Annotated in this window: 48 protein-coding genes (1 of these 48 only partly in view); 35 read left to right on the top strand and 13 right to left on the bottom strand. The window is 53.9% G+C overall.

The window, feature by feature from the left end:
• The 8 genes from NSQ24_RS22000 to NSQ24_RS21965 all read left to right on the top strand — a co-directional run.
• Positions 1 to 415: the 3' portion of a cytochrome c oxidase subunit 3 gene (locus NSQ24_RS22000; protein ID WP_003391767.1), read on the top strand. The gene continues 212 nt to the left of window position 1, outside the view; 415 of the gene's 627 nt are visible here — the last part of the coding sequence; its start codon lies off the left edge, out of view; it ends in the stop codon at positions 413 to 415.
• A 4-nt stretch (positions 416 to 419) separates the two neighbouring features.
• Complete coding sequence (locus NSQ24_RS21995) at positions 420 to 734, top strand: cytochrome C oxidase subunit IV family protein (RefSeq protein WP_003391766.1); 315 nt, start codon at positions 420 to 422, stop codon at positions 732 to 734.
• Between the two features lie 260 nt (positions 735 to 994).
• Positions 995 to 1534 (top strand): sigma-70 family RNA polymerase sigma factor, encoded by a 540-nt coding sequence (locus NSQ24_RS21990; protein ID WP_122958205.1) that lies wholly within the window; start codon positions 995 to 997, stop codon positions 1532 to 1534.
• A 13-nt stretch (positions 1535 to 1547) separates the two neighbouring features.
• Entirely contained in the window at positions 1548 to 3215 is a 1668-nt protein-coding gene (locus NSQ24_RS21985; RefSeq protein ID WP_339166585.1) for a DUF4179 domain-containing protein, read from the top strand.
• Positions 3216 to 3477: 262 nt separating this feature from the next.
• Complete coding sequence (locus NSQ24_RS21980) at positions 3478 to 4377, top strand: cytochrome c oxidase assembly protein (RefSeq protein ID WP_051567352.1); 900 nt, start codon at positions 3478 to 3480, stop codon at positions 4375 to 4377.
• A gap of 41 nt (positions 4378 to 4418) precedes the next feature.
• The gene (locus NSQ24_RS21975) at positions 4419 to 4877 is read left to right on the top strand and encodes a DUF420 domain-containing protein (protein ID WP_003391757.1); all 459 of its coding nucleotides are present in this window, start codon (positions 4419 to 4421) and stop codon (positions 4875 to 4877) included.
• 145 nt (positions 4878 to 5022) lie between these two features.
• Entirely contained in the window at positions 5023 to 5964 is a 942-nt protein-coding gene (gene cyoE / locus NSQ24_RS21970; RefSeq protein WP_003391753.1) for a heme o synthase, read from the top strand.
• 178 nt (positions 5965 to 6142) lie between these two features.
• Entirely contained in the window at positions 6143 to 7063 is a 921-nt protein-coding gene (locus NSQ24_RS21965; protein ID WP_003391752.1) for a heme A synthase, read from the top strand.
• 99 nt (positions 7064 to 7162) lie between these two features.
• Here NSQ24_RS21965 and NSQ24_RS21960 read toward each other — a convergent pair whose 3' ends face one another.
• The gene (locus NSQ24_RS21960; protein ID WP_227277674.1) at positions 7163 to 8041 is read right to left on the bottom strand and encodes a hypothetical protein; all 879 of its coding nucleotides are present in this window, start codon (positions 8039 to 8041) and stop codon (positions 7163 to 7165) included.
• Between the two features lie 164 nt (positions 8042 to 8205).
• On the opposite strand from NSQ24_RS21960, the gene NSQ24_RS21955 reads away from it, so the two are divergent.
• The 12 genes from NSQ24_RS21955 (at position 8206) to NSQ24_RS21900 (ending at position 29155) form a co-directional block, all read left to right on the top strand.
• Complete coding sequence (locus NSQ24_RS21955; protein ID WP_024983588.1) at positions 8206 to 9453, top strand: exonuclease SbcCD subunit D; 1248 nt, start codon at positions 8206 to 8208, stop codon at positions 9451 to 9453.
• Positions 9450 to 13109, top strand: coding sequence for an AAA family ATPase (locus tag NSQ24_RS21950; RefSeq protein ID WP_339166584.1), 3660 nt, complete (start codon positions 9450 to 9452; stop codon positions 13107 to 13109). Before NSQ24_RS21955 ends, NSQ24_RS21950 begins: the two co-directional genes overlap by 4 nt.
• Positions 13110 to 13134: 25 nt before the next feature.
• A complete protein-coding gene (gene addB / locus NSQ24_RS21945; protein WP_339166583.1) occupies positions 13135 to 16656 on the top strand; it encodes a helicase-exonuclease AddAB subunit AddB in 3522 nt (1173 codons plus the stop codon).
• A complete protein-coding gene (gene addA, locus NSQ24_RS21940; RefSeq protein WP_339166581.1) occupies positions 16619 to 20545 on the top strand; it encodes a helicase-exonuclease AddAB subunit AddA in 3927 nt (1308 codons plus the stop codon). The genes addB and addA overlap by 38 nt, the downstream gene beginning before the upstream one ends.
• 106 nt (positions 20546 to 20651) lie before the next feature.
• A complete protein-coding gene (locus NSQ24_RS21935) occupies positions 20652 to 22124 on the top strand; it encodes a PepSY domain-containing protein (RefSeq protein WP_161785193.1) in 1473 nt (490 codons plus the stop codon).
• Positions 22125 to 22223: 99 nt separating this feature from the next.
• Positions 22224 to 22760 (top strand): sigma-70 family RNA polymerase sigma factor, encoded by a 537-nt coding sequence (locus tag NSQ24_RS21930; RefSeq protein ID WP_003391727.1) that lies wholly within the window; start codon positions 22224 to 22226, stop codon positions 22758 to 22760.
• Positions 22744 to 24411, top strand: coding sequence for a YcdB/YcdC domain-containing protein (locus NSQ24_RS21925; protein WP_339166579.1), 1668 nt, complete (start codon positions 22744 to 22746; stop codon positions 24409 to 24411). Before NSQ24_RS21930 ends, NSQ24_RS21925 begins: the two co-directional genes overlap by 17 nt.
• A 125-nt stretch (positions 24412 to 24536) precedes the next feature.
• Positions 24537 to 25052 carry a DUF402 domain-containing protein gene (locus NSQ24_RS21920; protein WP_003391721.1) on the top strand — a complete coding sequence of 172 codons (516 nt, stop codon included), beginning with the start codon at positions 24537 to 24539 and terminating at the stop codon, positions 25050 to 25052.
• A 208-nt stretch (positions 25053 to 25260) separates the two neighbouring features.
• The gene (locus NSQ24_RS21915) at positions 25261 to 26451 is read left to right on the top strand and encodes an HlyD family efflux transporter periplasmic adaptor subunit (protein WP_024983582.1); all 1191 of its coding nucleotides are present in this window, start codon (positions 25261 to 25263) and stop codon (positions 26449 to 26451) included.
• Positions 26448 to 27299: an ABC transporter ATP-binding protein gene (locus NSQ24_RS21910; protein ID WP_003391717.1), complete on the top strand. Its 852-nt coding sequence runs from the start codon at positions 26448 to 26450 to the stop codon at positions 27297 to 27299. Before NSQ24_RS21915 ends, NSQ24_RS21910 begins: the two co-directional genes overlap by 4 nt.
• Positions 27296 to 28435 (top strand): ABC transporter permease, encoded by a 1140-nt coding sequence (locus tag NSQ24_RS21905; protein ID WP_024983580.1) that lies wholly within the window; start codon positions 27296 to 27298, stop codon positions 28433 to 28435. The genes NSQ24_RS21910 and NSQ24_RS21905 overlap by 4 nt, the downstream gene beginning before the upstream one ends.
• A gap of 42 nt (positions 28436 to 28477) precedes the next feature.
• A complete protein-coding gene (locus tag NSQ24_RS21900; protein ID WP_003391715.1) occupies positions 28478 to 29155 on the top strand; it encodes a TetR/AcrR family transcriptional regulator in 678 nt (225 codons plus the stop codon).
• A gap of 11 nt (positions 29156 to 29166) precedes the next feature.
• Here NSQ24_RS21900 and NSQ24_RS21895 read toward each other — a convergent pair whose 3' ends face one another.
• From NSQ24_RS21895 to NSQ24_RS21885, 3 genes are read right to left on the bottom strand one after another with little or no spacing between them, the layout of a single operon-like run.
• On the bottom strand, positions 29167 to 30609 hold the full coding sequence (locus tag NSQ24_RS21895) for a sigma-54 dependent transcriptional regulator (protein WP_339166576.1): 1443 nt from the start codon (positions 30607 to 30609) through the stop codon (positions 29167 to 29169).
• Complete coding sequence (locus NSQ24_RS21890) at positions 30602 to 31891, bottom strand: ATP-binding protein (protein ID WP_003391713.1); 1290 nt, start codon at positions 31889 to 31891, stop codon at positions 30602 to 30604. Before NSQ24_RS21890 ends, NSQ24_RS21895 begins: the two co-directional genes overlap by 8 nt.
• A gap of 8 nt (positions 31892 to 31899) precedes the next feature.
• The gene (locus tag NSQ24_RS21885; RefSeq protein ID WP_339166574.1) at positions 31900 to 33048 is read right to left on the bottom strand and encodes an iron-containing alcohol dehydrogenase; all 1149 of its coding nucleotides are present in this window, start codon (positions 33046 to 33048) and stop codon (positions 31900 to 31902) included.
• Positions 33049 to 33280: 232 nt separating this feature from the next.
• Here NSQ24_RS21885 and adhP point away from each other — a divergent pair, with 232 nt between their 5' ends.
• The 3 genes from adhP to NSQ24_RS21870 are packed head-to-tail and all read left to right on the top strand — an operon-like array spanning position 33281 to position 36233.
• Positions 33281 to 34294, top strand: a complete 1014-nt coding sequence (gene adhP / locus NSQ24_RS21880; RefSeq protein WP_003391711.1) for an alcohol dehydrogenase AdhP — start codon at positions 33281 to 33283, stop codon at positions 34292 to 34294.
• A 29-nt stretch (positions 34295 to 34323) separates the two neighbouring features.
• Positions 34324 to 35844: an aldehyde dehydrogenase gene (gene adh, locus NSQ24_RS21875; protein WP_339166573.1), complete on the top strand. Its 1521-nt coding sequence runs from the start codon at positions 34324 to 34326 to the stop codon at positions 35842 to 35844.
• A gap of 35 nt (positions 35845 to 35879) precedes the next feature.
• Positions 35880 to 36233, top strand: a complete 354-nt coding sequence (locus NSQ24_RS21870) for a DUF779 domain-containing protein (RefSeq protein ID WP_122958197.1) — start codon at positions 35880 to 35882, stop codon at positions 36231 to 36233.
• A gap of 311 nt (positions 36234 to 36544) precedes the next feature.
• Here the strand turns inward: NSQ24_RS21870 and NSQ24_RS21865 are convergent, their stop codons facing one another.
• Both NSQ24_RS21865 and NSQ24_RS21860 read right to left on the bottom strand, forming a co-directional pair.
• Positions 36545 to 36922, bottom strand: coding sequence for a VOC family protein (locus NSQ24_RS21865; RefSeq protein ID WP_003391708.1), 378 nt, complete (start codon positions 36920 to 36922; stop codon positions 36545 to 36547).
• Positions 36894 to 37046 carry a hypothetical protein gene (locus NSQ24_RS21860; protein ID WP_157211866.1) on the bottom strand — a complete coding sequence of 51 codons (153 nt, stop codon included), beginning with the start codon at positions 37044 to 37046 and terminating at the stop codon, positions 36894 to 36896. The genes NSQ24_RS21865 and NSQ24_RS21860 overlap by 29 nt, the downstream gene beginning before the upstream one ends.
• A 152-nt stretch (positions 37047 to 37198) precedes the next feature.
• Here NSQ24_RS21860 and purU point away from each other — a divergent pair, with 152 nt between their 5' ends.
• Positions 37199 to 38098: a formyltetrahydrofolate deformylase gene (gene purU, locus NSQ24_RS21855; protein ID WP_003391707.1), complete on the top strand. Its 900-nt coding sequence runs from the start codon at positions 37199 to 37201 to the stop codon at positions 38096 to 38098.
• A gap of 357 nt (positions 38099 to 38455) precedes the next feature.
• On the opposite strand, the gene NSQ24_RS21850 is transcribed toward purU, so the two are convergent.
• Positions 38456 to 39079, bottom strand: a complete 624-nt coding sequence (locus NSQ24_RS21850) for a LysE family translocator (RefSeq protein ID WP_339166571.1) — start codon at positions 39077 to 39079, stop codon at positions 38456 to 38458.
• A 382-nt stretch (positions 39080 to 39461) separates the two neighbouring features.
• Between NSQ24_RS21850 and NSQ24_RS21845 the strand changes: the two genes are divergently transcribed.
• From NSQ24_RS21845 to NSQ24_RS21825, 5 genes are all read left to right on the top strand, one after another.
• Positions 39462 to 41876, top strand: coding sequence for a hypothetical protein (locus NSQ24_RS21845; RefSeq protein WP_339166570.1), 2415 nt, complete (start codon positions 39462 to 39464; stop codon positions 41874 to 41876).
• A gap of 12 nt (positions 41877 to 41888) precedes the next feature.
• On the top strand, positions 41889 to 42509 hold the full coding sequence (locus NSQ24_RS21840; RefSeq protein WP_122957766.1) for a pentapeptide repeat-containing protein: 621 nt from the start codon (positions 41889 to 41891) through the stop codon (positions 42507 to 42509).
• A 169-nt stretch (positions 42510 to 42678) separates the two neighbouring features.
• On the top strand, positions 42679 to 43533 hold the full coding sequence (locus tag NSQ24_RS21835) for a polymorphic toxin type 47 domain-containing protein (RefSeq protein ID WP_338463264.1): 855 nt from the start codon (positions 42679 to 42681) through the stop codon (positions 43531 to 43533).
• 4 nt (positions 43534 to 43537) lie between these two features.
• On the top strand, positions 43538 to 43969 hold the full coding sequence (locus tag NSQ24_RS21830; protein ID WP_194247082.1) for a hypothetical protein: 432 nt from the start codon (positions 43538 to 43540) through the stop codon (positions 43967 to 43969).
• Between the two features lie 139 nt (positions 43970 to 44108).
• On the top strand, positions 44109 to 44390 hold the full coding sequence (locus tag NSQ24_RS21825; protein WP_339166569.1) for a hypothetical protein: 282 nt from the start codon (positions 44109 to 44111) through the stop codon (positions 44388 to 44390).
• Positions 44391 to 44464: 74 nt separating this feature from the next.
• On the opposite strand, the gene istB is transcribed toward NSQ24_RS21825, so the two are convergent.
• Both istB and istA read right to left on the bottom strand, forming a co-directional pair.
• Entirely contained in the window at positions 44465 to 45208 is a 744-nt protein-coding gene (gene istB / locus NSQ24_RS21820) for an IS21-like element helper ATPase IstB (RefSeq protein ID WP_025846873.1), read from the bottom strand.
• A complete protein-coding gene (istA, locus tag NSQ24_RS21815) occupies positions 45205 to 46713 on the bottom strand; it encodes an IS21 family transposase (RefSeq protein WP_251256056.1) in 1509 nt (502 codons plus the stop codon). The genes istB and istA overlap by 4 nt, the downstream gene beginning before the upstream one ends.
• 171 nt (positions 46714 to 46884) lie before the next feature.
• Here istA and NSQ24_RS21810 point away from each other — a divergent pair, with 171 nt between their 5' ends.
• From NSQ24_RS21810 to NSQ24_RS21800, 3 genes are all read left to right on the top strand, one after another.
• Positions 46885 to 47358: a hypothetical protein gene (locus NSQ24_RS21810; protein WP_339166567.1), complete on the top strand. Its 474-nt coding sequence runs from the start codon at positions 46885 to 46887 to the stop codon at positions 47356 to 47358.
• An 11-nt stretch (positions 47359 to 47369) separates the two neighbouring features.
• Complete coding sequence (locus NSQ24_RS21805; RefSeq protein WP_003391210.1) at positions 47370 to 47621, top strand: hypothetical protein; 252 nt, start codon at positions 47370 to 47372, stop codon at positions 47619 to 47621.
• A 258-nt stretch (positions 47622 to 47879) separates the two neighbouring features.
• A complete protein-coding gene (locus tag NSQ24_RS21800; protein ID WP_141334292.1) occupies positions 47880 to 48173 on the top strand; it encodes a hypothetical protein in 294 nt (97 codons plus the stop codon).
• A gap of 191 nt (positions 48174 to 48364) precedes the next feature.
• Here NSQ24_RS21800 and NSQ24_RS21795 read toward each other — a convergent pair whose 3' ends face one another.
• Positions 48365 to 49261: a LysR family transcriptional regulator gene (locus NSQ24_RS21795; RefSeq protein WP_024985373.1), complete on the bottom strand. Its 897-nt coding sequence runs from the start codon at positions 49259 to 49261 to the stop codon at positions 48365 to 48367.
• A 117-nt stretch (positions 49262 to 49378) separates the two neighbouring features.
• Here NSQ24_RS21795 and NSQ24_RS21790 point away from each other — a divergent pair, with 117 nt between their 5' ends.
• Entirely contained in the window at positions 49379 to 50599 is a 1221-nt protein-coding gene (locus NSQ24_RS21790) for an MFS transporter (protein WP_024985372.1), read from the top strand.
• Here NSQ24_RS21790 and NSQ24_RS21785 read toward each other — a convergent pair.
• The 3 genes from NSQ24_RS21785 to NSQ24_RS21775 all read right to left on the bottom strand — a co-directional run bounded on the left by NSQ24_RS21785 (position 50540) and on the right by NSQ24_RS21775 (position 52845).
• Positions 50540 to 51247 carry an alpha/beta fold hydrolase gene (locus tag NSQ24_RS21785; protein ID WP_003391219.1) on the bottom strand — a complete coding sequence of 236 codons (708 nt, stop codon included), beginning with the start codon at positions 51245 to 51247 and terminating at the stop codon, positions 50540 to 50542. The genes NSQ24_RS21790 and NSQ24_RS21785 overlap by 60 nt on opposite strands.
• 211 nt (positions 51248 to 51458) lie before the next feature.
• Positions 51459 to 52115 (bottom strand): CoA transferase subunit B, encoded by a 657-nt coding sequence (locus tag NSQ24_RS21780; RefSeq protein WP_024985370.1) that lies wholly within the window; start codon positions 52113 to 52115, stop codon positions 51459 to 51461.
• A 37-nt stretch (positions 52116 to 52152) separates the two neighbouring features.
• Positions 52153 to 52845: a CoA transferase subunit A gene (locus NSQ24_RS21775; RefSeq protein WP_039071023.1), complete on the bottom strand. Its 693-nt coding sequence runs from the start codon at positions 52843 to 52845 to the stop codon at positions 52153 to 52155.
• Positions 52846 to 53135: 290 nt separating this feature from the next.
• Between NSQ24_RS21775 and NSQ24_RS21770 the strand changes: the two genes are divergently transcribed.
• Positions 53136 to 54374 carry an efflux RND transporter periplasmic adaptor subunit gene (locus NSQ24_RS21770; protein WP_171505714.1) on the top strand — a complete coding sequence of 413 codons (1239 nt, stop codon included), beginning with the start codon at positions 53136 to 53138 and terminating at the stop codon, positions 54372 to 54374.
• Complete coding sequence (locus NSQ24_RS21765; protein ID WP_031931624.1) at positions 54367 to 57615, top strand: efflux RND transporter permease subunit; 3249 nt, start codon at positions 54367 to 54369, stop codon at positions 57613 to 57615. Before NSQ24_RS21770 ends, NSQ24_RS21765 begins: the two co-directional genes overlap by 8 nt.
• Positions 57616 to 57671 lie beyond the last annotated feature (56 nt).

Here is a 57671-nt window from a genome sequence, read left to right as displayed (position 1 = left end):
TACCTTGCTCCTTTTGACCAGTTCGCTTACCAGCGTGTTTGCGGTTCTGGCCTTGCACAAGAAAGACCTGAAAAAAATGCAAGCCTGGATGACTGTCACGGTTATCCTTGGCCTCGGCTTCCTGGCTTTGGAGATTTACGAGTTTATGCACTACGTCCACATGGGACATAAAATGACTTCCGGCGCATTTGGATCGGCCTTCTATACGCTGGTCGGATTCCACGGAGCTCACGTGGCATTCGGGATTCTCTGGATCTTGACCGTTCAACTGCAGACCGTGAAAAAAGGTCTGACAGTGGTAACGGCTCCGAAGTTTTACGTAGCCAGCCTGTACTGGCACTTCATTGACGTCGTGTGGGTATTCATCTTTACCGTGGTATATCTCATGGGTATGATCGGTGGAAAGGTGGGATAAGACGATGGGAGCACATGTACATGATGAACCGCGTAAGCCCAAGGTAAAGCACGATGGTGCGAAAAAGCATGTCATTGCGTTTATTGCATCTCTCGTCTTGACCGCACTGGCATTTGCCGCTGTAGCTTTTGAAGCGATTCCGGTCGGATTTACGGTTCCGTTTATCGTCGGTCTCGCATTTGTCCAGGCGCTGTTCCAGTTGTTCTTCTGGATGCACATGGACCAAAAGGGACACGAGTTTGCACGAATTTCGATTTTCGCCGGATTGACCTTTATCCTGATCGCGATTATCGTGTTCGTATTCTGGGTTTGGTGGTAAAAAGAGAAGAGGCAGACGAAATTTCGTCTGCTTCTTTTTTTTGATTCTGTGGAGAAAAAGAGTCTTCTTGAAAACGGCTCTGTTATACTCCGTCAATAGCTTGTTCATGTCAAAAGGTGACATGAATTTTTTTGTACCATGAACAAATTTCCCTACTTTAAAATTTTTTATGAGAGGGGGCAGCTCCCTTTTTCGTCTATAGTAGTGTACAACCAAAAAGGTACGGCTGCGCAGCAACCTTTTTGCGAGGAGGTAAAAACATGCAGGACGATCGGGAGATCATTGCGGAGGTACTTCAAGGAAACAAAGAAGCTTATGCTCTGATCGTCAACAGGTATAAGGGAAAAGTCGCTTCGATTCTGCGAAAAGCGATGGGGCATTCCCATGAAGTCGAGGACATCGTGCAGGAAGTGTTTATCAAGGCGTACTACAGTCTGCCCGACTATCGACCGGGACACTCCTTTTCGGCCTGGCTCTATCGAATCGCCATGAACCGGGGCATTGACGAATTGCGAAAGCGAAAACGAATGCCTGGTGTAGCCGAGGTGAGCAGTGAACTGAAGGACGAATCTCCGATCCCGGAGGAAGTTTTTTTGGAAAAAGAGCAACGGGTCGCTTTGCGGCAGCAAATCATGGCGCTGAATAAAGACTACGGGACGCTGCTGGATATGCACTATCTCCAATTTTTGAGCTACAGGGAGATCAGCAGCAGATTGTCGCTGTCTGTCGATACGGTGAGGATGCGCCTTTCCCACGCGAGAAGAAAGCTTCGAGACCGCCTGAGCAAAAGCGAAAAATAAGGAGGGAATCCACTTGAAATGCCTGACGCAAGAACTCATGGTCGACTACATGGAAGACAAACTATCTCCGGAACACAGAAGAAAGCTGGAGCAGCATTTCGAGCATTGCAAGCACTGCCAACGACAGTTGGAGCAATGGGTCGACGAGCTGGAGGAAGCGGGCAAGGCCCTCGTGGAAGAACCCCTTTCCGAGGATTTGGACCGCAGGATCATCAGCGCCCTTCCCGCGCATCCAGTGAAAATGCTGCACCGGGCTGCCGATACGAGGCAGTTGCCTATTTGGAAAAAGAGGAGTCTGGATATTATGAAAAAGACAACGATAGCCGCAGCGACATTGGCAGTAGTCATTTCCGGCGGCATGATGTATTCACCGACGTTTTCTACTTATGTGAACGGCGTATTTGCCAGCAGTCCGACGAACAAAGCGGAGCCTGTGGGCGTTGCGGGCAACGGCCTGCTTACCAGGCTGGGTGACGATGGCATTGAGGAAGCCGCCAAGAAAGGATTTCTCCAAACACCGAATGCAAGTGTTGCCGACCAAGGGTTTACCCTGACAGTCCATGAGGTAGTAGCAGATCCCTTTCGCATATGCATTCTGACTTCCATTAAGGATAAAAGCAATAAAAAGGAATCGCACTGGGATGCTTATCAGGAAGGACAAATCACGATCAAGGATAAACAAGGGAATGTTTTGCATTCTTCGACAGAAAAAGGAGCTTTGAAATGGGGGCTTACGGGAAAAGGCACGGGTAAAGGCGTGAACGAAGATGGCCCTTACATGGAGCTGGTACACGATCTCAGCAGCCTGAACGGCGGCAAAGGGCTTCCGGATGAGCTGATTGTAGCATTCGACATCAAAAAAATCGGCGAGACAAACGGAAACTGGCAGCTGGAGGTTCCGGTGGACCTCAAAAAAGCGAAAGCGGCGACCAAAACGTATGCTGTAAACAAGAGCTATACCACTCCGCAAGGGTTGAAGCTGGACGTCAAGCAGATTACGTTTGCGCCAACCGGTGTCGAGCTGGTCGTTGACCGGAACACAAAAGAGATGGAATACAGCTTTGAGCTTGTGGATGAACACGGTTCTGTTCTGGGAGCTTGGGCCCCTGGCTTTATTTACGGAAAAGACGGGGAAAGGAAAAATCTGATGAGCGATCCGAGACGGAGCAAGTGGCGTCCTTCTGAGGAAATCGGGGAAAGCGTAAGGGATTTCCACTACTTCCAACCGATCGACGAAACGAAGAACATGATTCTCAGGCTTGGCCCTGTCTATAAACAGGAGCCGGCAGCGTTCCAGGCAAAGCTCGACCTTGCGAAGCTTGAGAAAGCCCCGGTTACGGTAGAGGAACAAGGCAATCGCTACACATTTCAGCATGAAAAGAACCAAGCCGACGAACCTGATCATTACATCGTCAGAGTCGAGGCTACGATTGGGAACGGAACGGCATCGATGAACCCCTTGTCTACATTCGGAGTCATTACGGATGAAAGCGGCAAGAAATACGATAGCGCATTCCTCAACGATGAAAGAAAGTATGAAAACGGACAGCTTCATATTAACGGTGGACTTCTCCTAAAGGGCGTCAAAAAACTGCCGAAGGAACTGATCATCTCCTACGACAAAAAGTATACGGAGCATCACGATGCAAAATGGGAGGTCCCGATCCAGACCGGAAAATAAGAGATGCGGCCAGGCATAGTCACGACAGGCACGGGCAAATGTTTGACAGAAAGCGATGAGTCAGCCAAAATTTGATTGCAGATCCCCTTTATGCAGACAGGAAATTGCATCTTCCTTCCTGTTGGCATGGAGGGGATTTTTCCATATTCGTTTGTCAACATATTGTTCATTTTTAGGAGAGGAAGTCGGGCTGAATTAACGGTATAATGAAGATTGTATAGAGGGCACCCTTTCTAATATGAAAGGAGGATTGAAAAATCCGATGCATGATCATCACCAACATGGAACGCCCGTTGATGGCGGGATTGGTTCGTTTTCTGATATGTGGAGCCCGACTGTCATTTTGATTACCATTTTGCTGACGATCCTTTATTTTGCACTAACAGGGCCGCTGCGTCACCGTTTTGCGGATTCAAAACCGGCAACGGCAAAACAGAAGGTGCTGTTTGTTTTGGCCATGCTGTTTTTTTATGCGGGTGCAGGCAGTCCGATCAACTACGTGGGACACCATTACCTGTTCAGCATGCACATGCTTCAAATGTCCCTCCTGTTCTTTGTATTGCCTCCGCTTTTGATGGTAGGAATTCCGGGATGGCTGTGGACGGCGATTTTCAGCAACAAGAGAATGTACGCCTTGCTGCGAATCTTCACAAAACCGATCGTGGCGGCTGTCGTTTTCAACGCTTTGCTGTCTTTCTACCACGTTCCGTTCATTCTTGATACCGCTTCTCTGAATCACGATGCGATGAATGCTTTCCACGCTTTCCTGTTCTGTACGGCTTTCTGTATGTGGTGGCCGATCGTAAATCCGCTGCCAGGCCAACCGGAGCAGCTCGCGGGCCTGAAAAAAATGGCGTATTTGTTTGCCAACGGGATTTTGATCACACCGGCATGTGCGTTGATTATCTTTGCCGGAGAGCCGATTTATCAGCATTACATGAATGCGCCACAGTTGTTCGAAGGGTATACCGCCTTTGTTGACCAACGGACCGGAGGCATCATCATGAAGCTGGTTCAGGAAATGGTCTACGGCTCTGTTTTGGCCTACATTTTTTATAAATGGCGCAAGGACGAAAAGCAGGACGACTTGCCGATGGATCAGCAGCCTGCAGCCCAAAATATCGGTGTGCTGAAGCCTGCGACCGATCAGGGCAGAGCATAAGGTATTAATAGAAAGAGAAAGTTGCGATACGAGGTGTAGATATGCACATTTTACTGCCTACGATAAGTACGTCCTTCATTGCCATTAGCGGGATTCTCGTAGCTTTTGGCTGGTATTTCATTCGCAGCCGCCAGACAGAAAAACACATCAAGACGATGAAGTGGGCGGCCATCTGTGCGACGATCTTCTTTATTACGTATGTATCCCGTACCGCTCTGCTGGGGAATACTTTGTTCGGCGGTCCGGACAACATTCGTATTTTCTATCAGATTTTCCTCATCTTCCATATCATCCTGGCAACGATAGGGGGAGTGATGGGACTGGTCACGCTTTATTACGGATTTAAAAGAAAGTACGACAAGCATAAGAAAATCGGTCCGTGGACGTCTGTCATCTGGTTTGCCTCTGCCATCACAGGCGTGACTGTTTACACTCTTCTCTACCTGATCTACCCAGGCGGCGAGACGACGGGAGTCCTGGATGTCATTTTCGGCTGGTAATCGAAGAGCTGATCATACAATGATTTTACGGTACGAAAAGTCTTGCAATGATTATGAGGGAATAGATTGCGTGATAAACTGCCACTTCCTTGTGAAGTGGTGGTCTGGCGTGTAAGGGATTTTTAGCAGACAGGAGGTACAAAACGTGGACCAGCAAGTGACGATGCAGGAGTCGATCAACACCGATCCTGCGGCGCAGTCCCAACCGGCAAGAAGGGCCACATTGCAAGATTATGTGCAGCTGACAAAGCCGGGCATTACGATGTCCAACCTGATGACCGCATTTGCGGGTCTGTGGCTGGCATCGTATGGATACCCGAACTGGGTTCTGGCTATTTGGACGATGATCGGAACCGCCCTGGTGATCATGTCTGGTGCAACACTGAACAACTATTACGACCGCGATCTGGATAAAAAAATGAAGCGCACCCAAGACCGGGCGATCGCTTCCGGCCGCATCTCCCCGCTGAAGGCATTGTTGATCGGAATTGGTTTGCTGCTTGTTGGACTTGTTGTTCTGGCCTATTTCGTCAATCCATTGGCAGCCGTATGGGGATTAATCGGCCATATCTTTTATGTGCTGATTTATACGCCGCTCAAGCGGGTAACCACGCTGAATACAGTTATCGGCGGCATTTCCGGCGCTGTTCCGCCAGTGATCGGCTGGGTAGCTGTCACCAACAATATGGACCCGGCTGCATGGCTTCTGTTTTTGATCTTGTTCTTGTGGCAGCCGCCGCATTTCCTCGCTTTGGCGATGCTCAAAACGGAGGAATATCGGGCAGGGGGCATTCCGATGCTGCCCGTCGTAAAGGGGTTTGCCGAGACGAAACGTCAGATGTTTATCTGGGGTGCCGTACTCATTCCCGCTTCGCTGCTGCTCTTTTTCTACAGCAGTGTCGGGTATCTGTATCTGGGTGTCATGGCTGTCATGGGCATCATTTATTTGGTGCTGTTGTTCAAGGGCTTCCAGCTTAAAGAGGAAGATGAACTGCCCTGGGCGAGAAAGCTGTTTGGCTATTCCATCCTGTACCTCACTGTTTTCTGCGCTGCAATTGTTGTGAGCACGATGCTGGACAACTTTTGACACGTAACGATCACAAAATGGAACGGAACATCCCTTGCACGGCAGGGGATGTTTTATTATCGTGATAGTGGGGATACGCAACATGAGCATTTTGGTACGATAAAATATGGAGGTTGTTCAAAAAGCTGAAATACCCCTCTTTTTGAACAGTTCTCTCTCGAAGTCAGGTGTAACAATTATGGACAAATGGCTGAAATGGTTTGCCATTGCATCCACCATTATTACCTTCATGGTCATGATCGGTGGATCACTGGTGACCAAGACTGATTCGGGTTTGGGCTGTGGCAATGACTGGCCACTCTGTAACGGAAGATGGGTACCCGAATACACGTTGGAATCAATGATCGAGTATATGCACCGCTTCGTCACCGGAATGACCGGTATCATCGTCGGGATTTTTTCCATCCTGGCATGGCGGAGATACCCGCGGAATCGGGAAGTTCGCGGACTTGTGATGTTCAGCATGTTTTTCTTGATCCTGGAGTCTTTCCTGGGAGCATCCGCGGTTATTTGGCCGCAGTCCTCTGCCGTAATGGCCTTGCACTTTGGGTTTTCACTTCTGGCCTTTAGCGGGGTTTTGCTGTTGAGCATCTTCGTTCTGCAGCGGAACAAGGTGGAAAAGCTGGTCCGGGGAACGGTTTCCAAGGGGTTTCGATGGGCCATATGGATTGTGACCATTTACGCATATGGTGTCGTTTATTTGGGCGCGTATGTGCGTCACACCGGCTCCAATCTGGGCTGCAGCGATTGGCCGCTTTGCCAGGGCAAGCTCATACCGGAGCTGTCGGGACAAACAGGGATTCATTTTATGCACCGTGTAGCCGCGATTGTGTTGGCGATTCTACTGGCCGCCGTGCTGGTTTATGTTTTGCGCCACTTCAAAGAGACGCGGCGTGACTTGTACGGTGCGGGCATCTTGTCATTTGTGCTCGTGGTCATTCAGGTGCTGAGCGGCGGCTGGGTTGTCTTGTCCCGCCTGACGCTGTACTCGACGATTTTTCACTCTGCCGTCATTACATGTCTCTTCGGAACGATGTGCTATATGTGCCTGCAATCGTTGAAGGCACCGGAGAAGGGGACAAAAAGACAGCAACAATAGCAAGCAAGCAGAAAGCCGCCTTTCCCGGGACCGCCGGAGAGGCGGCTTTTTTATGGAGCAGCAAAGATGCCGGGCTTTGAGCGGGCAGAAATCCGCTGGTCAGTTCTTTGCGGCAGCAGCAGATGTAAAGCGGCCGTTTTCAAACGGAAAGACGTGAACTTCTGTCTGCACAGAGGAAGAAGAAAGGGGCTTTCCGCTATCAGGGTCCAGCTCACGCATCGTTTTCCAGTAGTAAAGCAGAGGAACAGGGCCCGTCTGGACAATTTGATATTGGCCGATCGTCTGGAATGACTGGCCTCCGGGTACGGAGCCCGTTTCCAGCATTGTCCCTTCCCAAGCCTCCACAAACTTTCCGTTCTCGATATACCACAGATGGGCGTAGTAGACGCTTATGCCGGTGCCCCCGGATTTGCTAAGCGTTTCAAACAGCCGTTTTCCCCCTACCTTGCCTTCTTCACCTGAAGGGATGGTTGACCAATTGGGATTGTCAAAATGATTGTAGTCCCAACGCTCCAGGTCCAAATGCGGGACATTCCACGGCTGCTCGGTCAAGAGCGCATAGGTGCCGTTGGGGCGGCGGTCGAGTACATAGAAGTGGCCCAGCCGCACACTGTCATTTATTTTTGCCACAAGCTCCAGCTCCGGGTCGTCATCCAGTTGAATCCAGCGATAGCTGAAGTCTTCCAGTCGATCGTCCGCTATTTTCCTCTTCGCTTCGGCATTGATCCATGCCTGTACCTGCCGGATTTCACCCTTTGCAGAAGAGGCAGCCTTTACTGATGGAGTTTTAGGTGAAGCTTTGGCCGGAGCTTCGACAGGAGCTGCTTTGGCCGGAACTACCGCAGAAGCTGTATCAGCCAAAGCTGCTGTACCGGCTTGATTGTTGCCGGGCGGAGATGACGCAGCATCGGCAGAGACAGAAACCGAAAACGCCAGCAAGAGGGCAGGGACAGCGACGAACAGGTTGGCAGGTTTCACGCGTTTGGTTAACCCCTCTCATGTTTTCTACAGGTGAGGACGAGTTTGAGAGAGAAAAAGTTACATGGAAGTGGCGATTATTGTTAACTGTTCAATGGCTCGGCAAACACCGGGTTTTCTGTGATACAATGAACGCAAACACATGATCGGGAGAAGGTGCAAGCATGCGTATTTTACATACGGCGGATTGGCATTTCGGTCGTCAGCTGGAGGGGCGTGACAGACGGGGAGAACAATCTGATTTTGTGGACGAGCTCTGCCGGATTGCGGAGGAAAAAGACGTTCAGCTCGTGTTGATTGCCGGGGACGTCTATGACTCAGTCAACCCCCCTGCCTGGGCGGAGGAGCTGTTTTATACGGCGCTGGAGCGCTTGTCCGCTGGAGGGCGGCGGGCTGTCGTCGTCATTGCGGGTAACCACGATCAGCCGGAGCGGGTTCGGGCGGCGGCGCCGATTGCGTCGAAACAGGGCATCGTTCTGTTGGGACTGCCCAAAGAAACGCCGATCTTGTCGGGGAGCGACGCCCCCAGAGATAAGGTGCGGGTACTGGACGGAGGGCCGTCGTGGATGGAGCTGGCCGTTCCCGGCGTGGAACACCACGCGGTCATTCTGGCCCTGCCGTATCCATCGGAAGCCCGCCTCAAGGAGCTGTTAAGCGATACGTTTACCCAGGAGCAGATGCAGCTCGCATTTTCTGAGCGGATCAAGACGCTGCTTGACGAGCTGTCGGTACATTTCCGTGAGGATACGGTCAATCTGGTGACGAGCCACCTGTTTGTCATGGGCGGCAGGGAAAGCGATTCCGAGCGGCCTATTCAGATCGGCGGAGCCTTGACCGTCTCCCCGTCGGCTTTCCCGGAAAAAGCGGATTACGTGGCGCTCGGCCACCTGCACCGTCTGCAAAAGCTGGGAGAGAAGCCGCTCATTCGCTACAGCGGGTCGCCGCTCGGGTACTCCTTTTCGGAGGCAGGACAGAGCAAGGCTGTCGTGATCGTGGATGTCGTTCCCGGAGAGGAAGTGCAAGAGGAGATCGTCTACCTGACAAGCGGCAGGCCGCTGGCGCGCTGGAAGGCTACAGAAGGGATTGCGCAGGTGGAAAAATGGCTGGAGGAAGGCAGGGACGCCGGCGCATGGATCGACTTGGAGCTGCACGTATCGGACGTGATCGACCCGGCTGAATTTCAGCGGCTGCGCAAAATGAGCGATGATTTTCTCAAAGTACAGCGGGTTGTGGTGCGCGAGGAAACGGCGGACTCGGCGAGCGAGCAGCGAGCGGAGCTGAGCGAGCTGCTGCCTGACCAGCTGTTTCGCCGCTTCTATGAACGAAAGCGCGGGGCAGAGCCGGACGAGAAGCTGGTCGCCTTGTTTCAGCGTCTGCTGAACCAAATCGGTGAAGAGGAGGGAACGAGATGAAGCCGATACGACTGAAGCTTGCCGGCTTGCATAGCTATCGGGAGATGCAGGAGATCGATTTTGAAAAACTGTGCGAAGCCGGTCTCTTTGGAATCTTTGGCCCGACCGGGAGCGGGAAATCGACGATTTTGGACGCGATCACGCTCGCGCTTTACGGACAGGTCGTCAGGCTCGGCGGCGGCAGCCATCCCAAGGATGTGCTCAACCAGTTGGAGCAGCGGGTATTTGTCTCGTTCACCTTTGAGCTGGGATCGGGTGCTGAGCGGAAGCGGTATACGATCGAACGGGAATTTGGCCTGAATAAAAACGGTAACTGGAGACAGCCGGAGGTCCGCCTGATCCAGTGCGGAACAGACGAAGAGACGCCGGATGTCGTGCTGGAATCGAAGGCGACTATGGCAACGGCGGCTGTCGAGTCTTTGATTGGGCTTACGCTGCAGGATTTTACCCGGGCTGTCGTGCTGCCGCAGGGACAGTTTTCCCGCTTTTTGACGCTCAAGGGGAGCGACCGCAATGAGATGCTGCAGCGGATGTTTCATCTACATATCTACGGTGAAAAACTGAGTGAGCGCGTTCGGGCGGGACTGGAAGCGACTCGGGAGCGGCTTCATAAAATCGAGCTGGAGAAGGCGGCGCTCGGGGATGCTGGACCGGAGGCGCTGGAGCAAGCCCGGAAAACGTGGGAGGAAGCTGCTCGGCAGGAGCGCGTCTATGCAGAGCAGCGGGATGGCCTCGCGGGAATGATCAAGGAGATGGAGCAGGTATACGGGTGGCAGGAGGAGCTGGAGCGTGTCCGCGAGCGCCTCGCAAAGCAGTTGGCCCGGACGGAGGAAGCCGCTGAATGGGAGCGGCTCGCAAAGCAGCTGGAAGCAAGTGTCAGGCTATGGCCGCAGGTCCAGCAGTTTGAACGTCTGGACACTGAGTGGAAGGAGACGGCTGTTCAACTGGAGGACGTGCGCCACAAGCAGGAAGTCGTCCAGCAAGCGCATCTGCAGGCGGAGGAGTCGTATGTGAAATGCGCTTCCGAGCTGCAGCGGGAGGAGCCGCTTATGATCGAGCGGAAAAGCAGGCTGATCCAGGCTGCGGAGTGGGAAGAAGAGCTGTCCGCTCTGCGCGCGGAATGGACCGTGCTTGAACAGGAATGGCAAAAGGTGTCGCAGGAGCTGACTGTGCTAAAACAACAGCTGGCCCGTGACAAAGAGTCCTTGAACCGCCTGGAGAGCGAGCGGGCCGAACTGGAAAAATCGCTGGAAGCGGCCCAGGTAAAGCCGGAATGGCGCGATTTCATCGTCGCCCTGCGGGATGCCAAGCTGATCTGGGAACGGGAAGAACAGAAGCGCAAAGAGCTGGCTACCGAGCTGGAGGGTGTTGAATCGGAGCGGAGGTCTGCCGCCTCGGAGCTGGAGATGGCACAAAAGGAATGGGAGAAAAGCGCCTCGCAGTTGGCGGAAGCCAGGACGAAGCTTGCCCAGCTTGAGGCAACTCCGCCTTCGTCCGAAGCCGAGTGGACCGAGAAACTCGACGCCCTGTCCCAGATCAAGCAATGGGGCAGGCAATGGCGCGAGCAGGAGCAGGCACTCGCCAACTGGGAGGAGAAGCGGCAGACAGCCCAGCGCGAACAGGAACAGGCCGCAACCCGTCTGCACGCATGCGAAGCGAAAGTCAAAATGGAAGAGGAAGCCCAGGCGAGACGGCGGATCGAACTCGAACGTCTCCGTGCTGAATGGGAGCAGTGGCGGGAAGCGAATATGGCCAGAATGCTGCGTGATCGTCTGAACCCCGGGGAAGCGTGCCCGGTATGCGGTTCGTCCCATCATCCTTGCCTGGAAGAGCCGGAGGAGAAAAAGCCTGAGTCGGACAATCAGCAGGCTGCAGGAGAAAGCATCCGTCAGCAGATGCGGGAGACGGAGGAAGCTGTTCGTCACGCGGAGCAGCAGATCCGGACAGCGTTCGAGGCCTTGCAGACGGCAAAGGGAGAGTGGAAGCTGTGGGAGCAGCGGATGATCTCCCTCGGCGAAGAGCGTGCAGTATTGATGGAAAGAATTGACGCGATCCGTCGCGAGTGCGCTGCCCTTGGAGAAAAATGGGCGGTGGGCGACATCACCAAACTGCTGCAGATGTACAAGCAGGAAGAGGCGGCTCTGAAGAGCGAAGCGGAAGCGCGAGAGGCGTACAGAGCGGAACGGGAACGCCTGCAAAAATGGGCGGATGGGCTGCGCGACCGGGAAGCGGAGAAAAAGCGCATGTATGAGCGAAGCGCCGTTCTCGGCGAACAGCTTTTGAAAAAAGAAGCAGCCGCAAAAGCCCGTCTGGAAGCCGCGGCCGTTCAAGCGGAGGAAGCCAAACGGCGCTTGGAGGACAGACTGGGCGACGTCAAGGTTGAGGAAATAGAAAAGCATTGGGAAGCGATCGGAAAGCGCGACCGGGAAACGTCGGTTCTGCAGCAAGCGAGGGCGGAAAAGGAGTCGCTGTACCAGTCGCTTTTGGCAGGCTATCAGGAAGCGGTCTCGCGCCATGCCGCCCTGCACTCGCAGCAGGCGCTGCTTGGTGAGCGGCTGGAGGAAAAAAAGCGGCTGTGGGAGCAAAAGCACGGGATGTGGCTGGAGCGGACGGGCGGACAGCCCGCGCGGAAGCTGCTGACAACCGTGGAGCAGACTCTGCAGCAGCTTCGCACCTCTTTGGACGAAGCGGAAAACAAGCGCAAAGAAACACGAGAGGCCCGGGAAGAGGTGCAAAATGCCGTAGTCAAGCTGTCAGAAGGCTATGCGGTACTGTCCCGGCAGCGAACGGAAGCGGCAGAACAAATGCACCGCTCGCTGGCGGAGAGCGGCCTCGGCACTCCGGAACGGGCAGGAGAGCTGTACCGTGAGCGGGATCGGCTTGTGTCTTTGCAGGAGCAGCTTTCCGCGTACCAGACGGAGCTAGCCCGTTTGCGGTACGATGAGGAGCGGCTGCTGAAGGCATTGGACGGAAGGCATGTCACCAAAGTGGAATGGGAAGCGGCCAAGCAGGCCTGGGACGAAGCGGAAGAGGGGCATCAGGCGGCCAAGGAGCAGGTGGCAGTCACCCGGCAAACGTTTGCCCAGGTAGAGCAGAACCATGAAAAATGGCTTTCAATCGAAAAACGGCTCGCAGAGGAGATGGACGAGCAAAGCCGTTTGGAGGAGCTGAAAAAGCTGCTGGAAGGAAAGGCGTTCGTGCAGTTCATCGCCGAGGAAAAGCTCGCCTCGATCGCCAGAGACGCTTCCTACCACCTGATGCGGATGACCAAAAACCGCTATGCGCTGGAAATCGGCGACGAAGGCGAATTTGTCTTAAGAGACGAGGGCGCGGGAGGAATGCGCAGGCCGATCAGCACGCTGTCAGGGGGAGAGACCTTCCTGACGTCCCTGTCGCTGGCCTTGGCCTTGTCCATGGAGATTCAGATGCGGGGCGGCAGATTGGAGTTCTTTTTCCTCGATGAAGGCTTCGGTACGCTTGATCCGGAGCTTTTGGAGGTGGTCATGGACGCATTGGAGAGATTGCGCATGGACGACTTTACAATTGGCGTGATCAGCCATGTTCCGGAGATTCGTGTACGCATGCCGCGAAGACTGATCATCACGCCGGCGGAGCCTATGGGCGAAGGCAGCACGATCAGGATGGAGACAGAATAATCAACAACGACGAGGAGGAGTGCTCATGGCAGTACAATTTGTCCTGGGCCGTGCCGGAACAGGCAAGACGCAAACCATCCTGAACCAAATGGAAGCGCGGCTGAAGCAGTCCGCGCTCGGTTCGCCGATGATTTTGCTCGTTCCTGAGCAGGCCAGCTTTCAAGCGGAGTACGCACTCGCTTCCATCCCGGGACTGCACGGCGTGATCGGCACACAGGTCCTCAGCTTCGGGCGGCTGGCGCATCGGCTGCTGCAGGAGCTTGGCGATTTGACGCTCGTGCCTGTCGATGACCTGGGCAAGCAAATGGTCCTGCGCCTGCTGCTGGAGCGCTACAAGGAAGAGCTGCAGGTATTCAGGCGGGCAGCGCTGCAGCCCGGTTTTACGTCCCAGTTGGGCCGTCTGATCAGCGAGTGCAAGTCATACGGCGTCAGCTTTACCCATACGGAAAACGTCGATTGGGGAAGCGGGACGCTCAATCAAAAAATACATGATCTGAGACTGGTCATGAATGCGTACGAGGCTCATCTCGCCCAAGGGTACTGGGATGCGGACGATATTTTGAACCGCGTTGCTGTCATGATCAAAGATTCCGCTTACATCGCCCAGACCGAGATTTTTATCGACGGTTTCAGCGGATTTACGAACCAGGAGCTGCGGGTGATCGAGCAACTGATGGTCTGCGCCAAAAAGGTCACGATTGCGCTTTGCCTCGACCCGTCCGAACGGGATGCCTCCCCTGATGAGCTCGGATTGTTTCATCCGACTCTGCGCACCTACCAAACATTGGAGAAGATGGCCAAAGAAGCGGGCGTAGCGGTCGAAAGCCCGATTCTGTTGACCGGGCCGGGGAGATTTGCCGGCAGTCCGTGGCTTCGCCAGCTGGAGGATCGTTACTTTGCGTGGGGAGACCCGGGTACTCCTCCGCCTCCCGCAAGAGCGGATGAAGTAAGTCTGCTGTCGGCCGCCAATCGCCGGGCCGAGGTGGAAGCGGTCGCTCTGCAGATTCTCGAGCTTGCGCGCACGGAGGGGTATCGCTGGCGCGACATGGCGATACTGCTGCGCGAGATCGGCACCTATGCGGACGAGCTTGCGACCGTGTTTACCGATTACGGGATCCCGTTCTTCCTGGATCAGAAGCGCACGGTCATGCACCATCCGCTGATGGAATTGGTCCGTTCCGCTCTGGAGGTGGTCACGGCCAGAGGGCGGTATGAAGCGGTATTCCGCTGCCTGAAGACAGATTTGGTCACACCGGAGGGACGCGTTTCCGACAGCGGGGAGCAGGTTCCACTGAACGTGATTCGGCGAGAAGTCGACTTGCTGGAAAACTATGTGCTGGCACATGGCGTATACGGCTCTTATTGGTCGGATGAGAAGCCGTGGCGGTTTGGCGGAGAGTCTGCGGAGGATCAGGCGGCAGATGAATTGCGAAGACAGTACGCAGCGCCCTTGCGCCGGTTTGAAGAAGAGCTGAAGCAGGCGGAAAAGAAAGATGTCCGCGCGATGGCGACAGCTCTCTACCGCTTTTTGGTCAGTCTCGACGTACCAGGCATACTGGAAAAGTGGCAAAGAACGGCAGAGCAGTCGGGAGAGCTGGACGATGCCCAGATGCACGGGCAGGTCTGGAACGGGCTGATGAGCCTCTTTGACCAGGTCGTCGAAGTGATGGGCGAGGAGCAGATGGACATCGACACGTTTGCCAGCGTCCTGGAGAGCGGACTGGAAAGCATTGAGCTTGGCCTGGTGCCGCCTGCGCTGGATCAGGTATTGGTCGGGTCGATGGAGCGTTCCCGCCAGCCGGATGTACGGGCTCTCTTTCTGCTTGGGGTCAACGAAGGAGTCATTCCCCTCAAGCCGAAGGAAGACGGCGTGCTGGACGAGGCGGAGCGGGAAAGGCTCGCGGAAATGGGCATGGAGCTCGCGCCGACAGCCAAGCAGCGGCTGATGGCCGAACCGTTTCTGCTCTATCAGGCGATGACCCGTCCGGCGGAGCGGCTGTATTTGAGCTGTGCGCTGGCAGATGAAGAGGGGAAAGCGCTTTTGCCTTCTTCGGTGTTTGCCCGCGTCCGGGAAGTTATCCCGGATGTGCCTTACCGGTTTTTCCACAATGAGCCGAGCGGGAATGCCGAGGCGGACTCCTTTTTGCTGGGCTCGCCGCGACGCGTATTCAGCCATTTGCTTACGCTCGTGCGGGAAATGAAGGAGAGCGGCAGCCTGCCCGTTTTCTGGTGGGAGGTATACGACTGGTTTCTGCGGCACTCTCCCGACGCGAGCAGAGAGAAGTGGCTTCTGTCCGGCTTGCGCTACACAAACCGGCCGATGCCGCTGGACAGGAAGACGAGCCAAGCCCTTTACGGGGACCGTCTCAAGATGAGCGTCTCCCGGCTGGAACGCTTCCAGACCTGTCCATTTTCTCATTACTCCTCGCACGGCCTGCGCTTGCGAGAGCGGCAGCTATACAAGCTGGAGCGTTTTGACGTGGGCGAGCTATTCCACGCCTCGCTCAAGCGCGCAGTCGAAAAGATGAACGAGGAACATCTGGAATGGAGCCGTTTGACCGAAGCGAACAGCATGCAGTTGGCCGGTGAAGTAGTTGACGAGCTGGTGCCGTCGACCCGCAGCAGCATCCTCACCCGGACGGCCCGGTACCGATACCTGTCGGGCAAGCTGAAACGGGCGGTCGGAAGAGCCATCTACGTCCTGGGCGAGCATGCGAAGCGGAGCCGCTTTGCCCCTGTAGGTCTGGAGGTGGCGTTTGGCCCTGGCGGAGATCTGCCTGGACTCGAACTGCGGCTGGCCAACGGCTCCTCTGTCCAGTTGATCGGGCGAATCGACCGTGTCGACCAATCTCTCGACAGCGAGATCCCGTATTTGCGCGTGATTGACTACAAATCCAGTCCGAAGCAGCTCCTGCTGTCTGATGTGTTCAACGGTCTGAATCTGCAGCTTCTGGTCTACCTCGATGTGGTCGTGACGAATGCAGAGGAATGGCTCGGCCAAAAGGCAGAGATGGCTGGTGTCTTTTACTACCAGGTAGCGGACCCGTTTGTCACGGCAAAGCGGCTTTTGACCAGTGATGAAGCGGCCAAGGAGCGGGCAAAGCGATTGCGGATGAAAGGCTTGATGCTGGCCGACCCGGAATTGGCCCGCATGATGGACGCACAGGTGGAGCAGGGGGCTTCCGAACTGGTTCCGTTTGAATTGAAAAAGGACGGCACCTTGTCGGCTCGTTCCTCTGTGGCAACGGCGGAGCAGTTTCAAGCGCTCCAACAGTTCGTCCGCACCACGGTAAAAGAGCTGAGCACGCGGATGACAGACGGCGACATTGAGATTTCCCCCTATGTGAGCGGAACGTTGACTGCTTGCGATCGATGCTCGTACAAGCCTGTCTGCCAATACGACCCGGATGGAGACGCAAATCAGCTGCGCCAGCTTCCCAAGTGGAACAACAAGGAAATATGGGATATGCTCCAGAGCGGGCAATTAACAGATGCGGAGGTGGATAGCGATGGAGCAGCAATCGAGTCAGCCGCAGGCAAAGCCTGAGCAGTGGACCGACGAGCAGTGGCAGGCGATAACGAGCCGTGGAAGCAATTTGCTGGTGGCGGCAGCAGCTGGCTCTGGGAAAACCTCAGTGCTCGTAGAGCGGATCATTCGCCGGATCATGGACGAAAGCGATCCCGTCGGGGTGGATGAATTACTGGTCGTTACCTTTACCAATGCGGCCGCCGCGGAGATGAGGCACCGGATCAGCGAAGCGTTGCGAAAGGCGCTCAAGGAAAAGCCGCAGTCCGCTCATTTGCGAAAACAATTGGCCCTGCTGCAGCGGGCCTCCATCACCACGATTCACTCCTTTTGTCTGGGGCTTTTGCGCCAGTATTACTACCTCGTGGAGCTTGATCCCGACTTCCGCATTGCCGACCAGATGGAAGGCGAGCTGCTCCGCCAGGACATTCTGGAGGAAATGCTGGAGGAGTGGTACGAGCGAGACCCGGATTTTCAACGTTTGGCCGATCTGATGCTGGACGGACAGGATGACCAGATCCTTGTCGGGCTGCTGTTGCGCCTGTACGAGTTTTCACGCAGCAATCCGGATCCGAAGGGATGGCTGGAGGAAGCTGCCGAGATGTTTGCGACAGCGTCCGCAAAGTCGATGGACGGCCTCAAGTGGACGAAAAGCATCCTGCAGTCGCTGAGATGGGAATTGCAAGGTCTGGAAGGAAAGCTGAGACGAGCCGTTCTCCTGGCTGCTTCACCGGAAGGGCCTGCTGCTTACGTTCCGCTGTTGGAAGCGGAGGCGGCTGGCCTGGAGCGGGCAGTAGCGGCGTGCCGTCAGGGATGGGCAGAGACGGAGCAGGCAGTCCGAGGCATTTCCTTTGCACGTTTGCCGTCTGTCAAGGATGTCGACCCGGATCTCAAGGAACAGGTGCAGGGGCTTCGCAATGAGGTGAAGAAAGCGCTTGGCGAGCTGGTCGAGCAAAACTTCTCCATGCCGGCGGAGCAGTACCTGGCGGACCTTGAAAGGCTGGCTCCGTCGATGCAGACGCTGGCCCGATTGGTCACGGAGTTTGACGCGGCTTTTGCGCAGGAAAAACGGGCGCGGGCGCTGGTTGACTTCGGTGATTTGGAGCATCTGGCTCTCCGGCTTTTGACGAGAGCCGATGCTGAGGCGGAGGAGTCAGACAGCAGCGGTGGTGGCGGGAAGCAGCCTTCAGCGCTTGCCCTCCAGTTGCGCGATCAGTATGCAGAGGTCCTCGTCGACGAGTATCAGGACATCAACCTTGTTCAGGAAACGATTTTGCGCATGGTATCGCGTGAACCGGATTCGCACGAAATAGCAAACCGCTTCATGGTAGGAGATGTCAAACAGAGCATTTACCGGTTCCGGCTGGCTGAGCCCAATTTGTTTTTGGAGAAATACTTGAGCTATGAGACCGGCTCTGAGAGCGACCGGCTGGAGCAGCACGAAGCGGGTGGAACAGACTTGCAGGATGCATCGGGAAACAGCCGGGGGACGGGACAGCGGATCGATCTGGCGGCCAACTTCCGCAGCCGCCGCGAAGTCGTGGACGCGGTCAACTTCCTGTTCAGGCAGATCATGTCGCCGGGCGTCGGGGAAATCGACTACGACCGTTCGGCTGAGCTGATCTGCCGCGCCTCCTATCCGGAGGTGGAGCCTGACCGTCTGCAAGTGGAGCTGCATCTGATTGACCGGACTTCACAGGAAGAGGCGGAGGATCAGGCGAATCCCCCCGCAGAGGGCGGAGAAGCTTCCGCAGACGGAGGAGCCGCTCCGGGACTGGGAGAAGCCTTGGAAGAAGCGAGCGCGGCCCAAATGGAGGCCCGACTGATCGCAGAGCGCATCCGCCGCTGGATGGAGCCGGGGAGTGGCGAGGCGCCGCTTCTCGTTTTCGATAAAAAGGCAGGAGGGCTGCGACCGCTCGCTTACCGCGACATTGTCATCCTGCTTCGGGCCACCTCGGCGTGGGGAGAGCCGATGATGGAGGAGCTGCGTGCAGCCGGAATCCCCGTCTATGCGGAGCAAAACCAGGGCTATTTCAGCACGACAGAAGTAGAGGTCATGCTCTCGCTTTTGCGGGTGATCGACAACCCGTTTCAGGACATCCCGCTTGCGTCTGTGCTGCGCTCACCGATTGTCGGCATTGCCGAGCCGCAACTGTCGCAGATTCGCATCAGCTATCCGTCGATCCCCTTTTATCAGGCTGTTCATCGGTATATCGAGGAGCAGCAGGGAGAGGCGGATTGGGAGAAGCGTTTGCGCCGCTTTTTCAGCAAGCTGGACAAATGGCGCACGCAGGCCAGAAGAGATTCTCTGGCCGAGCTGATCGCAACGATCTACCGCGAGACGGGCTATCTCGACTATGTGGCGGCGCTATCGGGCGGCCAGCAGCGTCAGGCCAATCTTCGCGTCCTGTACGACCGCGCCCGTCAGTACGAGGCAGGCTCGTATCGGGGATTGTTCCGCTTTCTCCGTTTCGTCGACCGGCTCCGGGAGGCGGGCAACGATATGGGGGAGGCACGCACGATCGGCGAAAACGAGGATGTCGTCCGCATCATGACCATTCACAAAAGCAAAGGGCTGGAGTTTCCGGTCGTCTTTGTCGCAGGAATGGGCAAGCAGTTCAACACGATGGATATGAAAAGCCACTTCTTGCTGCACAAGGACCTTGGCTTTGGTCCGATGGCGGTAGAGCCTGAGCTGCAGGTGCGATACCCGAGCCTGGCTGCACTGGGCATCCGCCAGCAGCTGCGCCGCGAGATGCTGGCGGAAGAAATGCGAGTAATGTACGTCGCTCTCACCCGGGCAAGGGAAAAGCTCGTCCTGCTCGGAACCGCCAAGGATTTGTGCAAGAGCATCGTCTCATGGGGACGCCAGGGGGACGGCGAGCGGCTGCATGACGAAGACCTTTTGCAAGCAAAAGGCTATCTGGATTGGGTCGGCAGAGCGCTTCTGCGCCATCCGCTCGCAAGTCCCCTCCGGTCTTATCCCCGCGAGTGCGGAGGCGGCGACGAAGTGATGGTGCGAACGGTTCCGGACGAGTCCATATGGTCGTTTTTCTTCCACCGCGCGGACGATCTGAGGGCTGAGGCAGACCGGAATTCCGGCCAGCACTCTGACTGGGAGCGAATCACCAGGCGCGAGACCGTACCGGATAGGCCTGTTGATCCTGAAAGCGCGCGGCTGATTGAGCGCAAATTGGGCTGGAGCTATCCACATCAGGCAGCTTCCCAGGTGATGACCAAATGGACCGTCAGCGAACTGAAGCGGCGGGAACAGGCTGTTTCCAGAGGCTATCCGCTTCGCGTCCCGACGATTGTGGAAAAGCCGCGGTTTTTGATGGAGGAGGGCGCTCACACGCTCACGGCAGCCGAGCGGGGAACGATCACCCATCTGATCCTGCAAAACATCGATCTCAAACGACCACTGGACGAGGACGATGTCCGCGACCAGATTGCCTCGCTGTTGTCCCGCCGCTTTTTGACGGAGGAGCAGGTTCAGGCTATCGACGTCATGCAGATCGTTCGTTTCTTCGCCTCGCCGCTGGGAGATCGGATGAAGCGGGCACGGGTGGTCCACCGTGAATTGCCGTTTACCCTGGCGAAGCCAGCTTCTCTCGTGGAGCCTGAAATGAGCGGTGCAAGCGAGGAGCAAATCATCGTGCAGGGCGTTATCGATTGTTTGCTGGAGGAAGATGACGGCGGGCTCGTATTGCTTGACTTCAAGACAGACAGAGTAGCGATGGAGAAATCCGAAGCTGTGAAACAGAATATGATTGAGCGGTACGGCGAGCAAATACGCCTCTACCGGCAGGCAATCGAGCAGATTGTCGGCAGGAGCGTGAAGGAGAGCTATTTGTACCTTCTCGCTGGCGGCTACGCCCTCTCGTTTGATGACGAGGTCCGGTTCCTTTAAGGGAACCGGAATTTTTTTTTTGAGCAAAATTGAAACAAATTCCAGATTCACCCGAATATTGGAGTGAAAGCAAGTATGATGGAGAATGGAAGAGGAGGAAATCATTGTGAAAACAAAAAGCTACGCGTTCGTTGCCCTGTTGGCCAGTCTTGCAGTTGCCGCCCCGCTGCAGGTATCGGCAAATCAGCCATTGCCTGCGGCTGGTAAAACCGTCCAGGTACAGGTAGTGCCGGCGCTCATGGAGCAGGCGGACAAAGCGCTGGAGCAGGCGAAAAAAATGCTCCCTTATCTTGATCAATACCCGTATAAAGTAGTCGAGCCGGGAGAGGGTGGCCAGGTGGTGGTCGTCTTGCAGCAATCCAAGGAAACGCCATTTCCCCGAATTTCCTTGTACGTGGACGGACGTACGGGAGAGTGGAAGGGATTTCACCGGATGAACGGAGGGACGACTCCTCCTTCCACATATTCGCTGGACAAAGCCATTGAAAAGGCGACAGCTTTTATGAAGAAGTGGTACGGAGAAGGCATGGGCGACTATCAGTACAATCCGAGCTTGACTGCCTCTGCGGACTCGATCGTTTTTTCCCGGGGTGTGAATGGAATCCCCTTGCAAAATGACAGTGTCATGATCGATGTGGACAGCAGCGGTGAAATTGTCGGCAAGACCGTTATGGCTTCTCTGGCGCTTTCCCGGGACAAATATGTATTTCCGAAGCCCGAGGGAGTGATAACGAAGGACCAGGCCGAAAAGGAGCTGGCACAATACCTGCGTTTGCAGTACGAAACGAAGGAGGGCAGTGCAGCTCTCCGCTACACCTTCGCTTTCTCTGGTGAGCTGGATGCCAAGACAGGGAAGGACACAGGAGAGAACAGCTATCACAAGATCATTCAGGTCCAGCCCAAGGGCGAGGCTCCTGTCGCAAAAAATGCTGCAGAAGCCGCCGCTTTCCTGGCAAAGCGGGGCATTCAGACAGAGGGAGCCGTCGCAAGCGAGGACATAATGGAAAAATTCAATCGAAAGACCATCGAATGGACGAAAGACGAGGAACGGATCGCTACTGTCGTCATCGATACCAAGACCAACAGCCTTCTTTCCTACGAAAATACGGCACATGTCATTGCCGGAGGAAGCAAAGAGAAAAAGATCACAGCGGAGCAAGCCCTGCAAACGGCAATCAAGGAGATCGAAACGTATCTGCCCGCGAGCGAAAAGGAAGTCATGCTGCTGGAAAGCCCGCGCTACATGAAACACGGCAACACCTATCGCGCAGAATTTGCCCTGTTGCACGAGGGAATTCCGGTACGGGAATGGCGATACGAAGTGAACGTCGATGCGGAAACAGGAAAAGTCATCAAAACATCGCTCAGTGTCCGAAAGCAAGTGAATTTCCCGAAGGCTGATCAAGCGATTGATCCGGCGGAAGCGGCAGCTCATTACGTGAAGGAATTTCCGTTGACGCTTGTATATACGCTCGGAGAAACGGATCAGCAAGCAAGGCTTGTGTACAAGGCAGCAGACGTCGTCCGCGGGCAAAGAGTTGACGCGGTTACGGGCAAAGTGCTCTCCTGGAAAGAGTAATTTTGAGGAAGCGCAAGGCTTCTTTTAAATGGCTGGCAAATATACAACCTGGAATGGCTGGCAAACATCCGACCACGCAGAGGAGAAGGAGGGGAAGCGGTGACGGACGATCTCGAGCAGCGCATTCGAACGATCTACAAGACCTATTACGAGGATGTTTATACGTTCCTGTATTACTTTACCGGGCGCCGGGAGGATGCAGAGGATATGACCCAGGAGGTGTTTACGCGCCTCTTGAAAGCTCTGCCTCGCTATGACGGACGCGTCTCGATGAGAACCTGGCTGTTTTCCATCGCAAGGCATGCCGCCATAGACCAATACCGGAAGCAAAAGTGGCTCCGTCTGTTTTCCGCCACCCTGCTGGATGACATGAGGTCCCAGGACGGGCTTCCGGAAGAATCGCTTGCGGCAAAGGAAGAGATGCGGATGGTAAAAGAAGCGCTGCAAAAGCTGAAGCCGCACTACAGGGTAATCGTGATCGTCAGAGGCATCAAAGAGTATTCGATCAAAGAAACAGCCGAGCTTTTGCACATCTCGGAGGCAAAGGTCAGGGTCGACTATCACCGGGCGCTGAAAATGCTGCAAAAATATATGGGCGGAGAAGAAGGAGGGGTGATCAGTGAGTTTGCCAGATGAAGAACAGATCGAAAAATCTCTTCGCAGGTACCGGGCGACGGTGCCGGCTCCGCGGGAAGAGTGGGTCCGATATGGGGAGGAAATGCTGGCCCGGCAGGCGAGAAAGATGAAACGGACAGAGAGGATCACCAGAGTAATGACCTACTCGCTTGGCACTTCTGCCGCCATTTTGATCGGCGTGTGGATGCAGGGAGCAGTTACAGAAAAAGCGAATCTTCCCTCCACAGCAGATCACGGACAAAGGGAGGAAAGCGCCTACGCAGCTTCGGCACCCGTACAAGTCCCGGGCATTTTCCGCTCCCCGGTTGTCCCCCCGTATTCAACAAACGGAGAGCTTTCTTCTGATGGGGAGAAAAGCTTGGTTTTGCCGCAGACGGCAAATGGGCAGGGAACAGGACAGAAGCTCGGTATAGAGGAAGCAGGGGAAACAGAAGAAGCCGGAGAAGCCCGGGCGCAGCGCGAAAGAACCGTCCACAGCGAAGAACAGTCCGCAGAACGATCGGCAGCAGTTACGGGAGACGGTTTGTCGGCAGCGGACCAGAAGTCGGTCAGCACGAGCGGGCTTCAGAGGCAAGCGGAGAGATATTTGCAGGAAAAGCTGGGGCAAGAGAGCAGGCAATACCGTTTCAACCCTGCCCGCTCCCGGTTGGCAGAGGGGATCGTCGCTTTCAGTCGCGTCGTAGAGGGAATTCCCGCAGAGGAAAGCAGTTTGGTTGTGAAAATAGACAAAGGGTCGGAAGTAGTCGGGATGGAAATCTATCCAAGCGAGCAACATTCATTTTCTTCCGGCTCCGCTCAGAAGCCAATGATCGATCAGGCAGAGGCCGCACAAAAGCTGGCGACTACGCTGCGACTCGTCTATGCCAAAGGCGAAAAGCCTGTCTTGCGGTATCAGCCGCTGCAAATCAGCTATGTGGACGCCCTTAGCGGAAAAGTAGCGGCACATGGAAGCCAGGCAGCGGAAACCATCCGCGTACAGCCTGAAGCAAAACCGCTCCGGGCATTAGACGTCGATTCGGCTTCCGGGCTGCTGCGAGATGAGTTCGGAGTAAAGATAAAGAATGGAAGTAAGCCTGTCAGAATGATCAATGGTTCAACCTTCGAATACCTTTGGGAGTGGGACGGAGGAAAATCCGCGAGAATCCGCATGGACAAAAAGGGAAATGTTCTTTCGTTCACGACCAGAAACGCTGCTGCGAAGGCAGGGAATCAAGAAATCGGAGTGGAGGAAGCCCGGCGGATCGCGATAGAAAGGCTGGCCCGTTATCTGCCTGCCGGCGTGGAAGAGATAGAAATGATCAGTCAGGTGCAGGACGGACAACAAACGCTGTACCGGTTCTCCTGGGTGCATCAGGGGATTCCGGTGATCAATCACAGCTTTGACGTATATGTAGACAGAACCAGTGGAACAATCGCGGGCATGGCTGGTCCGTTCGGAGAAGCACTCCCTCAGTTGCCAAACGCAAAGGGCGTCATTTCGCTGGAGGAGGCCATGAAGGTGTTCGCGGAGAAGGTGAAGCCAGAGCTGGCTTATCGCACAAATGACCAGGGGAAAACAGACACAGGTATGCAACTGGTTTATCCATACCCCATGCGGAACGAGAAGCCGCTTGCCATTGATGCAAAAACAGGGACACTCATTCAACCATAAAAGAGAGAGCATTTGCAGCCGGTCAGGATATGGCCGGTTTTTTTTGTATGCCGGCTTGCTTTTTTACAGGAACAGGGAAAACATGTTACAGTGAACGTGGAAACTAGGGAAAAGGAGAATGCAGGATGAAACGAAAAAGAGCCGATCGGCCCAACTGGCGGCGGGTAAAAAAGCTGGGCTACCTGGAGAAACGGGTGGAATCTGCGGAGTTCACGGGCTATGCTGTCCGCTTGACACTGGATCAGGTGCATGAGCCGGCATTTATGACGGTGGGCGGAAAGCGTATGTGTGTAGGCGACAAGGGGTATTGCTACCTGCAGTATTTCCCGGACGGCTGCGGCTACGCTGTGACCAAAATGCTGGATGCCCAGGGAAGAACGATCCAATGGTATATCGATATTTGCAAGCGGCACGGAAAGGATGAGCAAGGATATTTGTATTACGACGACCTGTATCTCGATATCGTGGTGCTGCCGAACGGCGAAGTGTATTTGCTGGATGAGGACGAACTGGAGGATGCCTTGAAGAAAGGGGCCATCGATGAGGAGGAGCATCAGTTTGCCTGCAGGACTGCGGCTGCCCTGCTGGAAAAATACAGCGCCGGACAAAGAGAATGGTTTGACTATCCAAATCCTTGGTAATAGGTCTTTACAGAAGAGAGGAGATGCTCCTATAATGCGAGTATAAACAAGTGAGTAATCACTCGCTTTTGGTTTGCAAGGAATTTCATGCATCTTTTTCACCACAAACGGACGTACCGAGCAGGCAGCCATTGTCTTTGGTGGACAGGATGTTTTTTTATTCGCCTAAAAATGAGTGAGTACTCACTATTAAAAATGAGGTGATCCGATGTTTCACACAATGCCGTTTTCTTTGCTCGCTGTATCGCTTCTCTTTTTATCCGGCTGCTCGCTGTTTCAACCGGATGAACGGCCGCTTTCCGGAACGATTGAAGCGGAGGAGGTGCCGATCGTAGCAGAAGCGGCCGGGCTTGTTCAAAGCGTCAAGGTCGGGGAAGGAGACGTTGTTCACAGTGGCTCGGTGCTGGCGGAGATTGACAAGCGAAATTATGAGGCGGCAGTAAACGAAGCCGAGGCGGCCAAAGCGCAGGCGCAGGCCAAATTGGATGAAGCCAAAGCGGGAAGCCGCAATCCGTCCATCCAAAAAGGAATTGCCCTCGTTCAGCAAGCGGATGCCACAATTGTTCTTCAGGAAGCGCGCGCCAAGCAGGCCCAGGCGGCTCTGGCCCAAAGCAAGGATCAGGTTGCCCAGGTCGAAATGCAGTGGGAAGGTGCCAAAAGAACGCTGGCCTTTCAGGAAAATCGCTTGAAGGAAGCAGTTGCCTTGTTTCAGCGGGGGGCGATTGCCAAAAAGGAGTATGAAGCCGCCCAGGAAGCGGTCAACCAGGCCCAGACCCAGGCAAATCAACTGGCGGCACAGTTGGAGGCAGCGCGTTCCCGGTATGATTCCGTTCAGCAGGACATTGCGGCAGCCCTCGCGCAAAAAGGGACGGCAGAGGCACAGAGAAAGGGAGCTGTCGCTGATCTGGAGCTTTTGAAGGAGGGAAGCACGAGCCATTCAATCCGGGCATTGCTGGCCGCGGTACAGCAGGCGGACGCCCGTCTTGACCAGGCGAAATGGCAGATGGAAAAGACCGTAATCAAAGCGCCTGCTGACGGCATTCTGCTCAGATCCTCCGTAGTGGAAGGGGAGGTAGCCAAGCAAGGGGCGACGCTTTTTACCATGATGAAAACCGATCATCTGAAGCTGAAGGTATACATCCCGGAAGCGGAATTAGCCCGGGTGAAGATCGGGGAAAAGGTGGAAATACGAGTGGATGCGTACCCGGACGAAGTGTTTGCGGGCCAGATTCAGACTATCGCCGACAAAGCGGAATTCACGCCGAAAAACGTACAAACCCCGGATGAGCGGACCAAGCTGGTGTTTGCTGTCACGATTCGGATCACCGAGGGCCTGGATAAGCTGAGGCCCGGCATGCCTGCCGATGTCCGCTTTCTCGCAGAGGGGGAAGCGCGATGAAAAGGAGAGAGGCCGACAAGCAAATGCACGACAATCAGCCAAATGACGTCGCGATCAGCTGCGAGCGGCTGACCAAGCGATTCCAGGAGCGCATCGCGGTCAACAGCTTGACGCTTTCCGTGCCCAAAGGCTCCATTTACGGCTTTCTCGGCCCGAACGGCTCCGGGAAATCGACGACGATACGGATGCTCTGCGGACTTTTGACGCCGACCTCGGGGCGTGGCACTGTTCTCGGCTACGATGTGATGACGCAAAGCGAAGCGATCAAACAACGAATTGGCTACATGTCGCAAAAGTTTAGTCTGTATGAAGATTTGAGCGTAGATGAAAATCTTGACTTTTACGCCGGTGTGTACCAGCTCGGCAAAGCGGAACGCATCCAGCGGAAGAGGGAGCTGATTGAAATGGCCGGTCTGACCGGGCGGGAAAAACAGCTGGCCGGCTCTCTTTCCGGAGGCTGGAAACAACGGCTGGCGCTCTCCTGCGCCCTTTTGCACCGTCCTGAATTGTTGATCCTCGACGAACCGACCGCAGGGGTCGACCCTGTTTCCCGCCGCATTTTTTGGGAGGTCATTCACGACCTGGCGAGACAGGGAATGACCATCCTGGTGACGACCCACTATATGGATGAGGCGCAGACTTGCGACTGGATCGGATTCATTTTTTTCGGCAACTTGCTCGTTCAGGGATCGCCGTCCGAGCTCATTGAGCACCACGGGGCAGACAATCTGGAGGACGTGTTTATCAAGCTGGTAAAAGAGGAAGAAGCGCGGCAGGCGGCTGGGCAAAAGGGCGGCGGCGGGGGAACAGGAGACGTCCTCGTGCCGGTAAAGGGGGAGGGGAGATGAGCCGCTTTTCACCTGCACGCTACTGGTCCGTAGTGAAAAAGGAGATCATTCAAGTAAAGCGGGACCGCCCCAGTCTCGCCATTGCGCTGGCGATGCCGCTGATGATGCTGTTTTTGTTCGGGTATGCGGTCAACACGGACGTCAGTGACATCAAGACGGCAGTCTGGGATCAGAGCCCTTCCGCCTACAGCCGTGAGCTTGTCAGCCAGTTGGAAAACACCCGCGTCTTTCAGGTGACGGCGCACGCGGGAAGCTACCGCGAGATCGAAGCCATGCTGGACGACGGGAGTGCCAGTGTAGCGCTCGTCATCCCGCCGGATTACGCCCGAAAGCGCGATCGGGGGGAAATGGCAGAGGTGCAAATGCTGATCGACGGCTCCGACCCGAATATCGCCCGGACGGCTTCTTCGAATGCCCAACTGATCGTCCAGAACAACGCGATCACGATACAGGAGGAGCGCATGCAAAAGCAGGGCCTCGGCCCGATGGAGCCAGCCGTTGAGCTGGACACCCGCGTCCTGTTCAATCCCAACATGGAGAGCATCGTCTTCAACATCCCCGGCCTGATCGGCCTTATCATGCAGAACGTAACGATGATCCTGACCGCGTTTTCCCTGGTGAGGGAAAAAGAGCGGGGAACGATGGAGCAATTGATCGTCACGCCGATCCGTCCGTTGGAGCTTTTGCTCGGCAAGATTACGCCTTACGTCTTCATCGGATTTTTCTCGTTTTGCCTGGTGCTGTTGCTCGGTACCGCCTGGTTTGGCGTCCCGGTAAAAGGCAGCGCTGCACTCCTGGTTTCTCTGTCAGTGCTGTTTCTCGTCACGACGCTGACGCTCGGCATCTTCATCTCCACCGTGGCCCGCACTCAGCTTCAGGCCATGCAGATCGCCTTTGCCTTCATTCTGCCCAGCGTCCTGCTGTCCGGCTTCATGTTTCCGCGCGAGACGATGCCAGTCGTGATACAATGGTTAGGCGGGATTGTCCCGCTGACGTATTTTCTGGAAATTCTGCGGGGGATCTTTCTCAAGGGCGTCGGTTTGGAAGCCCTGTGGAAGGATATGATCGGAATGGTTGTCTTTTTCCTGCTGATGATCAGTGTAGCCATTCTTCGTTTCCGCAAAAAAATAGAGTAGATGCACGAGTGCAATGATAGAGAAGGATGGAGGAGCGAGGCCGTGGATTCTGGTAAATCGTTTGAAGAGAGTCTGTTGCAGTTCGTCGAGGAGCTGAAGGACGAGAGCGAAATGACGGAAAAGCAGCGCAGCATCATGCAGGCGTCGATCAAGCTGTTTGCGACCAAAGGCTTTCATGCAAGCTCGACAGCGGAGATCGCCAAGGAGGCGGGCGTGGCGGAAGGGACCATTTTCCGCCACTACAAATCCAAGAAGGACATTTTGCTGGCTGTCGTGGCGCCTGTCCTCGTCAAAATTGCCACCCCGTTTATCCTCCGTGATGTGCGGGAGATTTTCAACAGACAAAAAGAGCTTTCGTTCGGCGAAATTCTTCAGGAGCTGTACCAAAACCGCTTGAGCCTGGTGGCGGCCAACGAGAAGCATGTCCGCATTTTGCTGCAGGAGGCGTTTTTCCACGACGAGATTCGCGAGACGCTTTTGTCTACGGTCTTTCAAGAAATCAAGCGGCTTGCCGCCCAGTTGATCAAGGATCGGACGGAGGCAGGCGAGCTGCGGCCGCTCCCGTCTGATGCCGTGTTCCGGGCGATCCTCTCCTCCCTGATTGGTTTGGTGCTGTTCAAGCATGTGACCGATCCGGACGAGTTTGCCAAGCGCACGGACGAGGAACAGGTCGCAGCCACGGTGGATATTCTGTTGTACGGTATCGCCAACCGTCCATGACAGTATGTTCCTTACTCTTTTTCATTGAGGATGTAGCGGAGCGTACGCTTGGAAATGCCCAGCTTTTCGCTGAGCAGCTGCCTGTTTCCGTCCGTCTCTTTAAGGCCTTTCAGGATGATGTGACGGCCGATCTCTGTCTCCAGCCTGCGAATTCGTTCCATTAGCTGCTCAAAATGAATCTCGTCTACCGACCCAATCCGGTCGACGACGCTCTCGACAAAGCGGATCGCTTCCTGCTCCACAAAACGGTGGACAGCAAGCGGTCCGTTTGTATTTGCGAGGGAACGAGGCGAGCTTTCGACGATATTTGCGGGCAGGTGTTCCGGCAGCAAAACCGGGCAATCGTGTATGGCAGCGGTTTGGTTCATTACGTTGAGCAGCTGCCGCACATTTCCCGGCCAGTGATAGGCTGTAAGCTGGGCCATCGCTTCCGCATCGACCCGGCGTGTGCCGCCAAATTTCTTTTCCAGATAGTCCTGGACGATGAACGGTATATCATCGGGCCGCTCCCGCAGCGGCGGGATGGACAGCTTTACCCCCTCCAGCCGGTACAGCAAATCGGCGCGATACCCGTTCTTTTCCACTTCCTGCTCCAGACTTCGGTTCGTCGCCGAGATGAACCGGATGTTGCTCTTCAACGTCTGCTCCCCGCCGATGCGCATGAACTCGCCCGTCTCGATGACGCGCAGCAGCTTGACCTGAATGGACAGGGGAGCCTCTCCGATCTCATCGAGGAACAGGGTGCCATTATGGGCCAGCTCAAAAAAGCCTTTCCGCGCCTTTACGGCTCCTGTAAAGGCCCCTTTTTCATGGCCGAACAATTCGCTCTCCAGCAGCGTTTCCGGGATCGCGCCGCAGTTTATGCCGACGAAGGGGAAGGATGACCGCGTGCTTGTACCGTGGAGAAAGCGGGCCATCAGCTCCTTGCCGGTGCCGGTCTCGCCCTCGATCAGGATATTGATTGCCTTTTTGGCCAGCTTCTCGGCGAGGGACAATACTTTCACCATGGGGCTTGCCGGTGCGTAAACCATGCCGTAGTGGCGGGCTGTCTGGGCCAGCCGATCATAGCGCTCGGTGCTTTTCTCCAGGACGGAAAGTATGGCCGTCTCCAGGCTGTCCAGGTCGTCAAAAGGCTTTTCCAGGTAGTCTCTGGCACCGAGCTGCATGGCGGTGACAGCGGATTTGATCGTGCTGTAGCCGGTCATGACCATGGCTTCGCACGCGGGAAACCGGTTCTTGATGGCCGTCAGCAGCTCCAGTCCATTGGCATCGGGCAGCTTCAAATCAATCAGCGCCAACTGATACCCGGCGGAAGCGTTGTCTGCAAGCAAAAGCTCCACTTCTTTTCCAGAATGGGCGACGGTCACATGGCAGTTTTTCGCCTTGAGAAAATACGTAAAGAAGGAAGTCACTTCCACTTCGTCATCGATGATGAGTACGTTTTTCCTATTCACCGTCATTCTCCTCATGAGCTGTAGTTGGCAGCAGCAAGGTGAAGCAGCTGAACTTGCCCGCCTCGCTTTGGGCCATCAGCTTGCCGTCGTGGGACTCGGCAATGCCCAGACTGACCGACAGGCCGAGTCCCGTTCCCTTGGCTTGCTCCTTGGTCGTAAAAAAAGGATGAAAGATTTGCGGAAGATGCTCTTTTTCAATGCCGACGCCGTTGTCGTGAACGGATAAGCCGACAAATGGGCCTTCTGGCAAAAAGGTTTGGAAGGTTTCGATGGTGATCGTCGGTGACGGCACACCTTGAAGGGCGTCGCGGGCATTGAGCAAGAGATTGATGATGATCTGTTCGATCTGGTGCCGGCTGCCCCGGAAAAGCAGCGGCTTGTCCGACCGTTTTTTGGCGATGGTCACCCCGGAGACGGTAAGCTGGTAGCCGATCAAGCCGAGAACATCCTCGACCAGATCGTTCATGTTCAGCCGCTCGAAGGGATATTCCTCCTGCCTGGAGAAGGTCAGCAGATTTTGGATGATCTTCTTGGAACGGACACCGCATTGATATATATCGTTCATCATTTGCGAATACGGCTCTGTCTTGATTTCCCTCATCAGGAGCTGGATGTTGCCGAGAATCGCCGTCAACGGGCTGTTCAACTCGTGAGCCACGCCCGCTGCCATCTCGCCGATTGCTGCCATTTTCGCCGATTGAACAAGCTGTGCTTCGATTTTCACTTTCTCGCTCACATCTTTGAACAAAATCATGTTTTCCACGGAAACGCCGACGTGCTCGGCGATTTGCTGGAACAGGACAAGGTGCTCGGAATCATTTTCGACAGGCGTATCGTGCAGCAGCGTGAGAAAGCCGAATACGCGCTGCAGCCTGCTTTGCAGCGCAACCGATGTCACATGGCAGTCCGGATGCTCCGTTTGAAGCAGGGCGTTCAACTGTTCGGTGCTGACAGGTGTTTTTTGCTGAAGCGGGCGCGTAACTGTACGGCAGTGCCAGTCATCCTGCTCGCGCTGTGCGATGTGGGAAAACATCGTCGCTCGCTCGACCAGGGTAAGGATGAACTGATCGAACGGGATCAGCCGGGAAAGCTGCTCGGCCAAATAGAGACTGACTTCCGTCCAGTCGGCGTCTACCTGGATTTTGGTCAGGCGATTCATAACCTCCAGCTGTCGGTTTTTCTTTTTCATCTCATCGACGACGAGGTTGAGCTCCTTATAGTACGTTTTGCGCGACGATTCCACGCCGGTCAGCTTTTCGAGGATTTCCCTTTTGTGATGCATACGTCCTCCTACATGGCTTTTTGGAACAGGGCCTTGACGTCTTCTGCGCTCATGTCGCGGGGATTGGTGGCCATGCATACGTCCTGAACGGCGTTGCGGCTCAATAGCTCGATATGCTCGGGCTGCAGGCCCAATTCGGACAAAGTGACAGGGATCTGCAGGTCGCCGGTGAGATTGGTAACGGCTTTCATCATCAGCCGCGAAGCATCGTGGAGGCTGAGTCCGGCGACGTTTTCACCCATCGCTTCCGCCATCTTGCGGTATTTTTCCGGGGCGGCAATGTAATTGTATTCCAGCACGTAGGGAAGCAGAATCGCGTTCACCTCGCCGTGTGGAGTATCCAGCAGGCCTCCGAGCTGATGCGACATGGCGTGAACGGCCCCTAAAATGGCGTTGGAAAAGGCAATGCCGGCTTGCAGACTGGCCATCGCCATCGCTTGCTTGGCTTCGAGATTGTATTGACTGGCAACAGAAGGCCGCAGGTTTTGGGAGATGATCCGCATCGCGGAAAGAGAGAGCACTTCGGTTAGCGGCGTGGCGGCCAGCGAAATGTAAGATTCGATAGCGTGGGTCAGGGCATCGATGCCGGTGTTGGCAGTCAGCCGGCCGTCCTTTGTCATCAGCGTCTGCGGGTCGATGATCGCGATGTCGGGAATCAGCGACTTGGAGATGATCGCCATTTTCACCTTGCGGGCAGAGTCAACGATAATTGAAAATTGCGAAACTTCAGAGCCGGAACCGGCTGTGGTCGGAAGCATCACCATGGGCGGCAGAGGCCGTTCGATTTTGTCCACGCCTTCGTATTGAAGAATGCTTCCGTCGTTTGTGCCGAGCAGGGCAATTGCTTTGGCTGCATCCATCGCGCTTCCTCCGCCGACGCCGACGATGGCATTGCATTCGTGGGCACGGTATTCCGCGGCACCGGCGTGAATCTCGTAATCTTTCGGATTGGGGGTCACATGGGTCCAGAGGTGGTAATCCAGGTTGCTCTCTTTTATATACTTGATGGCTTGCTCTGCCCATCCGGCATCAAGGACTCCCGGGTCGCTGACGAGAAAGACCTTTCTGGCTCCCAAGCGGCTCAAGCTTTCCCCGATCTGGCTGATCGACTGGTTGCCAAAAATGATTTCCGGAGTGGCGAACTTGGATATTTGCATCTGAACACCCCTTTATTTCCAAATTAGCTGTTCTCGTTTTCATTGTAATATGGCTTGAAATTGCTTCCAAGGACAAATCGTCGGCTGATGGGCCGTTATTTTGTCCCGGGTGCCAAAATTTTGGCCGAACCTGCATATTTTTCCTGAAAATTGGTATTATTTAGAACTGGCATGTTGGTTGCATGAAGAAAACTCCAGAGTGACCCACTCAATTTTCAAGGAGGGATTCTTCATGAAAGCAGCAGTCGTCAATCAGTTTCACGAGAAATTGGAAGTGAAGGAAGTGCCTGTTCCAGAAATTGGTCCAGGGGAGGTGCTGGTAAGGATCAAAGCATGCGGCGTCTGCCATACGGATCTGCACGCAGCTCACGGGGACTGGCCCGTCAAGCCGAAGCTTCCGGTCATTCCCGGTCACGAAGGCGTCGGGGTCGTCGAAAAAGTGGGAGAGGGAGTCGCCTCCTTGAAGGTGGGAGACCGTGTGGGCATCCCCTGGCTGTACTCTGCCTGCGGCGAGTGCGACTACTGCCTGACCGGCTGGGAAACGCTGTGCCAGAAACAGCAGAACGGCGGATACTCGGTGGACGGCGGCTATGCGGAGTACTGCAAGGCTCCGGCAGCCTATGTAGCCAAAATCCCGGACGGAATCAGCGATGTGGATGCAGCGCCGATCCTTTGCGCCGGCGTCACGACATACAAGGCGCTCAAGGTAGCAAATGTAAAGCCGGGCGAGTGGGTGGCGATTTACGGCATTGGAGGACTGGGACATTTGGCGCTCCAGTACGCCAAGGCGATGGGCTACAACGTGGCGGCGGTAGACATCCACGATGAGAAGCTGGAGCTGGCCAAAGAACTGGGAGCCGATGTCACGGTGAACGGGGCCAAGGTCGATCCGGTTCAGGCGATTTCCGAAGAGATCGGCGGCGCGCATGCAGCGATCAGTGTTGCCGTTACCAAAAAGGCTTTTGAACAGGCGTACCGTTCCGTTCGGCGCGGGGGCTCAGTCGTCGTCGTCGGTCTGCCCAATGACGAGTTGCCGATCCCGATCTTTGACACCGTATTGAACGGCGTTTCGGTAAAAGGGTCGATTGTCGGCACGCGCAAGGATATGCAGGAGGCGCTTGAATTCGCCGCCCGGGGAAAAGTGAAGGCCATTATCGAGACACAGCCGCTCGACAAGATCAACGAAGTGTTTGACCGGATGGTAAAAGGACAGATCAACGGACGCGTCGTTCTGACGATGGAGTAAGCGGGTAATTTATGGGAGGGATTTTGAGGATGATCTACACACAGCCGGGACAACCCGCCAGCAAAGTAACGTTTCGCACGCGCTATGAAAACTATATTGGCGGCGAGTGGGTAGCTCCTGTACAGGAGGAGTATTTTGAAAACGTTTCCCCGGTCAATGGAAAGGTGTTCTGCGAGGTAGCCCGGTCCCGGGCGGAAGACATTGAAAAGGCCCTGGACGCTTCCCATGCTGCAAAGACAGCGTGGGGCAGTACGTCTGTCGCAGAGCGAGCCCTTATTTTAAACCGGATCGCAGACCGGATGGAGGCAAATCTGGAGATGCTGGCCGTGGCGGAGACGTGGGACAACGGCAAGCCGATTCGCGAGACGCTCAATGCCGACCTGCCGCTTGCCATCGACCATTTCCGCTATTTTGCTGGTGTCGTTCGGGCCCAGGAGGGAACCATCAGCCAAATCGACAATGACACGGTCGCCTACCATTTCCATGAACCGCTGGGCGTGGTGGGGCAGATCATCCCCTGGAATTTCCCGCTCTTGATGGCGACGTGGAAGCTGGCTCCGGCGCTGGCGGCAGGCAACTGCGTCGTCCTGAAGCCGGCAGAGCAGACACCCGCCAGCATCATGGTGCTGATGGAGCTCATCGGGGACCTGCTGCCGCCCGGCGTGGTCAACGTGGTCAACGGCTTCGGCATCGAGGCAGGGAAGCCGCTCGCCACCAACAAGAGAATCGCCAAGATCGCCTTTACCGGGGAAACCACGACAGGACGTCTGATCATGCAGTACGCTTCCGAGAACATCATTCCCGTGACGCTGGAGCTGGGCGGCAAGTCTCCGAATATCTTTTTCAAAGATGTCTTTGACCAGCAGGATGCTTTTGCCGACAAAGCCCTGGAAGGCTTCACGATGTTCGCCCTCAATCAGGGCGAAGTGTGCACCTGCCCGTCCCGCGCCTTGGTACAGCAAAGCTTTTACGGGGAGTTCATCGAGAGAGCCGTCGAGCGGACCAAACAAATCAAACAAGGCAACCCGCTGGATACGGAGACGATGATCGGGGCCCAAGCGTCCAGCGATCAGCTAGAGAAAATTCTTTCCTACATCGATATCGGCAAGCAGGAAGGGGCAGAGGTGCTCACCGGGGGCGAGCGAAATGTGCTGCCGGGCGATCTGGCGGACGGATACTATGTGAAGCCGACGATCTTCGCCGGGAACAACAGCATGCGCATTTTCCAGGAGGAAATCTTTGGACCAGTCGTGTCGGTCACTTCCTTTGCGGATTTTGACGAAGCGCTGGCGATCGCCAACGACACGCTCTACGGCCTCGGCGCAGGCGTCTGGACGCGTGACATCAACACGGCTTACCGGCTCGGACGCGGAATCCAGGCGGGCCGTGTCTGGACCAACTGCTATCACGCCTACCCGGCCCACGCGGCCTTTGGCGGATACAAACAGTCAGGCATCGGCCGTGAAACGCACAAGATGATGCTCGGCCACTATCAGCAAACGAAAAACCTGCTGGTCAGCTACAGCCCGAATGCACTCGGATTTTTCTAATTGGTGAGAGAAGTCATCATACGGAGGGCAAAGTGATGGTCCAAAAGGTAGTAGCGACTCCGGAAGCGCTGGTCTGGATCGACAAGCTCCGAGAGCAGCATGGCCCGCTCATGTTTCACCAGTCAGGCGGCTGCTGCGATGGCAGCGCTCCGATGTGCTATCCCCAAGGGGAGTTCCGGGTGGGCGATCAAGACGTGCTCCTCGGGGAAATCGGCGGCTGCCCGTTCTACATCGGAGCAGCGCAGTACGAATACTGGAAGCACACGCAGCTTATCATCGACGTCGTAGTCGGCAGGGGCAGCGGCTTTTCTCTGGAAGCTCCTCACGGCGTCAGGTTCCTCACTCGTTCGCGCTGTTTTACGGAGGAGGAAGGGCAGGGGGGAGTATAGCGGGGCGAAGGACAGGAGAAAGATCAGAGGATCTGATGTTTAAAAGAAATCTGGGTAATCTCACCATACTATGCGTGACTTATCAGATGGAAATCAATCTGAGGCAGGATTCAGGATTGAAAAGAACTTAGGTGGATAAAGGCTCCGGGACCAAGAAAGTCCTGGGGCTCTTTCATTTCTCCTTTGTAAAATTCAATCATTTGCCGGTCATAGAGGCGGACTCTTCCTTCATGAAGCGGCCGAAAACGAGCGAGCGTTCATCTTGAGAAGGTAGTTGAAAAACACACTGGTTAAGCACTTTGTTTTTTCAGCTATCGGCAAACCCCTAAAGGATTTCCGTCCGGGTCGTAAAAAGTAAAAAATCGGGTAGCCCCTTCACCGCCAATCGAATTGACTTTCACTCCCTGCTCAATCAAAAGCTGGTGAGTTTTTTCAATGTCATCCGAAATAAAGTTGTAGTATTTGCCTACGCCGAAGTTATTTTCGGGAAACTCCATCGGCTGGTGTTGTACCGTTTTTACAAGGCATACGACCGTTTTTGACTCATCTGAAATCTTCAAAACGGCCGCTTCTGCTTCCACATAAAGAAGTTTGAAGCCCAATTTTTCTTCGTACCACTTGGCAGATAATCCAGGGTTTTTGACCGGAATAAATACACCTTCAATCCCTTTTAACAGCGGTTGCGGCATTTTGCTTCTCCTCTTCGGTAAAATTTTTGTAAAAGATGTTCGCTTCAGCTATTTGGAATTCCTCTTTCAAACAAGCGGGAACGGGAAGTTTTTCAAATAGGTTTGTTACTTCTTCAAACAGCATCCTGAGCAGTTTTCTCCTTTTTCATCTCCTCCACTAAGGTTTGAGCAAAGCCTTCTTTTTACATGCCAATCAAAAAAGTTCGCTCGGAGCATCAATGTCGGACATGATATAATGTCAAAAACATTTTCAAGCAAAGTTGGAGGAGTAGAACCATGCATCTTTTGTCAGAGAGAGAATGGCTGGCGTACCGGCAAAAGAACAAGGATCGGGCCCGCATGCTGATTTCCTGCCCCGATCGCGCCGGGATCGTCGCCGCTGTATCCCATTTCCTGTTCGAGCAGGGAGCCAATATCGTTCAGTCCGACCAGTACACGACCGACCCGGAAACAGGCCGCTTTTTCATGCGCATCGAATTCGACGTCGTCAATCTGGCCGAGCGCTATGAAGCGATCAAGGAGTCGTTCCGCCCGGTCGCGGAAAGCTTTTCGATGGAATGGTCGCTGGTCGAGGCCAACCGACGCAAAAAAATGGCCATCTTCGTTTCCAAGGAAGACCACTGTTTGCTCGAATTGCTCTGGCTGTGGAAGTCGGGTGCCCTGCATGCCGACATCGAGGTCGTCATCAGCAACCATCCAGACATGAAAGAGACGGTGGAGTCCTTTGGCATTCCATATCGGCACATTCCCGTCCTCAAGGATCGCAAGGCCGAGGCGGAGGAAGCCCAGTTGGCCGCTGTGCCGGACAATGTCGACCTTCTGGTGCTGGCTCGCTACATGCAGATTTTGTCCCCGCGCTTCTTGCAGGAGTACCCGATGCAAATCATCAACATTCACCATTCGTTCCTGCCTGCATTCGTCGGAGCCAAGCCTTATGAACAGGCGTACCGCCGCGGCGTTAAGCTGATCGGAGCGACAGCCCACTACGTGACGGAGGAGCTGGACGCAGGCCCGATCATTGAGCAGGATGTGCAGAGAGTGACGCATCAGGAGGATGTGGAAACGCTCAAGCAGTTGGGGCGTCAGGTAGAGCGCACCGTGCTGGCGCGTGCCGTCGGCTGGCATCTGGAGGACCGTGTACTGGTGTATGGCAACAAGACGATTGTTTTCCCGTAACGGCCTCAAAGGATAAGGCGAGAAAGCGCTCCATCCGTGAGCTTATATTTTCGCAGATACAGAGAAGCTCCCATTCCAAGAAGGAAGGGAGCTTGCTATTTCGCCCTTCCTGACAGGAAGGGCGTTTACATTTGTTGAAAAAGCTTGGCTTGCGGTCGAACCATCTGCATTTCTTTTACGGCAAAAGACTGGGGCGGGATCAGGAAGCAGGAGACAGGAAACAAGAAACAAGAAACAAGCAACCAGCAACCAGCAACCAGCAACCAGCTTTCCCTTGGACGGCTGTATGCTGGACAGCCTGCCGTTTCACTTCGTTTCTGACATGACAGTTACCGAATGTCAACTTGCCCCAGCGGTTTACGGCTGTTTCTCCAAGGCAAGCTTGGCGCCGAATCCGAGCAGAGCCACGCCTGTCATCCCCTGAATCACGCGCTGTGTCGACGGTTTTTTCATCCAGGCCCGAATCCAGTTGATGAAATGGATATAAAAGAAGAACCAGATGACTGTCAGGACCGTATAGGTAAGTCCCATGGCGAGAAATTGCCAAAAGGCGCCGGTACCCGGCTTGACAAATTGGGGCAGGAACGTCAGAAAAAAGACGGCGACCTTCGGATTCAGCACATTGGTGAGAAAGCCTTGAAAAAAGTGAGATTTGTGCTTGTAGGCATTTTCGCTTGTCTCATCCCCGCCAGTCGCTTTTCTTCGCAGCGACCACAGGGAGGTAATCCCCAAATAGATCAGATAGATGGCCCCGACGTATTTGAAGATGGAAAACAGAAACGCTGACTTGACCAGGATGGAGGAAAGCCCGAGAGTAACTGCGAGCGTATGGATCATCAGCCCCCCGGCACTTCCCAGAACGGTTTTCATGCCCCCCTGTTTTCCTGCCGCCAGTGTATTTTGCGTAATCAGTCCTGTGTCTGGTCCGGGAAGGATGATCAGCAGAATGGACATCAGAATAAATAAAGAATAATTCTCCATACGAACCTCCCGCTGTGTGACTTTGGCGTTTATCATAACACGGAGGAGGAGTCGGATTCTATATTTTCCGACTTGTGAAAAATCTTTTTATCAGGATTGTCTTCACAGGAGCGCCTCCTGTCTTGAAAGTGGTATCAAAGAAGTGGCCAGCACTTCAGGCGTTCCAAATTACCTTCCATTAATCACAAAGAGAAAATGATTAATTGATTGTTAACTCCGGCCTTTTTCCTGTTTCGCAGGCATAAGAGCCCTCCTCTTGCTCCGTTGTACCCACTGGATTTTCATACTTTTGCTGCATGTGGCCTTTTCATCCAAATACTACCATATGAAAAAGAGACGATTGCAGAAAAAGGAATGTCCGGAGAAATAAGGAGGAGCACTGGTGATTCGGAAGCACTATTTGTTATTGATTCTGGCAATGATTCTTTGTCTGCCGCTGGCCACGTATGCAGCAGACAAGCCAAAGCCAAACATGCTGCGCGCAGATGAGCGAAATGATGCGATTTCGGGCGGAACCAGAAGAGAGGGCGCACCTCCCGACGAGCTGATGAGATTCAGGATCATGTACGCGACATATGCGGAAGGAATGTGGGACGGGCGGATACCGGGCCATTTGCGCGGGGATGGGGATGACCTAGGCAGAGGCGGAGACGACCGGGGCAAAGGCGGAGACAACCTGGGCAGAGGCGGAGACGACCGGGGCAAAGGTGGAGACAACCTGGGCAAAGGTGGAGACGACCTAGGCAAAGGTGGAGATGACCGAGGCAAAGGCGGAGACCCGGAGCACGGTACTCCAGCCCATGAAAACACCCGCGCTCCTTTTGATCCTACAGCCAGCGATCTTGACCCAAAAAGCGGCGACCCCGATGGGAAAGGCGACGAACTGAAAGCAAAAGAGGGCAAGCCAGGCTTTTGGGACTGGCTGATCGGCGGAGCCTCCGAAGCGCTCGACAAAGGCTTGGAGCTTTGGGAGTCCACCGTGGACAGCGTAAAGGAAACAGTAAAGGACGCTATTGACACCGTCGTAGATACTGTGAAAGACGTCGCGACTACCGTCGTTGACGCGGTCGTCGATGCAGGAAAATGGGTTGCGGACCACTGGGAGGTCGTGTTGGTCACGACAGCAGGTGTCGCCCTCACCGTGGGCGGCGTGTTCTTTCCGCCGCTGCTGCCGTTTGGCGTCTCGATCCTGGTCGGCGAAGGGATATCCGGTGTGATCGGGTACGCCTTTGGCATGCGCGGCGATGAGCTGCTGCGGGAAATGGCGCTTGGCGGCGTACTGTCGGCAGCGGGCTTTGGTGCTGGCGCTTTAATCGGCAAAGCGGCCACGGCAGTCGCTCGCCTCAAACCGGTGGCAAATGCCCTTGGCAAAGCGTCCGCCTTGACGAGCCGGGCTACCAGCGCTGCCCGGACCGCCGTTGGCAAAGGAGCGCAAGCGGCAGGGGCGGCAGCCAGATGGGTGCGGCAAACCTCGGTTGGCCGTGCCGCAGCCCGCTTGGGGACCCAAGCAGGAAATGCGGTACGGTCGGCAACGAGCGCAGCAGGCAAGGCGGTGAATGCTCTTCGCAGCGCTCTGGCAAGCACAGCGAAACAAGCAGGCGGCGCTCTGAGAGCAGTTACAGCACGCATCGGGCAAACGCGCCTGGCCCAGAGCGCAGCGTCTGTGGCGAAGAATGTAAGAAGTGCCGCCAGCAGCGCAGGAAATGCCGTGAAAAACAGCAGTGTGTACCGGGCAGTGGCCAGCCTCGGACGAAATACGGGGAAAGGCATCGGGAAGCTGGCAAGCAACGTGGGAAGCGGCTTGCGAACAGTAGCGAAGACGACGGGCAGCAAAATGCAGTCCATCGTCCAGACTGTGAAAAAGACGGCACCTGTCCGGGCTGTCGCAGGCTTCACACAAAAAGCGGGCACACAAATCAGCCAGGGCTTTCGGCAAATCGGCAGTGCGATCTCCCGCAGTTTGGCAACGACAGTCCTGCGGAGCAAAACGGCGGGGGCTGGCGAAGGCTTTGCCGTCAGTGTGATGGATGACCGGGCGCGCGGGAAAAAGGTGGATTACCGCAAGGCGACGATTGCGGCAGCCATCGGGGCGCTGCTGGTGACCGGCGGATCGATTGGACTAAACAAAGCGTATTCTACCGGGCAGGAAACGGCGCAGGCTGTGGTGAAGAGTGGTGCTGAGCAGGCCGAGGATAGTCTGAAGGCTGTGCTGCGAGGTGAGGGAACGGGTGACCCTTACGATCTTCTGAGACAACATGGCGTACCGACGACTTTGACGGATGAAGAGATTGCGGCGGCAAGAGCTGTGGATTTGCGGATGGAGCTTAAAGGGACAGATAATGGTGGTAGTAAGGTAAGCCTTTATGATGAAGCTGGAAATTATACCGGAGGAAGAACTCAGAAGGAACTTGACGATTTAGCAGGCGATCCTTCTCATGGTGGTAAAATTAGGGATCAAGGTTTGAAAGAAAGAGAGATAGGACTCGAGTTGGAGCAACAAGGCAAATTAGGGAAGATTATACGTGATCCACAAGGTAATGGTGGGGCAGAATTTATTGATATAACAAATAATGTAAAATGGGATGTTAAAAGTTTCGTATCTTATCCGAATGGTCATACATCACCTAAGAAAGGGGCATTTACAGTAAGTAACGGAATGAAGGCTATTAATAAAGAACTGGATAAAAATTATAATGTAATTGTGGATACGCGTGACATGATTCCCGAACATGTTGCGCAATTAAAAGGGGCAGTAGAGGAAGCTGGAATATCAGATAGGATTATTTGGTATCCATAAGGGAGGTTAGGTATGACAACTGATAAAAGAGAAATTCTCGTTCAATTAGAATCGCACCGTCTTTGGATTGAAACTATTGGAGAACAAGGTGAAAAACTGGGTTTGGATGAGATAGATTTGCGAAATATGGATTTAACCCAGTACCCACTAGACCAAGCATATATTACAGCTTGTATCTTTGATGGCATGGATTTAAATCATAAAGATCTCTCATCATCTTTACTATGTTCATCAACTTTTATATCAGCAAATTTAGAAGGAGCAGATTTCTGTAAATCTAATGTTTCGTATGTGAATTTCACAAATGCCAATATTAAAGCTGCTAGACTTGCTGATAGTGAATGTATTGAAACGCTGTTTGTTAAAGCTGATTTATCAGACGCTAATTTAATAGCTGGTCTTTTTGATGAGACGGATTTTCGTAGCGCAATTTTAAGTAATGCTGATATAAGATTAGCTACGTTTGAAAGAGTATTATTAAAAGGAGCTAAATTAACTGGAATTCGGGGAATAGAAGAGGCGTTTATAAAAAGCATCAATATTGGGACGCCAGAACAACCAGTAATTCTAGTAGGTGAAGAAGCCAGGAAATGGCTACAAGATAATAGTTTGAATAATGAGAGTAGAATTTAAGGAATACACTCAGATACGCAAGCCCTTAACATCACTAAGGGTAGATCATACAATTACGACTAACAAACCATAAAGACTTCCAAACACTTAATAAACTTTCAAAGGCTTATTCCAACTTACACCATGAGGGGGAAAGCCTCTTTTTTATATTGTCCATTGTTTTTTATCCATGCAGACAGTGAAAAAGACGGCACCTGTCCGGGCTGTCGCAGGGTTCACGAGAAAAGCGGGCACACAAATCAGCCAGGGCTTCCGGCAAATCGGCAGTGCGATCTCCCGCAGTTTGGCAACGACAGTCCTGCGGAGCAAAACGGCGGGGGCTGTCGAAGGCTTTGCGGTCAGCGTGATGGATGACCGGGCGCGCGGGAAAAAGGTGGATTACCGCAAGGCGACGATTGCGGCAGCCATCGGGGCGCTGCTGGTGACCGGCGGATCGATTGGACTAAACAAAGCGTATTCTACCGGGCAGGAAACGGCGCAGGCTGTGGTGAAGAGTGGTGCTGAGCAGGCTGAGGATAGTCTGAAGGCTGTGCTGCGAGGTGAGGGAACGGGCGACCCTTACGATCTTCTGAGACAACATGGCGTACCGACGACTTTGACGGATGAAGAGATTGCGGCGGCAAGAGCTGTGGATTTGCGGATGGAGCTTAAAGGGACGGGGGAAGATTTAACTGGTAATAACTGGAAGTTTGATCCGGAAAAAGATGTAGATTTACGTGGGTCTGGCAAAACTTATAAAGATGGACTTGATGAAGCATTTAAGCGTACAGGTCTTTCTAGAGATCAATTTACAGTAACAAAGTGGGGGAAAGATATAAACGGAAAAAGTGTGCCTGTAGAGTGGTCAGGACCTGGAGGTGCAAGTGTAACCATGGATATACCAGAATGGAATAATGTTAAACCTAATGGAGCTTTGGGGGAAGGCCCTCATCAACCTCACATAGGTTATCAAACACCCGGAAAAGGCGCTAATAGAATTAGGGGACATATCTTTATAGATGATGTTCCAGCAACAAGGAGATGAGTTTATGAATGTTAAACCAAATACTCAGGAATTAGCTGAAGTTGGTAAAAATTTAGGTATAGAAGTAGTTATATTGGATGAGAAAGATTCTAAACAATACATTAACAGAGTAATAGACATTTTTACTCCTTTTAAAATTACGGGACACTTATCGATTGGGAAAGAAACTCTGACTATTCCGTTGGAGGGAAACGAGTTTTCATACTCAAAATACTTAAAGAGTGAACCTGCTTACATTTTCTTTGATCAAGAAAGTGGTGATAGGAATACAGTTGTTGTAGTAAAGGATGCCAAATTGGTTGGAGAATTAATGGAAAACTCATATGGTATGGAGTACTTTGTATCGAATGAAAAATCGGATTTCCTAATTGCTGTAAATTGGTATGTTATAGAGGTTGCTGGATCGGCAATAGAATCCCTAAATAAATTAAACTGAACTGGTGAATTCATACTTTCTATATCTAGACGGGGAAGAAAATGCAGATTAATTTTCAAAGGCGCATTCCAACTTGAACAATGAGAAGGAATGAGCCTCTTTTTATACCGAAATGCACCATTTTTTGACGATGAAAAATATGACGGCACCTGTCCGGGCTGTCGCAGGGTTCACGAGAAAAGCAGGCACACAAATCAGCCAGGGCTTCCTGCAAATCGGCAGTGCGATCTCCCGCAGCTTGGCAACGACAGTCCTGCGGAACAAAACGGCGGGGGCTGGCGAAGGCTTTGCGGTCAGCGTGATGGATGACCGGGCGCGTGGGGAAAAGGTGAATTACCGCAAGGCGGTAATTGCTGCGGCCATCGGGGCGCTGCTGGTGACCGGCGGATCGATTGGATGTGAATGTCAATCAAAATGTTGACCACCGTGCTCATCAAAAAATTGACCACCATGGCAAAAATCAATCCACCCGTCGGGTGGGTAACTTTTTCATGATCACGATCTTTGAATGCTCTGCTTAAAGCGATAGCTGTCTCCATTCATTGCAAAGATATGGGCACGATGGGTAAGCCGATCAACCAGGGCTGACGTCATTTGCTCATCTTTGAAAATCTGTGTCCATTCCGTAAATTCCAGATTACTGGTAATGATCATGCTTCCTTTCTCATAGCGGGCCGCACAAAATTGGAATAATAACTCCGCCCCGGTCCGACTCAGAGGGACAAACCCGACTTCATCCAAAATAATCAAATCTGTTTTCAACCATTGCCTCTCTAGCTGGAGGATTCGCTTTTGGGACTGAGCTTCCATAAGCTCGTTACATATTTTAGCGGCAGTCCAAAACTGAACGGAATAGCCATGATGGCAAGCTTCCTTCCCGAGTGCAATGGAGAGATGAGTTTTGCCAGTGCCAGAGTTTCCGATAAACATGATGTTCTCTGCCTTTTCGATGTACTCACAACGAGCCAGTTGAAGCAATTTGGGCTTATTGAGGGACGGAATCGCCGAGAATTCAAATTGATCGAGCGTTTTCATAGAAGGGAATTTGGCGTGCTTGATGCGACTCGCGATTTGGTTAGCATCCCTTTGCTGAACTTCTTGCTCTAGTAGGGCTAAGAGGAACTCCTCGTAGGGAATTTGCCGTTCAGCAGCATCATGGGCGATTTCCTTATAGACACGTTTAATCGCAGGTAAGCGAAGGCGTTTCGCGTAGGTTTCAAGCAGGAAACTCGTACTCAATGAACCACACTCCTTTTCTGTAACAAACGATTGTACTGGCTAAGATCTGGGGCCTTTACCTGAATACGTGGAACAGAGCTATCCTCCGCCAACGAGAGTTGGGGCAAACGGTGTTCCGGCAATGTTCGCTGAAACAATAATTGCCTTACGGCATCATACTGGAACATCCCTTTTTGGCAGGCCTCCCCCAGTGCTTCTTCGACGAGAGAAGTATCGAATTCACGGTGCAAAAGCAAGAGTCGAACGAACTCCTTCATCCCTCCTGGTCGGTTACGGCACTTGTCCAAGAACTTTTGGTAAATGGCGGGTAATCCTGCCTGATGCAATGGTCTAGCATAAAGAACTGCTCCTGGGCGAATAAGAAGTAAATCCAGATAATGATCGTATTGCAAAATCTCCTTTCCTTTTTCCAAGCACCGCTCATGCGTCGCAATCAGGCTTTTTCCGTGATACACCTCAATTTTTTCAGCAAATACTCGGCAAATAAGTTGGGTCGATGCATAGGAAACCGGGACGGAATAGGCATTTTTTTCAATGTGGATCATGGATAGCGTATTGCTTTTCACGGGTACAACACGGAAACAATCCAATGGCCGTGGAGGCAATGGAAGCATGATGGGCAACTCTTGAACAAATGCTTCTCCAACCGTTAGGGAAGACCGGGGAACGGTTGTATTCTCGTAAGAGATACATTTTTCGAGGAGGATTTGATTTAGCTCCTCCAGAGAAGAAACACTAGGAACAGGTGCAAAAAATTGCCTCTGGGCAAACTGTACGAGGTTTTCCACTTGGCCTTTTTGATGCCCTTTTCCCGGATCACAGAAATAGCTTTCAAACAGGTAGTGGGCACGTAGCTGAATAAATCGCTCTTGTTCCTCGCGATTTTTGCCTTCCAATACCTTCTTAACGGCTGTTGTCAGGTTGTCGTATGTGATGACTTGGGGAACAGCACCGAAAAATTCAAAAGCATCTACATGACCTTGGAGAAGAGCCTCTTGCTTCTGATGAGCAAATGTCTTGATGAAAATCTTTCTGCTGTATGTGCAACGCATACAAAAGACTTGAACCTTCACTTGTTTCCCTTGTAAATGAACCGTAACCTCACCCCAGTCAAATTGGGCAAATCGCCCTGGCGGGAAATCAAGAGGGACAAATGCTTTAGGAGGAGAAACCCGCAACTCTCTGACGTAGCGTCGTACAGTAGATTCACCGCCGGTGAATCCATGTTCGTCAACGAGTCTCTGGTAAATACGTTTGGCAGTATGACGCTGCTTCGGGGGAGCCTGTTCATCTTGACGCAGCCATTCCAAGATGATGGGCTTGACAAAATCAATGACTGGCTTCGGCTTCGGTTTTGAAAGCTGGTATACAGGGATTTCCGTTGATGTCAAGGCTTTTCGTATCACTTGACGCGAGTAGCCAGTTTCGCGAGAAATTTGACGAATCGACTTCCCTAGCAGAAAGTGTTGTTTCCTGATAAACTCATAATTAGCCATCTGAAGCATTTCCTTTCCTCCTATATCTTGTTGTCTAGACAACTACAAGATACAGGAAAGAGGTGCTCAGGTGGTCAACTTTTTTATGAGCGATGTACCACTAGGTGGTCAATTATTAGATTAGCATTCACAATTGGACTAAACAAAGCGTATTCTACCGGGCAGGAAACGGCGCAGGCTGTGGTGAAGAGTGGTGCTGAGCAGAGTGGATCAAAATTCTTGTTACCTATTGATTTACAGTATTTTTCTTCCAAGGGGACGAGTGAAATTCAGACTGGTGGTAGAGAACTGTCCCTGAAAGAATGGCTTCGTCAAGAAGAAGAAGCTATCAAAATGTATGACTCAATAAGAAATTCTACATCAGATGTTAGTACCATTGCGAAGAATACTGGTATACCGGAGTGGCGTATTCAACGGATTAAGGAACATGTATTTATTAAAGAACATGCAAAATCAAGTGGGTATGGACGATTCGACCCTGATTATGAAATTGCTCAAGCATGGCAGAGGTTACAGAATGGTACACATACTCAAAAGGATATTGAACTACTTAATCACGAAATTTTTGAATCAAAATTTGAAGGTATGTTTAAGACGGATTACGAAAAAGCACATTCTGCCGCTGAAAAATCAGGGAGAGTATGGAGACCTTAGGAGGTATCAATATGGCGTCATTTGTACTATTGCTGAAAGATTATGAGGATGAGGAGAAGGTTGTTTATCATTTTGGGCCGAACGAGCAAATATTGGGAAAAATTGAATTGAACAAAAAGAGCGAAACTATTAGGGAAATTGAACCAGTATTAAACTCAACCCACGAATCGAAATTTTATTTTGACAGGGCGGCTCAAAGACTGGCTAGATGTTTGTATAAAGAAGGGGGAGTATTTCCAGATAAAGCTACATTTGAGTCATAATCATTACTCCCTAGCATAGAGGGGCGGCTACCCAGTGCCGAACGAACCACTTTACCTCATCATCACCAACATAATCTTTGTTCTATCTGTAGGAAGTATTCACGAATATTGATGTACGTACAGAATGTTTGGAAAAAGTATCCCTATTTAACGTAATAGCGTTACACGAAACAGGTCAATTATGGTCAGATACCGCAATAATAGACCTGTTTTTGTTGTCTTCGCTCAGCGGCGGCCATTGACACCGTTGTAGATACTGTGAAAGACGTCGCGACTACCACCGTCGTTGACGCGGTCGTCGATGCGGGAAAATGGGGCAGCAGCTCGTCGCCGCGCATGCCAAAGGCGTACCCGATCACACCGGATATCCCTTCGCCGACCAGGATCGAGACGCCAAACGGCAGCAGCGGTGGAAAGAACACGCCGCCCACCGTGAGGGCGACACCTGCTGTCGTGACCAACACGACCTCCCAGTGGTCCGCAACCGGAGGATCGATTGATGTGGCTGACAAGTTCTATTTTAATCCAGAACAAAAGAAAGTTATTCAATAGCATAACAAAAAACAGGTCAATGATGGTCAGATACCGCCATAATAGACCTGTTTTTTGTCATGTTGATTTCCTGGCAGTTTTTTCAAATATGCTTGCAACTCTCTCCGTACATAAAGCGATAAATAGGATGAAAGGAACATCGTGCAACTTTTGTGTGGTGCCTGCAAAATCCAGCTCAGTCAAACTTAAAGCTAGTGGTCAACATTCCTGCCAAGAACCAGGTCAAGAAAGCGCGCAGCAATGGGACCAATCTCTTCATCCTCCAGCCGTGTACATATGTATACCGGACGCTCGATCTCAACGCCGGTAATACGGACGCGGCCAACCTCCCCTCGCTGCACCAAATCGCTGACAGCCGGTTCTGGTGCCAGCATGGCGCCATACCCGGCCTTGACGGATTGAATGGATTCAACCAAGCCGTGGTACTGCAGCCCGACTCTCGGCGGGGCGACCCCATGCTCCCGGCAGAGCGAGAACAGCTTTTCGCGTGTAGAGCTGCCCGTTTCTCTCAGCAGAAACGGCTCCCGCATCAAAACCTTCAGGGGAACCTCCTGACCAGCGAGAGGATGGTCGCGAGGCACGACAAACCAGTATTCTACATTCGTGATCAGCTCTTTTCTGACAGGGTGGTCGTCCCAGGACTCGTTCGTGATCACGGCGACGTCAGCTTGATTGCGGAGCAGGCGCTGGAGCGATTGCTGGGAATTGCCCGTGCGCATTTCCACCTCCACCTGCTCATAACGTCGTTTAAAAGAGGCCAGCCAGGCGGGAACAAAATACAGCGAGGGCAGAAAGGTTGAGGCGACCCGCAGCCGGCCGCGCATGCCAGACTTGACGTCTTCCCACTCCGCTTCCAGCTCTTTTTCCCAATCAAAGATGCGGCGTGCCCGCGCATACAAAAATTGTCCTTCCTGAGTAAGGACGATGCCTCTGCCTTTCGGGGCCAGGAGCCGTTTTCCCAGCTCTGCTTCCAGCTTGCGAATCTGTGCGGATACCGCCGGTTGGCTAATCGACAGGGAAGCGGCCGCAGTTGTCACGTTTCCTTTGGAAGCCACCTCAACAAAGATGCGCAGGGCATGCAGATTCATACGCTCTCTCTCCAATCATCCATTTTGTTTATGAATCAGGCGAAAATATGTATTGGAACTGATTGATTCTACCTCGTAGTGTATAGAGAGAAGACAGAGAAAGTAAAGGGGAACGGCATGGATCATTCAAGGAGTAGAGAAACAGGAAAAAAAGAAGTCGTCATGCTCTCAATCGTGACGGCTCTCTGTTTGTTGGGAGACTCGATGCTGTACGTCGTTCTCCCGCTGTATTGGAAAGAGGCAGGGCTGGAATCTCTTTGGGAAGTAGGGGTGCTTCTTTCGATCAATCGCCTGGTGCGCGTGCCGCTGAATCCGCTGGTCAGCAAATGGTACGAGCGCTCCGGCGGACGCTCCGGCTTGCTGCTGGCTGTCGCGCTCACCTTTGTCAGCACCGCTGCCTATTCGCTTCAAGGCTTTTGGCTCTGGCTGATCATGCGGGGGGTATGGGGGCTTGCCTGGACGTTTCTGAGGCTGGGGGCATTTGCGCTCATCGTGGAGGTCGCAGATAACGGCAACAGAGGGCATTTCATGGGGCTTTACAACGGATTGTATCGATTGGGCAGTCTGGTCGGGATGGTCCTCGGAGCCATTTTGGCGGCATGGGGCGGCATTCAGACGGCTGCGCTCGTGTTTGCAGGTGCCTCATTGCTTGCGTTTTTCCCGGTGCTTTTCTCCATTCGGCCATCGTTCGTGAAAGAACCGCGGATGTCTTCGGCCCCATCGTCTGAGGCTGTCTCTCTTTTTCGTTGGCCAAAGGGGATGGCGGCAACGATGTTGACCGGCTTATTTGTCGCGATGTGCTACCAGGGCATGTTTACGGCTACCCTCAGCAGGCTGATTGAGCTTTTTCATCCGGCGATGGTGATAGGCGGAATTCTGATCGGCTCGGCGGTGATCTCCGGAGCGGTGCAGGGAGCTCGCTGGCTGTGGGAACCGTGGCTGGCGCCCTGGTTTGGAAGGCTGTCGGATCGATACGGACGCGGCAAGCTGTTTGTCATTTCGATGCTGGCAGCGTCCATTCTTTTCATCTGTGTCGCAGCGGGCCTGTCCTTGCCGCTTTTTTTGCTGGCTCTGCTTGGAATACAGGTAACCGCCACCATTTTGACCACAGTCATGGACACACTGGCGGCGGATGACGCGTCTCGCCGGGAAAACAGTTCGTCAGCGATGATGGTCTATTCGGTCATGACCGATTTGGGGGCGGCGCTAGGGCCAATGCTTGCCTTCTGGGTAGAGGAAAGGGCAGGCTTGCCGTTGCTGTTCACGGGCATGGGTGTCTCATTGCTTCTCGTTTCCCTCGGGTGGCGGAGCAGGAGAGTGCTCGCGTACCGCAGCTAGAACCCGGGCAATGGCGTCATCCCGGTCGGCATCGTGAAAAATCATATGACCGGAACGATCATACCAGGTGATATGTGGAGCGCAAGAGGGGGAAACGCTGCTGGCCAAATGCTCGGCGCTGCGAGCCTGAACAGTGTCATCCCGGCGCGACTGCAGCAGGACGTAAGGGATCGAAACCTGCGGCAGAATCGCTTTCGTCTCGGCAAGCAACTGACGGAACTGCAGCATGCTGCGGACAGGAATTTTGACCAGTCCCTGTACATACCTGCGCGAGTGGGAAGAAAAATCCTCGCGCAAATAAGCAAGCGCCTGTTCGACATCCCAGTAGGCGTAAGGCGTATTGATGGTAATCAAAAGCCGCGCCGGATAGCGGTGGACGAGGTTGATGGCGAGCAGGCCGCCCATGGAAAAACCGATCACGATGATCTCCTGGGCGCGCAGGGAAAGGCGTTTGTAGGCTTCGTCTGCGGAACGCAGCCAGTCCTTGCGCGTGCTTTTGGCAAGTACCCGTCTGTCCAGCCCGTGTCCTTCCAGTGTGGGGCATTCTACGTGATACCCTTCGGCGCGCAGAGCGTTGGCCAGGGGGAGTACATCGCGGATATCTCCAGCGAATCCGTGCAAAACAAGACAACCGACAGCAGGCATCATCGGGAATTCTCCTTTCCGATCCGGTAAAAAGCGAATGTTTTTCTCTTGTTATTATACACATAATGGAAAACCGCTTTTTGGTTTAGCGTAAGTACAAGGTCGGATTCATTTCTTCCGTTTGCCCGCTGACGGCGCGGCAGCCCCGTAGAAATCGCATCCATTTTGCCAAGAAAAAACCGCCGGGATATGTTCACGGCGGCTTTCACTTTGCCTAGACCTTGACTGTTTTTAACACGCTGGACACCAACAGCTTTGGCTGCGTGCAGGCCTGAATATCCTCCGGCGTGTAGCCTTCCGCTACTTCCACCAGCAGCAGACCTTCCGGGGTCACGTCCAGCACGGCCCGGTCGGTGATGATCCGATTGACCACTCTTTTTCCGGTCAATGGCAGGGCGCACTCGTTTAAAATTTTCGGCTCGCCGTGCTTGTTCACATGATCCATGATCACGACGATTTTCTTGGCGCCGTGCACCAGATCCATGGCGCCGCCCATGCCCTTGATCATCTTGCCGGGGATCATCCAGTTGGCGAGGTCGCCGGCAGCGGATACTTCCATCGCGCCGAGGATGGCCAGATCGATGTGGCCGCCGCGGATCATGGCAAACGATTCGGCACTGGAGAAGTAAGCGGCGCCCGGTATTGCCGTGACCGTTTCTTTTCCGGCGTTGATCAGATCGGGGTCTACCTCGGACTCAGTGGGGTAGGGACCGATCCCGAGCAGTCCGTTTTCAGACTGCAGCACGACGGTCATCCCCTCGGGAATGTAGTTGGCCACAAGCGTCGGCATGCCGATTCCCAGATTTACATAAAAGCCGTCCTGCACTTCCTGGGCGGCGCGCATCGCAATTTGTTCACGCGTAAGAGACATAGCGTTGTCCTCCTTCGTTCATACTGGGTGGCTCCCGTTATTGACGCACCGTTCTGCGCTCGATCCGCTTTTCAAAAGAGGGGGCCTGGATCAGGCGCTGCACGTAAATGCTCGGCGTGTGAATGTGATCGGGATCAAGCTCGCCCGTCTCCACGATTTCCTCTACCTCGACGATCGTTATTTTCCCCGCAGCTGCCATCATCGGGTTGAAGTTGCGAGCCGTTTTGCGGAAGACGAGGTTGCCCATCTTGTCTGCCTTCCACGCCTTGATCAAGGCGAAATCGCCTGTGATGCCATATTCGAGCAAGTATTCCTTGCCGCCAAAGTCGCGGGTCTCTCTGCCCTCTGCGACTGGTGTTCCTACTCCAGCAGGGGTGTAGAAGGCGGGAATTCCGGCACCGCCTGCCCGAATCCGTTCAGCGAGTGTACCCTGCGGCGTCAGCTCCACTTCCAGCTCTCCCGAGAGGAACTGCCGCTCGAATTCCTTGTTTTCGCCAACGTATGAAGAGACCATCTTTTTGATCTGCTTTTCCTTGAGCAAAAGGCCAAGACCCCAGTCGTCCACGCCGCAGTTGTTGGAGACGACAGTCAGGTCCTTCACGCCCTTGTCTCGCAAAGCAATGATCAGATTCTCAGGAATTCCGACGAGACCGAAGCCGCCGACCAAAAGGGTGGCTCCGTCGTGGATGTCAGCCACGATGTCCGCGTAGGACGTGTAGATTTTTGCCATGAAGCTCACTCCCACCATCAAAATTGAACTGCACACAGCTGAAAGCGTTGTCAAAAATGGAATCCCTCTGAAAACGGAGATGCTGCGAACTGAAAAGCGTGAGGATTTCCACTTTTTCTACTATAATAACAGGAAGAGTTACAAACGAGTGACGAACGCAGCCGGAGATTAATAAAGAAAAATAAAAAATGACAGAAAAGTGGTACAAATAATCCGACCCTTCTGTAAAATATATTTTGTCATTTTATGTTCATTTTAGGGAAAAAAAGTTTTGAGCAGGAGCTGATGGAATGAAAAAATGGATCGGGCTCACGCTGGTTGCGCTGTTGCTGACGGGGTGCGGGAAGCTGAGTGAGAGCGTACAAAGTTTGAAGCGGCTGGAAGAAGAGACAGTCATCAAGGTAAAGACCGTAAACGCTTATACAGTTGAACCGCCGCAAGACGGATTGACACAGGAAATTTCCGGCGTGATCTCGCCTTTGAAAGAACTCTCGCTTTCATTTGCACGTTCGGGAAAAATCGCGCAAATATTTGTGCAAAAGGGCAGCGAGGTCAAAGCGGGACAAACCCTGGCTTCTCTCGATACGTCGGTATTCCAGCAGGAAGTGTCTGCCGCTCAGGGGCAAGTAGCCAGTGCCAGCGTCCGCCGCGCCAAGACCTTGCAGGGACCCGAGCAGCATGAGCTGGAGACGCAGCGGCTGCAGGTGGAAAAAGCAAAGCAGAACGCTGCCAAGGCTGCCGAAGAGCACGCCCAGGCACAGCTTTTGTATGCAAATGGCGCGATTGCCAAGGATGAGCTGGATCGATTGGCACTTGCCGACAGGCAGGCCGCAATCGCTTTCCAGGAACAGCAGATTCGCTATGACGAGCTGAAAAAAGGCGCCGACAAGCTGGAGATCGAAGCGGCCAACGCAGAAGTCCAGCAGGCCAATGTCCAGTTGACGCGAGCTCGTCAGGAAGCGGCTGACGCGGTGCTGAAGGCTCCTTTTAACGGAGTGGTTGCGTCGATTGCGCAGACCGAGTCGGAGCAGACCGGACCGGGAAGCGAAGTCATCCGTCTGGTGGATCCATCGCAGTGGCTGGTCAAGCTGCAAGTGGACAGCGGGCAGATCGGCAGTTGGCAGAAAGGCAAGACGGTGGTGGTCAAGGCAGCGGACGGTACGGAGGCGGAGGGGGTCGTCTCCTTTGTCGCGCCTGTGATGGATACGGCGACCGGCACCTATCCGGTGGAAGTGACTGTCCGGGAAAAAGCGGACCACTGGAGAGGCGGAATGGCCGTAACCTGCGTCTACCAGGTAAAGACCAACAACTCCTTGTTTGTACCCGTCACAAGCGTAGGTGTTGCCGAGGAGTCCTACTACGTCATGAAAATTGTAGAAAACACGATTAAAAAGCAGCCTGTCAAGGTAGGCAATTTGTACGGAACCCATTACGAGGTCTTGGAAGGATTGCAGCAGGGGGATCAGATCGTCTCCTCCGGACTATCCTACGTGGTGGACGGCGAGGCGGTGAAGGTGGAAGATGAATAACCGGACGTTTGCTTCTACATGGCCTGCGTTGGCCAAGCTTTTGGCGCTGGTTTGTTGTCTTTTGGCCGTGGGGGCCGCGCTCCGCATGGAGATCAGGCTTTTCCCCGACCGGCCACTGCCGGAGTATACGGTTCGTTTTACCGCTTCAGGCATGAGCGCGGAGATGGTCGATGAAAAAGTGGCGAGACCCGCTGAGGAGGCGATCCGCTCCACAGGTCTCGCCCTGAAAATATCGGCAAGAGCACAGGCCGGTTCAGCAATGATCACGGTCAAGACACGCAACAGTCTGTTTGAGGACGACCGGGAAAAGCTGGAGAGCAAGCTGCGGGAATTGGCCGCCTCTCTCCCCGTAAGCGACTGGAAGCTTAGCCAGTCCAACCTGGCGGATGATCGCGTTGGCTACTATCTTGTGCATGGCTCCGATGTACAAACGATCTCTGACGCGGCCCGGTATGAAGTGGCCGAAAAAATCGGGGCGATTCCGGGAGTGGCGCGTGTGGAAGTAGACAATACCAGCCTCCGTCAGGAAATGGAGCTGGTATTCCGTCCATCGATGCTGCAGGTATACGGACTGACCCCCGGAGATGTGATCGGCCAGCTTCAGGGAAAAGCTGCCCGGGAACAAGTCGGCAGCGTCGGAACGGGAACGGATCAGACTCACCTTCAATGGTCTGCGGAGTGGACGAGTCCACAGGAACTGGGGAAACAGCTCATCTCTACCGAACGGGGCTACATCCCCTTGAAGACGCTCGTTGACATCCGCGACCTCAGAGGAAGCAAGGGGGAATCCGTGTACGTATACAGAGGAGAGCCTGCTGTCGGTATCACGGTGTACGGAGCAGCAGGCTCCCAGCTTCCCTCGATCCGGGCTGAAGTGATGAATACGGTCAGCGAATTGAACAATGCGGCGAAAGGGCGGTACCAGATTGACCTGGCGGATGACTTTGCCGCCAAATTGACCGCGGCTGTTCGCGATACAGGCTGGCTGGTTATGCTGCTCACACTCGGCACCGCGCTTGCTGTGGGCATCATCCTCCGCAGCCTGATGGCAGGAAGCCTGTCTCTTCTGTCCCAGCTTATGGCCACGGGAGCCTTGCTGGGAGGCATGTGGCTTTGCGGCATACCGCTCACGCTCACCTCGATCGGGCCGGTTGCGCTGTTTGCCGTTTTGTTTGCAGGAGCGGGCGTACCGCTTTTTCACCGGATCGGACAGGAAGGGGTTCCTTCCCAGGAGAATTGCCTGAATCACGCAAGAGAGTTGATGAAGCCGGTCTTGCTTGCGATTGTGATTCTCGCAGCCTGCCTGACCGGGCTGATGACGACAGATATCATGAAGTCTGCTGACCTGCCGCTCCTGCATGACGTGCTGCCGGTAACGCTGATTGGTACGGTGGTAATGCTGGGCGTCTACGGCTTTATCGTTCCGATCCTGATTGCTGCCTGGCTTCCCGAAGGTTTTGGACCAGCACGTCAGGGGAGAGGCGGCAAGTGGACAAAGTATCTGGTTTCCCGCTGGGAGCGAACCGTCGGGCAAAGATTTTTGCCATTTGGAATAGCGTTGGCTGTCTCCTTGATTGCAGTGGTTCTGTTCCATTCATTTGTGCCGGTCGATCCGTACAGCAAAACAGACGGACATAAAAAGACACTCTCCCTGGCGATGATCAAGGGCAGCACCATCGATGAAGCCATGCAGGCTGCCAAAGCAGCGGAAGAGCGTCTGCTGGCTCTCGAGGAGGTACGGGATGTCTATACGGTGGCGTCCAAGGAAAATCTAATTTTCCATCTTCAGCTGGAAGAGAAGGACGAATGGACGCGGACCCGCATTGACCTGGAAAAAGAGCTGGAGAAAAGCTTGAGGGAGATTCCCCGTACCGATCCGTTTGCCATGGTCGTCTCGGATGATCAAAAGACCCGCCTGGAGGTCACGGTAAAGGGGCCGTCTCTCCATACGACCAAAGGCATCGCGATGCAGGTCGTCAGCTTTTTGCAGGAAATGCGCTGGCTGGATAAAGACGGCAAGGAAATCATCACGGATGAGCGTCTCGGTTCCGGTACGACAGGTACGTATATCGCGATCAAACCGAAACAGGATGTGCTTGCCCGTTACCGCGTGACGGAGGCCGAAGTACGGCGGCAGATGGAGAGCTATCTTGGAAAGCAGACGGCGGGAAATATGACCTGGAACAGCCAGAGCGTTCCGGTGACAGTCCGCTTTCCCGACAACTGGATGGAGCATGCCGACCAGGTCAAAAACATCTTGATCCGCACTCCGGCGGGAGCCGTTCGCCTGCAGGAGCTGGCCGACTGGTCGCTTACGGATGAACCGCCTGTTTATCAGCGAGAGGACGGCGATTACGTATTTCTGGTAAGCAGCGCCGTTTCCGTACAGAGTTGGATTGAGGGCATCTCGTACTCGATTTCGCACCAGATGGAGGAAGAAACGCCGATTCCGGAGGGGTATCGCATTTTAAGCGCTTCCGAATTGAAAAAAGAGCAGGAAGAGGCAACAAATGACACAGACGCGACCGGACGTTTCCTCGCCGGCTTTGCCGCCATCGCGACGATACTAGTGGCAAGCATGCTGCTTCTGCGCAGAATGCGTGACGGTATCATTGCGCTTGCCCTTTTGCCTGTGCTGTCCGGCGGCGTGATGTTCGGCCTGTTGCTGTTTGACCGGCCGCTGAACGTGATGGGCTTTTACGGCATTGCTGCCGCGGCCGCGATCATGGTGCAGCAAGCCGTGATCTTCCTGAACCGGCTTGCTGAAACAAAAGAGGACGCTGAAACGCTTCTGGATGGAATCAGAGCCCAGGCTGCGAGGTCTGTCCCGGGTCTGATCAGTGTTTTCGCAGCGCTGACAGTTGCCTGCCTGCCGTTTGCCTGCGGACTTGGCAACGGGGATGATCTGCACGCGCCCTTCGCGGCTGCTCTTTTGATCGGAACGCTATTGGCCATCTACGCCGTCATCGTCCTGACACCGGCCATCTATCTCGGTTCCGAGTATCGACGATTGTACAGTCAGCCATTGAGCGTTCCCGCCATCCGGCAGCATCTGCACACCTGGTGGGAAAATGAAAAGGTGCGCCGTCTGGATAGCCGAGGTCGGAAACGAAAGAGTCCGGACGGGCAGCCTTACTCGTATGAAGACTCGGTGCAACAGCCGGCTTCGGAGAGACCGAGAGAGCTGTCCAAAGAAGATTTCTTGCCCTTGTCGGCTTCGCCGCGAGATGCCAACCAATAGCGGTTGGCATTTTCTCGTTTTCACAAACAACTTGCATGCTGGCGGCAGACCGCTGC

It is taken from the genome of Brevibacillus sp. FSL L8-0520 (assembly GCF_037963895.1).
Classification (GTDB): Bacteria; Bacillota; Bacilli; order Brevibacillales; family Brevibacillaceae; genus Brevibacillus; species Brevibacillus borstelensis.
The sequence above is the reverse complement of the archived record's forward strand: the minus strand, read 5'-3'. Positions and strand labels throughout refer to the sequence as shown.

Coding starts and splice junctions, on each gene's coding strand:
- NSQ24_RS21995 (WP_003391766.1), top strand. CDS start 420: ATGGGAGCACATGTACATGATGAACCGCGTAAGCCCAAGGTAAAGCAC.
- NSQ24_RS21990 (WP_122958205.1), top strand. CDS start 995: ATGCAGGACGATCGGGAGATCATTGCGGAGGTACTTCAAGGAAACAAA.
- NSQ24_RS21980 (WP_051567352.1), top strand. CDS start 3,478: ATGCATGATCATCACCAACATGGAACGCCCGTTGATGGCGGGATTGGT.
- NSQ24_RS21975 (WP_003391757.1), top strand. CDS start 4,419: ATGCACATTTTACTGCCTACGATAAGTACGTCCTTCATTGCCATTAGC.
- NSQ24_RS21965 (WP_003391752.1), top strand. CDS start 6,143: ATGGACAAATGGCTGAAATGGTTTGCCATTGCATCCACCATTATTACC.
- NSQ24_RS21955 (WP_024983588.1), top strand. CDS start 8,206: ATGCGTATTTTACATACGGCGGATTGGCATTTCGGTCGTCAGCTGGAG.
- NSQ24_RS21950 (WP_339166584.1), top strand. CDS start 9,450: ATGAAGCCGATACGACTGAAGCTTGCCGGCTTGCATAGCTATCGGGAG.
- addB (WP_339166583.1), top strand. CDS start 13,135: ATGGCAGTACAATTTGTCCTGGGCCGTGCCGGAACAGGCAAGACGCAA.
- addA (WP_339166581.1), top strand. CDS start 16,619: ATGGAGCAGCAATCGAGTCAGCCGCAGGCAAAGCCTGAGCAGTGGACC.
- NSQ24_RS21920 (WP_003391721.1), top strand. CDS start 24,537: ATGAAACGAAAAAGAGCCGATCGGCCCAACTGGCGGCGGGTAAAAAAG.
- NSQ24_RS21915 (WP_024983582.1), top strand. CDS start 25,261: ATGTTTCACACAATGCCGTTTTCTTTGCTCGCTGTATCGCTTCTCTTT.
- NSQ24_RS21910 (WP_003391717.1), top strand. CDS start 26,448: ATGAAAAGGAGAGAGGCCGACAAGCAAATGCACGACAATCAGCCAAAT.
- NSQ24_RS21905 (WP_024983580.1), top strand. CDS start 27,296: ATGAGCCGCTTTTCACCTGCACGCTACTGGTCCGTAGTGAAAAAGGAG.
- NSQ24_RS21890 (WP_003391713.1), bottom strand. CDS start 31,891: ATGCATCACAAAAGGGAAATCCTCGAAAAGCTGACCGGCGTGGAATCG.
- NSQ24_RS21885 (WP_339166574.1), bottom strand. CDS start 33,048: ATGCAAATATCCAAGTTCGCCACTCCGGAAATCATTTTTGGCAACCAG.
- adhP (WP_003391711.1), top strand. CDS start 33,281: ATGAAAGCAGCAGTCGTCAATCAGTTTCACGAGAAATTGGAAGTGAAG.
- adh (WP_339166573.1), top strand. CDS start 34,324: ATGATCTACACACAGCCGGGACAACCCGCCAGCAAAGTAACGTTTCGC.
- NSQ24_RS21870 (WP_122958197.1), top strand. CDS start 35,880: ATGGTCCAAAAGGTAGTAGCGACTCCGGAAGCGCTGGTCTGGATCGAC.
- NSQ24_RS21865 (WP_003391708.1), bottom strand. CDS start 36,922: ATGCCGCAACCGCTGTTAAAAGGGATTGAAGGTGTATTTATTCCGGTC.
- NSQ24_RS21860 (WP_157211866.1), bottom strand. CDS start 37,046: ATGCTGTTTGAAGAAGTAACAAACCTATTTGAAAAACTTCCCGTTCCC.
- purU (WP_003391707.1), top strand. CDS start 37,199: ATGCATCTTTTGTCAGAGAGAGAATGGCTGGCGTACCGGCAAAAGAAC.
- NSQ24_RS21850 (WP_339166571.1), bottom strand. CDS start 39,079: ATGGAGAATTATTCTTTATTTATTCTGATGTCCATTCTGCTGATCATC.
- NSQ24_RS21840 (WP_122957766.1), top strand. CDS start 41,889: ATGACAACTGATAAAAGAGAAATTCTCGTTCAATTAGAATCGCACCGT.
- NSQ24_RS21835 (WP_338463264.1), top strand. CDS start 42,679: ATGCAGACAGTGAAAAAGACGGCACCTGTCCGGGCTGTCGCAGGGTTC.
- NSQ24_RS21830 (WP_194247082.1), top strand. CDS start 43,538: ATGAATGTTAAACCAAATACTCAGGAATTAGCTGAAGTTGGTAAAAAT.
- NSQ24_RS21825 (WP_339166569.1), top strand. CDS start 44,109: ATGACGGCACCTGTCCGGGCTGTCGCAGGGTTCACGAGAAAAGCAGGC.
- istA (WP_251256056.1), bottom strand. CDS start 46,713: ATGCTTCAGATGGCTAATTATGAGTTTATCAGGAAACAACACTTTCTG.
- NSQ24_RS21805 (WP_003391210.1), top strand. CDS start 47,370: ATGGCGTCATTTGTACTATTGCTGAAAGATTATGAGGATGAGGAGAAG.
- NSQ24_RS21795 (WP_024985373.1), bottom strand. CDS start 49,261: ATGAATCTGCATGCCCTGCGCATCTTTGTTGAGGTGGCTTCCAAAGGA.
- NSQ24_RS21790 (WP_024985372.1), top strand. CDS start 49,379: ATGGATCATTCAAGGAGTAGAGAAACAGGAAAAAAAGAAGTCGTCATG.
- NSQ24_RS21785 (WP_003391219.1), bottom strand. CDS start 51,247: ATGATGCCTGCTGTCGGTTGTCTTGTTTTGCACGGATTCGCTGGAGAT.
- NSQ24_RS21780 (WP_024985370.1), bottom strand. CDS start 52,115: ATGTCTCTTACGCGTGAACAAATTGCGATGCGCGCCGCCCAGGAAGTG.
- NSQ24_RS21775 (WP_039071023.1), bottom strand. CDS start 52,845: ATGGCAAAAATCTACACGTCCTACGCGGACATCGTGGCTGACATCCAC.
- NSQ24_RS21770 (WP_171505714.1), top strand. CDS start 53,136: ATGAAAAAATGGATCGGGCTCACGCTGGTTGCGCTGTTGCTGACGGGG.
- NSQ24_RS21765 (WP_031931624.1), top strand. CDS start 54,367: ATGAATAACCGGACGTTTGCTTCTACATGGCCTGCGTTGGCCAAGCTT.